Origin of the sequence: Paraburkholderia bannensis, from assembly GCF_014200455.1 — a bacterium.
Taxonomy (GTDB): domain Bacteria; phylum Pseudomonadota; class Gammaproteobacteria; order Burkholderiales; family Burkholderiaceae; genus Paraburkholderia; species Paraburkholderia bannensis_A.
This window is the reverse complement of record NZ_JACHBW010000005.1, coordinates 115,343-172,427: the sequence shown is the minus strand read 5'-3', so window position 1 is coordinate 172,427 and position 57,085 is coordinate 115,343. Positions and strand designations below refer to the sequence as shown.

52 protein-coding genes and 3 pseudogenes are annotated in these 57,085 nt (G+C 62.5%); 29 read left to right on the top strand and 26 right to left on the bottom strand.

Going from position 1 to position 57,085, the window contains the following annotated elements:
- Positions 1-26 precede the first annotated feature (26 nt).
- Complete coding sequence (locus F4827_RS10575; protein WP_183723900.1) at positions 27-929, top strand: LysR family transcriptional regulator; 903 nt, start codon at positions 27-29, stop codon at positions 927-929.
- A gap of 71 nt (positions 930-1,000) precedes the next feature.
- Here F4827_RS10575 and F4827_RS10570 read toward each other — a convergent pair whose 3' ends face one another.
- From F4827_RS10570 to F4827_RS10545, 6 genes are all read right to left on the bottom strand, one after another.
- On the bottom strand, positions 1,001-1,303 hold the full coding sequence (locus tag F4827_RS10570) for a hypothetical protein (protein WP_311673087.1): 303 nt from the start codon (positions 1,301-1,303) through the stop codon (positions 1,001-1,003).
- 194 nt (positions 1,304-1,497) lie between these two features.
- The gene (locus F4827_RS10565; RefSeq protein ID WP_183724040.1) at positions 1,498-2,436 is read right to left on the bottom strand and encodes a spore coat U domain-containing protein; all 939 of its coding nucleotides are present in this window, start codon (positions 2,434-2,436) and stop codon (positions 1,498-1,500) included.
- 23 nt (positions 2,437-2,459) lie between these two features.
- Positions 2,460-4,805, bottom strand: coding sequence for a fimbria/pilus outer membrane usher protein (locus F4827_RS10560; protein ID WP_260175100.1), 2,346 nt, complete (start codon positions 4,803-4,805; stop codon positions 2,460-2,462).
- A 158-nt stretch (positions 4,806-4,963) separates the two neighbouring features.
- Positions 4,964-5,770 (bottom strand): molecular chaperone, encoded by an 807-nt coding sequence (locus F4827_RS10555; RefSeq protein WP_183723902.1) that lies wholly within the window; start codon positions 5,768-5,770, stop codon positions 4,964-4,966.
- Positions 5,767-6,252 (bottom strand): spore coat U domain-containing protein, encoded by a 486-nt coding sequence (locus F4827_RS10550; RefSeq protein WP_233178475.1) that lies wholly within the window; start codon positions 6,250-6,252, stop codon positions 5,767-5,769. The genes F4827_RS10555 and F4827_RS10550 overlap by 4 nt, the downstream gene beginning before the upstream one ends.
- A gap of 421 nt (positions 6,253-6,673) precedes the next feature.
- Entirely contained in the window at positions 6,674-7,225 is a 552-nt protein-coding gene (locus tag F4827_RS10545) for an ester cyclase (RefSeq protein ID WP_183723904.1), read from the bottom strand.
- 406 nt (positions 7,226-7,631) lie between these two features.
- Between F4827_RS10545 and F4827_RS10540 the strand changes: the two genes are divergently transcribed.
- From F4827_RS10540 to F4827_RS10525, 4 genes are all read left to right on the top strand, one after another.
- Positions 7,632-8,831, top strand: coding sequence for a Tar ligand binding domain-containing protein (locus F4827_RS10540; RefSeq protein WP_183723905.1), 1,200 nt, complete (start codon positions 7,632-7,634; stop codon positions 8,829-8,831).
- A gap of 121 nt (positions 8,832-8,952) precedes the next feature.
- Positions 8,953-9,684: a gluconate 2-dehydrogenase subunit 3 family protein gene (locus tag F4827_RS10535; protein WP_183723906.1), complete on the top strand. Its 732-nt coding sequence runs from the start codon at positions 8,953-8,955 to the stop codon at positions 9,682-9,684.
- A gap of 5 nt (positions 9,685-9,689) precedes the next feature.
- Positions 9,690-11,468 (top strand): GMC family oxidoreductase, encoded by a 1,779-nt coding sequence (locus F4827_RS10530; protein WP_183723907.1) that lies wholly within the window; start codon positions 9,690-9,692, stop codon positions 11,466-11,468.
- 13 nt (positions 11,469-11,481) lie between these two features.
- On the top strand, positions 11,482-12,798 hold the full coding sequence (locus F4827_RS10525) for a cytochrome c (protein ID WP_183723908.1): 1,317 nt from the start codon (positions 11,482-11,484) through the stop codon (positions 12,796-12,798).
- Between the two features lie 60 nt (positions 12,799-12,858).
- Here F4827_RS10525 and F4827_RS10520 read toward each other — a convergent pair whose 3' ends face one another.
- The 3 genes from F4827_RS10520 to gcvA form a co-directional block, all read right to left on the bottom strand.
- Positions 12,859-13,185, bottom strand: coding sequence for a hypothetical protein (locus F4827_RS10520; protein ID WP_183723909.1), 327 nt, complete (start codon positions 13,183-13,185; stop codon positions 12,859-12,861).
- A 59-nt stretch (positions 13,186-13,244) separates the two neighbouring features.
- Positions 13,245-14,267: a DUF6402 family protein gene (locus F4827_RS10515; protein WP_183723910.1), complete on the bottom strand. Its 1,023-nt coding sequence runs from the start codon at positions 14,265-14,267 to the stop codon at positions 13,245-13,247.
- A gap of 155 nt (positions 14,268-14,422) precedes the next feature.
- Positions 14,423-15,331, bottom strand: a complete 909-nt coding sequence (gcvA, locus tag F4827_RS10510) for a transcriptional regulator GcvA (protein ID WP_183723911.1) — start codon at positions 15,329-15,331, stop codon at positions 14,423-14,425.
- A 114-nt stretch (positions 15,332-15,445) separates the two neighbouring features.
- On the opposite strand from gcvA, the gene F4827_RS10505 reads away from it, so the two are divergent.
- From F4827_RS10505 to F4827_RS10480, 6 genes are all read left to right on the top strand, one after another.
- Positions 15,446-16,222, top strand: coding sequence for a hypothetical protein (locus tag F4827_RS10505; RefSeq protein ID WP_183723912.1), 777 nt, complete (start codon positions 15,446-15,448; stop codon positions 16,220-16,222).
- A 64-nt stretch (positions 16,223-16,286) separates the two neighbouring features.
- Positions 16,287-16,607: an antibiotic biosynthesis monooxygenase gene (locus tag F4827_RS10500; protein ID WP_183723913.1), complete on the top strand. Its 321-nt coding sequence runs from the start codon at positions 16,287-16,289 to the stop codon at positions 16,605-16,607.
- Positions 16,608-16,971: 364 nt separating this feature from the next.
- Positions 16,972-18,546, top strand: a complete 1,575-nt coding sequence (glgA, locus tag F4827_RS10495; protein ID WP_183724041.1) for a glycogen synthase GlgA — start codon at positions 16,972-16,974, stop codon at positions 18,544-18,546.
- Between the two features lie 77 nt (positions 18,547-18,623).
- Positions 18,624-20,804 (top strand): glycogen debranching protein GlgX, encoded by a 2,181-nt coding sequence (glgX, locus tag F4827_RS10490; protein WP_183723914.1) that lies wholly within the window; start codon positions 18,624-18,626, stop codon positions 20,802-20,804.
- 172 nt (positions 20,805-20,976) lie between these two features.
- Positions 20,977-23,406, top strand: coding sequence for an ATP-binding protein (locus F4827_RS10485; RefSeq protein WP_183723915.1), 2,430 nt, complete (start codon positions 20,977-20,979; stop codon positions 23,404-23,406).
- Positions 23,407-23,461: 55 nt separating this feature from the next.
- A complete protein-coding gene (locus F4827_RS10480; protein ID WP_183723916.1) occupies positions 23,462-23,899 on the top strand; it encodes a response regulator in 438 nt (145 codons plus the stop codon).
- 27 nt (positions 23,900-23,926) lie between these two features.
- Here F4827_RS10480 and F4827_RS10475 read toward each other — a convergent pair whose 3' ends face one another.
- The 4 genes from F4827_RS10475 to F4827_RS10460 all read right to left on the bottom strand — a co-directional run bounded on the left by F4827_RS10475 (position 23,927) and on the right by F4827_RS10460 (position 29,185).
- Entirely contained in the window at positions 23,927-24,298 is a 372-nt protein-coding gene (locus tag F4827_RS10475) for a nucleotide pyrophosphohydrolase (RefSeq protein ID WP_183723917.1), read from the bottom strand.
- A gap of 49 nt (positions 24,299-24,347) precedes the next feature.
- Positions 24,348-26,087 carry an ATP-binding protein gene (locus F4827_RS10470; RefSeq protein ID WP_183723918.1) on the bottom strand — a complete coding sequence of 580 codons (1,740 nt, stop codon included), beginning with the start codon at positions 26,085-26,087 and terminating at the stop codon, positions 24,348-24,350.
- Positions 26,088-26,119: 32 nt separating this feature from the next.
- Entirely contained in the window at positions 26,120-26,788 is a 669-nt protein-coding gene (locus F4827_RS10465) for a biliverdin-producing heme oxygenase (protein ID WP_311673094.1), read from the bottom strand.
- Positions 26,789-27,172: 384 nt separating this feature from the next.
- Entirely contained in the window at positions 27,173-29,185 is a 2,013-nt protein-coding gene (locus F4827_RS10460) for a diguanylate cyclase domain-containing protein (protein WP_183723920.1), read from the bottom strand.
- A gap of 583 nt (positions 29,186-29,768) precedes the next feature.
- On the opposite strand from F4827_RS10460, the gene motA reads away from it, so the two are divergent.
- The 5 genes from motA (at position 29,769) to F4827_RS10435 (ending at position 33,975) form a co-directional block, all read left to right on the top strand.
- Complete coding sequence (gene motA, locus F4827_RS10455; RefSeq protein ID WP_183723922.1) at positions 29,769-30,638, top strand: flagellar motor stator protein MotA; 870 nt, start codon at positions 29,769-29,771, stop codon at positions 30,636-30,638.
- Between the two features lie 85 nt (positions 30,639-30,723).
- Positions 30,724-31,653 carry a flagellar motor protein MotB gene (gene motB, locus F4827_RS10450; RefSeq protein ID WP_183723923.1) on the top strand — a complete coding sequence of 310 codons (930 nt, stop codon included), beginning with the start codon at positions 30,724-30,726 and terminating at the stop codon, positions 31,651-31,653.
- 81 nt (positions 31,654-31,734) lie between these two features.
- Positions 31,735-31,977, top strand: coding sequence for a hypothetical protein (locus tag F4827_RS10445; protein ID WP_183724054.1), 243 nt, complete (start codon positions 31,735-31,737; stop codon positions 31,975-31,977).
- Positions 31,978-32,101: 124 nt separating this feature from the next.
- Entirely contained in the window at positions 32,102-32,578 is a 477-nt protein-coding gene (locus F4827_RS10440; protein ID WP_260175101.1) for a PRC-barrel domain-containing protein, read from the top strand.
- 191 nt (positions 32,579-32,769) lie between these two features.
- The gene (locus tag F4827_RS10435; RefSeq protein WP_183723924.1) at positions 32,770-33,975 is read left to right on the top strand and encodes a hybrid sensor histidine kinase/response regulator; all 1,206 of its coding nucleotides are present in this window, start codon (positions 32,770-32,772) and stop codon (positions 33,973-33,975) included.
- Here F4827_RS10435 and F4827_RS10430 read toward each other — a convergent pair.
- From F4827_RS10430 to F4827_RS35805, 4 genes and pseudogenes are all read right to left on the bottom strand, one after another.
- Complete coding sequence (locus F4827_RS10430; protein ID WP_183723925.1) at positions 33,918-36,539, bottom strand: hybrid sensor histidine kinase/response regulator; 2,622 nt, start codon at positions 36,537-36,539, stop codon at positions 33,918-33,920. The two genes, F4827_RS10435 and F4827_RS10430, sit on opposite strands and share 58 nt — an antisense overlap.
- A gap of 25 nt (positions 36,540-36,564) precedes the next feature.
- Positions 36,565-37,602 carry a 3-oxoacyl-[acyl-carrier-protein] synthase III C-terminal domain-containing protein gene (locus F4827_RS10425; protein ID WP_183723926.1) on the bottom strand — a complete coding sequence of 346 codons (1,038 nt, stop codon included), beginning with the start codon at positions 37,600-37,602 and terminating at the stop codon, positions 36,565-36,567.
- Positions 37,603-37,774: 172 nt separating this feature from the next.
- Positions 37,775-38,857 (bottom strand): aromatic ring-hydroxylating dioxygenase subunit alpha, encoded by a 1,083-nt coding sequence (locus F4827_RS10420; protein WP_183723927.1) that lies wholly within the window; start codon positions 38,855-38,857, stop codon positions 37,775-37,777.
- A 1,070-nt stretch (positions 38,858-39,927) separates the two neighbouring features.
- Positions 39,928-40,176, bottom strand: a pseudogene (locus F4827_RS35805) (cation:dicarboxylate symporter family transporter); the annotation flags it as partial.
- Positions 40,177-40,364: 188 nt separating this feature from the next.
- Between F4827_RS35805 and F4827_RS10410 the strand changes: the two are divergent.
- Positions 40,365-41,276 (top strand): dienelactone hydrolase family protein, encoded by a 912-nt coding sequence (locus F4827_RS10410; protein ID WP_183723928.1) that lies wholly within the window; start codon positions 40,365-40,367, stop codon positions 41,274-41,276.
- A 131-nt stretch (positions 41,277-41,407) separates the two neighbouring features.
- On the opposite strand, the gene F4827_RS10405 is transcribed toward F4827_RS10410, so the two are convergent.
- From F4827_RS10405 to F4827_RS10395, 3 genes are all read right to left on the bottom strand, one after another.
- On the bottom strand, positions 41,408-42,133 hold the full coding sequence (locus F4827_RS10405) for a PIG-L family deacetylase (protein WP_183723929.1): 726 nt from the start codon (positions 42,131-42,133) through the stop codon (positions 41,408-41,410).
- Between the two features lie 3 nt (positions 42,134-42,136).
- Complete coding sequence (locus F4827_RS10400; protein ID WP_183723930.1) at positions 42,137-42,793, bottom strand: glycosyltransferase family 2 protein; 657 nt, start codon at positions 42,791-42,793, stop codon at positions 42,137-42,139.
- Positions 42,794-42,854: 61 nt separating this feature from the next.
- Positions 42,855-43,112, bottom strand: a complete 258-nt coding sequence (locus tag F4827_RS10395; protein ID WP_183723931.1) for a CsbD family protein — start codon at positions 43,110-43,112, stop codon at positions 42,855-42,857.
- 217 nt (positions 43,113-43,329) lie between these two features.
- Here F4827_RS10395 and F4827_RS10390 point away from each other — a divergent pair, with 217 nt between their 5' ends.
- Together F4827_RS10390 and F4827_RS10385 are read left to right on the top strand one after the other, a co-directional pair.
- Positions 43,330-43,515 (top strand): CsbD family protein, encoded by a 186-nt coding sequence (locus F4827_RS10390; RefSeq protein WP_183723932.1) that lies wholly within the window; start codon positions 43,330-43,332, stop codon positions 43,513-43,515.
- 246 nt (positions 43,516-43,761) lie between these two features.
- A complete protein-coding gene (locus F4827_RS10385) occupies positions 43,762-44,409 on the top strand; it encodes an SAM-dependent methyltransferase (RefSeq protein ID WP_311673103.1) in 648 nt (215 codons plus the stop codon).
- Positions 44,410-44,430: 21 nt separating this feature from the next.
- On the opposite strand, the gene F4827_RS10380 is transcribed toward F4827_RS10385, so the two are convergent.
- Positions 44,431-45,186, bottom strand: coding sequence for a DeoR/GlpR family DNA-binding transcription regulator (locus tag F4827_RS10380; protein ID WP_183723934.1), 756 nt, complete (start codon positions 45,184-45,186; stop codon positions 44,431-44,433).
- 195 nt (positions 45,187-45,381) lie between these two features.
- On the opposite strand from F4827_RS10380, the gene F4827_RS10375 reads away from it, so the two are divergent.
- Both F4827_RS10375 and F4827_RS10370 read left to right on the top strand, forming a co-directional pair.
- Positions 45,382-45,981, top strand: a complete 600-nt coding sequence (locus F4827_RS10375; protein WP_183723935.1) for an NUDIX domain-containing protein — start codon at positions 45,382-45,384, stop codon at positions 45,979-45,981.
- Positions 45,978-46,385: a DUF4406 domain-containing protein gene (locus F4827_RS10370; RefSeq protein WP_183723936.1), complete on the top strand. Its 408-nt coding sequence runs from the start codon at positions 45,978-45,980 to the stop codon at positions 46,383-46,385. Before F4827_RS10375 ends, F4827_RS10370 begins: the two co-directional genes overlap by 4 nt.
- Before the next feature lie 399 nt (positions 46,386-46,784).
- On the opposite strand, the gene F4827_RS10365 is transcribed toward F4827_RS10370, so the two are convergent.
- A complete protein-coding gene (locus F4827_RS10365) occupies positions 46,785-47,219 on the bottom strand; it encodes a helix-turn-helix domain-containing protein (protein ID WP_183723937.1) in 435 nt (144 codons plus the stop codon).
- 109 nt (positions 47,220-47,328) lie between these two features.
- On the opposite strand from F4827_RS10365, the gene F4827_RS10360 reads away from it, so the two are divergent.
- Genes F4827_RS10360 through F4827_RS10345 form a run of 4 tightly spaced genes read left to right on the top strand, consistent with a single transcriptional unit; the run spans position 47,329 to position 50,210 of the window.
- Positions 47,329-47,946: an FMN-dependent NADH-azoreductase gene (locus tag F4827_RS10360; protein WP_183723938.1), complete on the top strand. Its 618-nt coding sequence runs from the start codon at positions 47,329-47,331 to the stop codon at positions 47,944-47,946.
- On the top strand, positions 47,939-48,604 hold the full coding sequence (locus tag F4827_RS10355) for an NAD(P)H-binding protein (protein ID WP_260184520.1): 666 nt from the start codon (positions 47,939-47,941) through the stop codon (positions 48,602-48,604). Before F4827_RS10360 ends, F4827_RS10355 begins: the two co-directional genes overlap by 8 nt.
- A 29-nt stretch (positions 48,605-48,633) precedes the next feature.
- Entirely contained in the window at positions 48,634-49,545 is a 912-nt protein-coding gene (locus F4827_RS10350) for an oxidoreductase (RefSeq protein WP_183723939.1), read from the top strand.
- Between the two features lie 29 nt (positions 49,546-49,574).
- A complete protein-coding gene (locus F4827_RS10345; protein ID WP_260175104.1) occupies positions 49,575-50,210 on the top strand; it encodes a DsbA family oxidoreductase in 636 nt (211 codons plus the stop codon).
- Positions 50,211-50,655: 445 nt separating this feature from the next.
- Here F4827_RS10345 and F4827_RS10340 read toward each other — a convergent pair whose 3' ends face one another.
- Positions 50,656-51,564 (bottom strand): LysR family transcriptional regulator, encoded by a 909-nt coding sequence (locus F4827_RS10340; protein ID WP_183723941.1) that lies wholly within the window; start codon positions 51,562-51,564, stop codon positions 50,656-50,658.
- 98 nt (positions 51,565-51,662) lie between these two features.
- On the opposite strand from F4827_RS10340, the gene F4827_RS10335 reads away from it, so the two are divergent.
- From F4827_RS10335 to F4827_RS10320, 4 genes and pseudogenes are all read left to right on the top strand, one after another.
- Entirely contained in the window at positions 51,663-52,163 is a 501-nt protein-coding gene (locus F4827_RS10335; protein WP_260175106.1) for a cyclophilin-like fold protein, read from the top strand.
- 222 nt (positions 52,164-52,385) lie between these two features.
- Positions 52,386-53,516, top strand: coding sequence for an MFS transporter (locus tag F4827_RS10330; RefSeq protein WP_260175117.1), 1,131 nt, complete (start codon positions 52,386-52,388; stop codon positions 53,514-53,516).
- 75 nt (positions 53,517-53,591) lie between these two features.
- Positions 53,592-54,065 (top strand): annotated as a pseudogene (locus F4827_RS10325) (tyrosine-type recombinase/integrase); the annotation flags it as partial.
- Positions 54,066-54,179: 114 nt separating this feature from the next.
- Complete coding sequence (locus F4827_RS10320; RefSeq protein ID WP_183723943.1) at positions 54,180-54,674, top strand: adenylate kinase; 495 nt, start codon at positions 54,180-54,182, stop codon at positions 54,672-54,674.
- A gap of 321 nt (positions 54,675-54,995) precedes the next feature.
- Here the strand turns inward: F4827_RS10320 and F4827_RS35185 are convergent.
- The 3 genes and pseudogenes from F4827_RS35185 to F4827_RS10310 form a co-directional block, all read right to left on the bottom strand.
- A pseudogene (locus F4827_RS35185) lies at positions 54,996-55,358 on the bottom strand (dicarboxylate/amino acid:cation symporter); the annotation flags it as partial.
- Between the two features lie 3 nt (positions 55,359-55,361).
- Complete coding sequence (locus F4827_RS10315; protein WP_183723944.1) at positions 55,362-56,246, bottom strand: hypothetical protein; 885 nt, start codon at positions 56,244-56,246, stop codon at positions 55,362-55,364.
- 80 nt (positions 56,247-56,326) lie between these two features.
- Positions 56,327-56,752 (bottom strand): PRC-barrel domain-containing protein, encoded by a 426-nt coding sequence (locus tag F4827_RS10310; RefSeq protein ID WP_183723945.1) that lies wholly within the window; start codon positions 56,750-56,752, stop codon positions 56,327-56,329.
- Positions 56,753-57,085 lie beyond the last annotated feature (333 nt).

The following is a 57,085-nucleotide window of genomic DNA, read 5'->3' as shown; positions in this document are numbered from 1 at the left end:
AACAATTGAAATCGGGAGTGAACACGATGGACCTGGGACGATTGCGGGCGCTGCTGGAACTGGCGAGGTGCGGCACGATGGCCGCGGCGGCCGAAGCGTTGTTCCTGACGCCGTCGGCGGTATCGCAACAGATTGGACAACTTGAGCAGGAGACCGGCGCGCAACTCACCGAACGCGTGGGCCGTGGCGTCAGGCTTACGCCCGCCGGTCAGGCATTGGCGACATACGCGGAACGCGTGATGGGCGTGCTCGACGAAGCCCGTTCGGTGCTGGCTGAACTGAAACAGGAAATTGCCGGTGAGCTGCGTGTCGCCGCTTTCCCGTCGATTGCATCGATGGTGCTGCCGGACACGGTCAAGGAACTCCGGCATGCATTTGCGCGCCTCGATATCGCCATCGAGGAAATGGAGCCCATCGACGCCATCGCCGCGCTGCGATCCTGGCGCACGGACATCGCCTTGATCGACGATATTTCAATCGCGATGGGCGATAACCGCGAGAGCGTGGAGGTCGTGCCGCTAACCGAGGATTCGCTCTACGTAGCGCTCGCAACGGGCCATCCGTTGAGCAGGAAAACATCGCTGAGTCTGGCCGATCTCAGCAACGAATCGTGGGCGATTGAATCGACGTGGAGCACGATTGGCGCCTTCGTCATCGATCTCTGCCGCCGCGCCGGCTTTGAGCCACGCATCAACGCGCGATGTCGCGGATCGGAGATGGTGGAAGCGATGGTGGCTTCGGGATGTTCGGTGTCAGTTGCGCCGGGCCTTCGGGTACTGCGCGCACCGCCCGGTGTGGCATGGGTCAAGCTCAAGCCGGAGGTTCGCCGCAAAATCTACGTTGCCTGGCGACGCGGCGAGCGCAAGCATCCCCTGGTTCGCGCGTTCGTCGACGAAATCGTGCGGGCCACATCGAAGCTGATTACTTAGCGATGCAAACCATATGGACAATGAAAAAAGCCGCCGTTCCTGAGAACAGCGGTCTTCGCCGGCGAAAGCGCTTACTGACCGACAGGCGACTTCACGGATGGCCTGGCCAGCGTATTGTTCACGCCATATGCGCTCGTGTCTGCCGCTGCTGCAGCGTTGGCGCCATTCGGCAGGCCTGGATTCGTTGCACCGGCGCTTATGCCGCTTTCCGAATTCGCGGCGGCAGGCGTCCCATAGCCACTATTTTCGCTTGCGGGCGCCACCGGCGACTTCACCGACGGCGTAGCCAGCGTGTTGTTCTGTGCGTAAGCAACGCCCGACGTCGTGATAACGATAGCGGCTGCAATAAGCGTGCGGGTTGCCTTCTTCATCATGTGCTCCTCCTTGGTTCGAATAGCTTCGAATAGGCTCGAATGGAATCTGGACCTGAACAGTCCTTTCATATTTCTCGATGACGATTCAATCCACGCCATTTCACACCAAGTTTAGAAAGACAGCCGCAAATTATTAAGCGCATTCTCCGCAATGATAAGTTTCGATTTTTGGCGCTAACACGTTAGCACCCGATTCAAAAATAAATCGTCGCGGTAATGGTGTCGCTGTAATTGCCTGGTGCGGGAGTGCTTTGCACCGGCACCTTTCCGTAGACCGTGAAAACCTGTTGCGTGCCCGAACCCGTACCGGCTTGCATGGCCGTGCTGCCCGTGCCATCTCCCCACGCGCTGCTGCGGTTCGAGTCCAGATAAAGTTGGTAATTGACGGTGCCGCCGCCGCCCGAGCGCTGCATGGCGCGCGCGCCCACGTTGCCGCTCGCGCCGCCGTTAAGCGCGATCCTGAAGGCATCGCCATTGGTGCAAACCGTGGTGATAGCCCCCGTCGCGGTAAGCGCCGAACTGAGTACGCCTGCCGATCCAAAAGCCACATTGGTCGCAGTGATATTGCAATTGTTGATGACAGTGGCGGTCACCGTAAATGGAAACGAGCCGCCCGTGGCCAGCGATGCGCACGTCGGCGCGACCAGCAGATAAAAGCCGTAATTGATCGACGTGGTATTGCCGCCGAATGTCTGCGTATACGTGGTGCTGGCGCTGTTGACGGTGGGCACCGTGGGCTGCGATGAGCTTATCTGGCCATAGACGGTGACGGTGGTGGTGAGCGTCGTGCCGCTCGGTTTGGTCATCGTGAGTGAAATGGGTGTGGTGCCGGAATACGTCGAACCCCAGGCCTGCGCGTGTCCACTATCGCGGTAGAGATCGTAGCTCAGCGTATTCGAGCCGTTGACGAGCGAGCGCGGGCTCGTGCCGCCCAGATTCAGGCACACGAGCACATCGGGCGTAAGGGACACGGCGGGCCACGTGCAAGTCACGCTAATGGTGGAGGTGGTTGTATAGGCCACGTTCGCTATCGGGCTGACCGAACCGAAACCCACCGGGTTCGCCACGGCCTGGCAACTCTGCGCGCGAGCGCCGCTCGCTGCGAACAGCAGCACGAGGCTTACGCCGAGCATCCAAAACGCGCGCCTGATCGTTCTCAAGGCTGCGCTCCTGTTGGCGGCGAAGCCGACATGGGCGGCCGGCTCTGCTGCTCCTGCAAGCGGCACACCAGCGGCCCGATGGTCTGCAGCGTATCGCCCTGATTCTCCCGCCACGCAAACACCAGTTCGCAGTGCTTGTCACCGGACTCGATTGCCAGATGATTCTCCGGCGCGAGCCCATCGATAAACGTGAGCCCGTCATAGCCGATGATCGTGTCGTGTCCACTCTCCACGTGATGTACGCGCGCGCCAGCGGGCAACGGCTGTCCATCGGCGTCGCGCACGATGATCGAGGCTGCGTGATAACGCGTCACGCCAAAATGCGCAAGCACGCCCGATTGCGCCTGGGGCACGATATCCATCGACGTATCGGTGATACGCGCATCGGCGGGCAGATGCATCGCGTCGATCGCCACCTGGTTGTGCTGGTACGCGTTGAGGTCCGGGATCAGCAGGTGACCGCCGCCATCGGTCACGCCGATCACACGGTTTTCGTGCAGCACGGGTATGCCCTTGACGCCGTCCGTCGACACCAGCGCGAAGCCGTCGTCGATGCGCCGGGCGGGCTGCACCGTGCCGTCCATCAGCACGACCGCGCCGGTCAGGTCGAGCGCGCCGATGGTCTGCCCCGCCACCTGCTGCACCGACGCCGTCGCCTCGCCATAGCGGCCCAGATACTGCAACTGCCCCTGGCGAAACGGTGTCGCGCCCGTGCCGCCCGCCTGCACGCCCCAACCCCAGCCGCCGGAATAATCGGGCGGACGCAAGGCGTTGACGTTCCATGTCGACGCGCCGTCCTGGCGCCCCACCGTCGCATTGATCGACGCATTGCCGCCCAGGCCGATGCTCGCGGAAAGCAGCACGCCGCGCGAATTGTGCTGGCGAAAATCCTGGTAGGCGCTCAGATTCAAGGACACCAGATTGCCGAAATTGAACGTCCACGCCACCGAGCCGATCTGCGAGACCGGCGCGGATGGAATCTTGTAGCCGATATAGCTGAGCGAAAACGTCTGGTTGCGCAGGAACGGCACCGCCAGCGTCACGCGGTCGGTGATATCGGGCACGGGCGAACCGTCGCGCGCCGCCAGATCGCCATAGTTGCCATACGCGCGAATCGTCTGCGCATCGACCGAAAACCGTTGCGACACATATTGATAGCCGATGCTCAACTGCGCGCCATTGAGTTTGCCGCCGCTGCCCGAAACCGACCCGTTGACCACCCCCGCCGATCCGAGCCCAAACAGCAGGCCGCCGCCCGCGTTGACGAGACCACCGGTTGCTTCGCCGTGCGCTTCGAGCGTGAAATGATCGTTGACGCCATGCCGCCACGATGCGCTCGCGGCCGGGCGCGAGTCGTAATCGAACGAATCGAACCCGTAATTGCGGCGCAAAAAGCCGGCTTCGAACGAATAGCTCGACAAACCCGCTGCCATCAAGCGCGTGTCCACATAGAGCGGCACCGAAGTGGAAATCGTGCGGCCCAGCGCATCGCGAGTGATGACGGTGGCTTGGCCCGCGCCGGTAATGCCGGGCACATCGTTGATGATGAACGGGCCGCTTGGCACGTTGCCCGAATACTGGCGGACGCTGTTGATGTAGAGGTCGACGGAAGTCGGCACCACCGCGCTGCCCGGCAACGCGGGCACAGGGAAGGTGACGAGGTCGGGACGCAGCGCGAAATTGCTGCGATATTGGAGCCCCCCCATGCGGATCGAGCGCGTCCACGCCAGCGAGGACGAGATCGTATCGCCGATTTGCGTGGTACTCAGATTCGCCGGATTCGACATGCTCCACGAGCTGTCGTAGCGCACATAGTCATTCCAGTCGTGGTACAGATAGGCCACGCCCGTATTGCTTAGCACTCCCTTCGGATCGAAATAGCGCTCCTCGCTCCACAGCGCGAATTCCGAAGCCGATCCGCCCTGCGCGAAGGCATCGTAATTGAACACCAGGCCGCGCGCCGAAGTCGCCGGCGGCACCGCCGAAACCGAACGCGTATCGAACGCAAACGGCTTGCGGATCGCATCCGGAATCTGCAGTTCCAGCGTCTGATGTTGGGCGTCGTAGCGGTAATGAAGGCCGGGCAGCGAATCGAGATCGACGCTCGCGCTATCCGCGATGCCGAGCTGCGCCGTCGCCACGCCCACTTGCGAGAGATCTTCGCCGCTCGCGAAGAGATGGCCGCCCAACTGGCGCAAGTGCACGATCTGGGCGGTGCGCTGTCCGTTCACATCGACTTCGAGATACAGATCACGCGCGTCCATCGCACCCGCGTTGATCAACTGCCCTTGCGCATGTGCGCCGGCGCTCATGAACGCCAGCAGCGCCGCCACCGATACCATGCGCCTCGCCCGGCCACGTCTCACAGCGCTGCGAGTTCGTTTCATTCGTCGTCGTTCGTTTCATGCTGTCCCCCGGCGCGCACCGCATTCATGACAATTGCGCCGACAAGCCACTGCGCTTCAGCCTCGCATTTGCGCTTCACGTTCGGCCACGCTATTCACCCTCCCTGCTCGATCGACACCGTATCCTCCAGCGGCAGCGTGTTGACGGTCGCCCGCACCTTGAGCTGGCCGCTGAATTTCGCATCGGCAGGAATCGGCACGCTCCACTGGCGGCTCTGCCGTGCGAGTGCGTAGCCAAGCAGCCCATTCGTCACGTCCCAGTGATGGCCCGCATCGTCGAACAGCGAGACCGCGGCGATCTGCGCCCGCCTGGTGCCCGAATTGTCGGCGCGCAGCGCGTAGCCTTGCGGTTCATGCACGAGACGCCACGCGAGCAAGGGCCGCGCGATGCCTGCGCCCGCTGCATCGACGAAGACAGGCACCGAATAGCGCAGCCGGATCGTCACGCCTTCGGCGCCTGGCGTGCCCGGCGCGGGCAGCTCGTCGATCAGGATGCGGTAGCTCTGCTCGAGCGCCTCAGCACCACCGCCGCCGCTCGCGCCCTGAGGCGGCGTACCCGGCGCACCCGGCGCCTTGGCGCGCACGAGCCGCACGAGTTGATCGCTATGCGGCGCGATCTCGATCAGCGGCGGGCTGGCGATCACATCGCCGGTGGGTGTGAGCACGTCATCGCCGTGCGCCTCGCTCCACTCGAACACGCGCACCTGGCCATAGAGCGGCGCATCGCCGGGATTGCGCAGCGTCAGGCCGGTCGCAACCTCGGCAGCGGAAAACTCGATCGTGACCGGCGAAATCTGCAGCGTCGCGGCCACTGCACCGGCGGACCACAGCAACGCCGCAGCGACGGCCGATGCGGCCCATGCGGCCGCCGGCGCGACATGAACAGCGCGTGCCCGCTTCAAAAGTAGACCGTCGCGGTGACCGTTGTCTGATAGGTATCCGGCTTGGGCGTGGTCTGCACCGGCACCTGGCCGTAGACCGTGAGCGTCTGCGCGGAACCGGAGCCCGTGCCAGCCACCGTGTTGGTGCCCTGCGTATTGCCCCAGATTGTCGTGCGGCCCGCGTCCTGATAGAGCTGGAAGCCCACCGTCGTGGTGGTGTTGCCGGTCGCCGTGCCCGCCATCAGGCGGCTCGTGACGGAAGAGCCCGTCACGTTGCCGCCATCGAGCCCGACGTTATATGGCGTGGTGTTCGTACAGGTCACGCTAAGCGTGGTCTGCTGGTTGATCGCTGTGCCCAGCACGCCATTGGTCCCGAAGGCCAGCGGATTGGCGGAGATCGCGCAATTCGCCTGTAGCGTGAGCGTGACATTGAACGTGGCGCTAGCCGTTCCGTTCGAGTAGACCGCCGCTTCGGCCAGCGGCACGAGCGGCGCAACGGGCATCAACGCGATCTGCACGGCTACAGCGGCAACTATGACGTGTGTTCGTTTCATCGACCTTGCTCCTGCATACGGATTTACTCGCGCGAACGGCTGCAAAAAACGGAGTAGAGAACGCAGTCATCGAACCACAAGGCATTGTTTTGTGAATCGACACTTTATTTATACGAACAATGTCACATTACGTTGATAGCAATTACATCTTGTTACATAAACCCGATTCAAGCTGAATATCAGCAGCAATCTATTCCTCGCCAAATGCAGAATCGATTTTTAAAGGCATTTTTTACTGACTACTCAGGCGCACGCTTTCATGCCCTTCTGGAAGGCATATCCTGCTGATCTGATAGCCCAGAATCTTCTCGTTTCAGGAAAAACATTCATTTAAATGCGATTTATCTGACTGACTTCCCCGCTTCCCGACTTACTCTGAGACCACGCCCAATTGCTGCAAAAAAGTCAGGTTATCTTCCAGATGCCAGTTATCGGCGATCCGCCCATCCCGAATGCGGTAGATATCCGTGGCGATGAAATCCACCTTCTGGCCTTTCCCCTGCACGCCGTTGAAGGTGCCCGTGAAGTGTCCGGAGAAGTGCAGATGCGTAATCACGCGATCGCCCGCGACGATCATCTGCTCGACATCGGCGTGAACATCGGGCACGGCAGCGTGAAAGACCTTCGAAGCGGCGAGTGGTCCCACAAGCCCCTGCGCCCTTCCGGCCGGCAGCGTGCGATCCGTGAAATCCGGCGCGAGCGCGGCGTGCGCCTGGCCTTCGTCGCCAGTACTCCAGAACGTGTCATAGAGGCGCGCGGCATGAATCTGCTGCTGAACCTGTTGCGCGGGCAAGCTTTTATCGACGATCAGTTCATGAGGCTGGACGAGGTTCGCATCGACTTCGGCGGCAACGGCAGGCAGCGCGGCCGTACCCAGAGCAAGCGCGAGGGCGGTGGCGGAAAGGACGGTTTGCGTATTCATGGTGGCTCCTTGAGGTGTGGATCGTTCTGTTCGGCGCGTAGTGCAGCGCGTGTGAATGAAGTCTGCGATCTGCCGTCCAGATTGAGAATCGGCCTCAAGATTGAATAATCTTCAAACAGAACAGAAAAATCGTCCTCTGCAATAGCAAACGTTTTCTTGCTTCGGCTTTCCTGCCTGCAAGCCTCGCAGCGGCCCAGCGGGTTCTGACCGTCCTTTCGCCGAAAAATTTGCTCGCCCTTTCAGTCTGATTTCAAAGAAGAAATTCAGTAGTCTCTTAAAAATTTCGATATGCACCCTAAATATAGTCAGACGAATGACGATATGAAGGAGGAACGCCCGCAGCCATCTACTGCCTCAGGAAGCCGTTACCTGTGCTGCGTCCCCCTGGTCAAATCGGTACAGACGCATGACACTCACTATTCGAGCGCGTATCGCACTCACTTTCGCCCTTCTCGCCGCCCTGCTCACCGTCTCGGGCGTGCTTGGGTTCATCAGCACGCAAAAGGCCAATAGCGCCAACCGCGACACCTATCGCAACAAGCTCGCCGAATCCACGGCGATCGACAACGCCGAGATCTATATCGCCCGCACGCGCCTCGTGCTCGACCGCGTGGCGCTGCATCCCGAAGCCTCCACGGTGCCCGATCAACTCGACCGCGCCTCGGGCTTCTTCAGGAATTCGGACGAGTGGTGGAGCAAATTCCAGCAGATGCCGCACGAACCGGATGAGTTGCCGCTGATCGCGAAGACGACCGGGCACCGCACCGCCATGCGCGACGCCGTGGCCGCTTTCACCAGGGCGCTGCAGGCAGGCGACAAGGAAACCGCCGACAACATCGCGATGACGCAGCTTTCCGACCTCTACAGCAAAATGAGCGCGGCGAACAACGAGGTCAAAAAGCATCTCTACGAGAACGCGAAGACGCGCTATGAAGAAGCCGAGTCGAACTTCTATCTGTTCTCCACGGTGAGCGCCGTGATGGTTGTGCTCGGTCTCGTCGCCGCCGGTCTCGGCTGGGTGATGCTGCGCCGCGCGATCATGAACCCGCTCAATTACGCACTGGAAAGCCTGCAGGACATTTCTGCCGGCAACCTGAGCAAGCCGGTGCGTGCACAACGAAACGACGAAATGGGCCTGCTGCTTGAAAGCATCGAAAAGACCCGCAAGGAACTCGGCAACGTGACGGGTTCGGTGCGATCGGGCAGCGAATCGGTCTCGGTCGCCACGCGTGAAATTGCAGCGGGCATGATCGATCTTTCGGCGCGCACGGAAGAACAAGCGGCTTCGTTGCAGGAAACGGCCGCCAGCATGAACGAGCTGACTTCGGCGGTGAAACAGAACACCGATAACGCCCGCACCGGCAGCGATCTGGCGCACACCGCAGCAAACGTTGCCACGCGCGGCAGCGAAATGGTGCAGCGCGTGGTGGACACGATGAGCGAGATCGAAGGCAGTTCGCGCAAGATCGACACCGCCGTCACCCAGATGGACGAGGTCACCCAGCAGAACGCCGCGCTCGTCGAGCAGGTCACGGCCGCCGCACAGGCGCTCGACACGCAGTCAAGCAAGCTCAGCAGCACCGTGCAGGTTTTCCGGGTGGCTTGACGCCTTTCTGGCGTTTCAGCGTCCCCGCTCTCCACGCGCGCGCGGTCTCGCTTCATCGCGAGGCGGGCGCGCCCTACGTATCACAAGCGCATCAGCGCCACTCGCTGGAGTCCCCTTCCCCATGACATCGCCAGACAAGGCGGGCCGTCGCTCGTTCCTCAAGGGATCGATTGCGATCGTGCCCGTTGCCGCCGTCGGCACGGCTTCTGCCGTGCTGCGCCCCACTGCGGACGAGATCAAGCGCTCCGCGCCGCCGCCCGACACGCCCGCCCAGCAGCATTATCAGCCGGGTTATTTCACGCCCGACGAATGGGCCTTCGTGAATGCCGCGTGCGATTGCCTGATCCCGAAAGATCAGGTGGGTCCCGGCGCCGTCGAACTGGGCGTACCGCAATACATCGACCGTCAATTGCAGACCGGCTATGGCGACGCCTCGCGCTGGTATATGCACGGCCCGTTCCAGAAGGGCGCGCCGGAATTCGGCTATCAATCGAAGCTCACGCCGAAGGAACAATATCGTCTGGGCATTCGCGCGATCGACGCTTACTGCAAGGCGCATTTCAGCGGCAAAAGCTTCGCCCAGCTGGAAAAGGCGCAACAGGTCGCCTTCCTTAAGGATGTCGAAGGCGGCAAGATCCAGGACGACTTCAACATGAAGTCGTTCTTCAGCGGATTTCTGCTCAAGAACACCATGGAAGGCTATTTCGGCGATCCGATGTATGGCGGCAACAAGGACATGGGCTCCTGGAAGATGATCGGCTACCCCGGCGCGCGCGCGGATTACGTCGAGTGGGTCAGCGAATCGAAGCCGTATCCGTACGGTCCGGTCAGCCAGTACGGCAAGCGGGGTTAAGCAGCATGGCAACAATCAAGAAAAAACCGGTGGATGCGGTGATCGTCGGGTTCGGCTGGACCGGCTCGATCATGGCGATGGAACTGTGCAGCGCGGGCCTCGATGTGGTCGCACTCGAACGCGGCGATGGGCGCGACACGATTCCCAATTTCGCGTATCCGCAAATCGTCGACGAAATCAAATACTCGGCGCGCAATGCGCTTCTTCAAAATCTCGCGAAGACCACTGTCACCACGCGTCATACCAAGGACGATACGGCCCTGCCCTATCGCCAGATCGGCTCGTTCAAGCCGGGCGAAGGCGTAGGCGGCGCGGGAACGCACTGGTCGGGCGTGCAGTCGCGCGTGATGCCTGATGAACTGCGTCTTCATAGCCGCGTGAAAGAGCGTTACGGCGAAAAGTTCATCCCCGAAGGCATGCAACTGCAAGACTGGGGCGTGACCTACGACGAACTCGAACCGCATTTCGACCGCTGGGAATATGTGTGCGGCACCTCGGGCCGTGCCGGCAACATCAAAGGCAAGCCGCAGGAAGGCGGCAATCCGTTCGAAGCGTACCGTTCGCGCGAATTCCCGCTGCCGCCGCTGCCCGATCATCCGACCGGACGCCTCTTCGCCAAGGCCGCGCGCGAACTCGGCTACAAGCCGTTCGCGCTGCCCGCGGGCAATGCCTCGGGGGCCTACACCAATGAATATGGATGCCAGTTTGGGCCGTGCAATTTCTGCGGCTTCTGCAGCGATTACGGCTGCCTGAACTATTCGAAAGCCTCGCCGCAAACAGCCATCATTCCGGCACTGCTCCGCAAGCGCAACTTCGAACTGCGCGTGAATTCGCACGTGCTGCGCGTGGAACTGGACAAGGACGGCAAGCAGGCCACCAGCGTCACCTATATCGATGCTCAGGGAAACGAAGTATTTCAGCCCGCGAACCTGGTCGTGCTCGGCGCATTCCAGTTGCACAATATCCGCCTGATGCTGTCGTCGAAGATCGGCAAGCCGTACAACGTCGATAGCGGCGAAGGCACCGTGGGCCGCAACTTCTGCTACCAGGTGCTCAACAGCGTCAACATGTTCTGGGACAAGGACGTCTACATCAACCCGTTCATGGGCGCGGGCGGCGGCGGTCAGGCCGTCGAGGAATTCAACGCCGATAACTTCGATCACGGGCCACTCGGCTTTATCGGCGGCGGCATCATCTGGGGCCGCCAGACCGGCAATGGTCCGGTGCGCGGCATCCCGCTGCCCAAAGGCACGCCCAAATGGGGCAGCGAATGGAAGCAGGCCGTGGCCGACAACTTCCTGCATACGGGCCGAATCGAATCGCAGATCAGCAATATGGCGTATCGCGGCTGCTTCGCCGATCTGGATCCGACCTATAAGGACGCCTATGGCGAGCCGCTTTTGCGCATCACGCTCGACTGGCAGGACAACGATCTGCGCGCCTCGGAATACGTGGCCGGCAAGATGATGGAGATAGGCAAGCAGATGAACCCGAAGAGCATTTCGGGCCGCATTCTGAAGCCCGGCGCGCATTGGGATACGCGTGCGTATCAGAGCACGCACGTCAACGGAGGCACCTCGATGGGCGCCGATCCGAAGACCTCCGTGGTCAACAAGTACCTGCAAAGCTGGGATGTGTCGAACGTGTTCGTGCTGGGTGCGAGCGTGTTTGCGCATGGCATCGGCTACAACCCGACCGGCCTGGTCGGCGGTCTCGCTTATTGGGCCGCCGCGAATATCCGCGAGCGTTACCTGAAGAACCCCGGCCCGATGGTCCAGGTTTGAGGAGCCACACGACATGCGCAAATTTTATGTAGCAATCGGCGCGGCCGTGGTGGTCGTGGGCGGCCTGTGGGCCGGCAGTCTGACGAAGCCGTCGCTCACCATCGACGCCCTGGCGATGACCGCGCCGGGCAATGCCGCGCACGGCGAATATCTCGCGCGCGCGGGCGACTGCATGGCCTGCCACACGTCGAAGGGCGGCGCGCCGTTCGCGGGTGGCGTGCCATTGGCCACGCCGCTCGGTGCGGTTTATTCGACCAATATCACGCCGGACAAGGCGCACGGTATCGGCAACTGGAGCTTCGAGGACTTCGCGCTGGCCATGCGCGAAGGCGTGACGCCCGATGGCCGCCAGCTGTATCCGGCGATGCCCTACACGGCCTATGCCAAGGTCAGCGACAGCGATCTGCGCGACCTCTACGCGTACTTCACGACGCGCGTGAGCGCCTCGATGCAGGCCAACGAGCCGGCCGATATTCCGTGGCCGCTCAACGCCCGCTGGCCGCTAGCGTACTGGAACCGGCTATTCCACCAGGACACGCGCTTCAAGGCCGACGACGGGCACAGCGTCGAATGGAATCGCGGCGCCTATCTGGTGGAGGGCCTCGCGCACTGTGGCACCTGCCACACGCCGCGCGGCGTGGGCTTCCAGGAAGTCGATCTGGACGGCGCCAGCGCACGCTTCCTGTCGGGCGCGCGCATCGACGGCAGTTCGCCCGTCAATCTCCGTGGCGACAAGGGCACGGGTCTGGGCGAATGGAACGAAGCGGATATCGCCGCGTTGCTGAAGACGGGCCGCACGGCGCATTCGGCGGTCACAGGGCCGATGGGCGAGGTGGTCGAGCACAGCACGCAATATCTGAGCGATGCCGATCTGCATGCGATTGCGGTGTATCTGAAGAGCCTCACGCCGCTCTCGAACGACGCCGCTGCGCCCGCGTACAAGGCCGACGACGCCACGCTCACGGCCATCATGGCCGGTCACGCCAACGACACCGGTGCGCGTATTTATATGGATAGCTGTGCGGCCTGCCATCGCCAGAATGGCGCAGGCGCGGCGCGCGTGTTCCCGTCGCTGGCGAACAATCCTTCCGTGCTCGCCGTGCATCCGGATTCGCTGATTGCGGTGATTCTGGCGGGTTCGCGGCTGCCGTCGACGGCTTCGGCGCCCACGCCGCTGGCGATGCCGCCGTTCGCATGGCGCTACGACGACGATGAGATCGCGCAGTTGGCGACTTTTGTGGGTTCGGCGTGGGGCAATCATGCGGGTGCGGTGTCCGCCGCCGATGTGAAGCGCGTGCGCGTGCAGATGGGGATTGAGGCGAAGCGGTAAACGCTGTGGGAGGGGATGGTTGGGTGGTTTCAGCTGTTCCCTCCTCGTTGTGCGCTTGAGTTAGGGGATTTTTGCTTTGATACGCTCCAGCCAGTTTGGGGGGATGTTGATGAATCCGGTGCCTGAGCCATCACCTTCGCCTCGTCTGAAAATAACGGCACTCTCGTCTGGCAAGAACTCCGGTAATCGGCTGTCCACGGAATCAAAGTCCGTTCGCGCGAGGAGTTGACCGCTGTGTGTGTCGTAGAGCTTTCCTACGTAGAAGACGACGTTGCCGTCCACCCTTGTCACGCACGACCGTGCTCGATATAGCCCGCTCGGCGATGCCACGTCAACACATTCATGTGCGAAGGCTCGCGCGAGAGCATCGAGAATGTAATCGATCATGTTGAATCCAGCGACCGCGACAGCAAATGCGACCAAAAGATTCCGACGGACGCTCCCCCTCATCTCCTCACCCGAAAACTGATGGGATTGATATTAATGATCCGATAGTCGGAAAACAAAATCATATCTCCGCCCGCATTGTGCGCGTCCTGCCAACGACGAAAATCTCTATTGTGAACAGGCCAGAAGGTGCGCCCATATGGCCCTTCCGGCTTGATAGCATACTGACTCCAACCGCCCCAGTTTGCCTGCTGCGCGATATATCCCTCCGGAACCAGACAAATTCCATCTTTATTCCAGTGCCCTAGATATTGCGACCCGCCCTCCTTGGGATTATCAAAATAAGAGTAAGGATTTTTTACGTAAATCGCTACCTTGGTAATCTCTGCATCGACACCTCCAAGCAACCTTTGTTGGAACCGAACCTCTGCTACAGCCGCATATAGCGCAAATCCGCCTAGCGCTCCTGCGAGATCATCAGGTTTTCCATGATGAAGGGCTGCCCCAAAGAATTGTTCGGCTTTTTGCATTGCGGATGTATCGATCCTGGCAAGCTGAAATTGAAATTTATTGTGCAGTTCCTGAATGTTTCCACCGGTTAGATCCAGAGTATCAATAACCCGACGTCCGCTGTATGGAGAGATAGCGCTGTAAATACTCGCCAGATTGCCTGAATATAGATATTTAGAGTCCTGCAATTTTCGTAACCCCGTGTGTGACCGCGGAAACGAAAGCACCCAATCGAGCTTGATTGTTTGTGTGTCGAAGCGATCGTCTGGATACTTACCTGTCCGCCCATCAGAACTAATCCCAAACGACTTCTGATAGCCATCCAAAGCCTGATTCTTGGGCGCGTAAGCAAACCACTTCCTGAGCAACGCCGCCGACACGTGCCAGCCCATTTTGGACATTGCAGCGGGAATGTCGGTGATTTCGAACTTATCTGGGGTGACGAGATATCGCGCGTCCCTCGCGACACCCGGATTGCTTTCAGCCTCGCCACTCACGGTGACCACATTGCCCGCTTGCTTGCGCCACTCCCCAGCGCTTGGCGTATAGACGAATAGCTCCTGTGCGCTCATCCTGTCGGACTCCGGATAGAAAGATCATCATTACTATCACGGTTTCCGCACCCGGTTTTAAAAGAACCGTCAAACCCTGATCCAGACACGCGCCTGAATTTAAATTAATGAATCAGCTGCGCGCGCAACGAATCGTATTATTTCCGCACAATAAATCAATCAAGCCCATCCAGAAACACCTTGATCTCATCGAGCAACCACGTCCTCAGCGCCCCAACCTTGTAATCGTCGCGACTCCCAATGCGATAAACCAGATCGTGCCCGCGCTCGGACTTCAGCCTGATCTGCGGAAACGGCGCTACCAGCCGCCCGGCCGCAATATCATCCGCAACAATCACACTCCGCCCCAGCGCCACACCTTCACCCCGTATCGCCGCTTCAATCGCAAGACTCCCGTGACTATACGCAGGCCCGCGATCGCTACGCACGCGCTCCACGCCCGCCAGCGCGAACCACTGCTCCCAGTTCGCCAGCATCCCGCCTTCATGCAGCAACGTGCAGCCCGCAAGATTCGTCACCGACTTCAACCCGCGCATTTTCTCGCGATAAGCAGGACTGCAAACCGGCGTCACCGTCTCTTCCAGAATACGCTCGGCCAGCAGGCGCGGATAACGCCCGCTGCCATAACGAATCGCAACGTCCGCTTCGCCTTCGTTCAAATCGATGAATTTATCGGTGACGTCGAGATGAACGTCGAGATCCGGAAAGCGCGCCTTGAAACGATGCAGGCGCGGCGCGAGCCATTTATTCGCGAATGACACGCTCGCGTTGATCTTGAAGCGCTCGACGCCGTCCTGGCCGCGCACGCGGTCGGCCTCTTTCGTGAGTTCGCCCAGCATGCGGGTGACGGCCAGCAGAAACTCCGCGCCCGCTTCGGTCAACACAATGCGGCGCGTCAGCCGCTGAAACAGTCGCACGCCCAGATCTTCTTCGAGCGTCTTGATATGCCGGCTGACTGCGCCGTGCGTGACGTGCAGTTCCTCGGCCGCCAACGTCATGCTCAGATGTCGGCCGGTGGCCTCGAAGGCGCGCAGCGTCTGGAGTGGGGGAAGCCGCTCGAACACAGTCGGATTATGTGTGAGTTTAGCTCACACATTATATGACGATAAATAGTTTGTCAGCCTCGCGGGCGATGCCCAAGATGAACGCACAGCCTCACTCAATGCCGTTCGCCCATCATGGATCTCCTGTTTTTCAAGCTTTTCATCACGCCCTTGCTGCTTTTGCTTGCGTCGCTCGCGGTTCGCCGTTGGGGCGAAGCGGTCGGTGGTCTGCTGGTCGGCATGCCGCTCACGTCGGGGCCGGTTTCGGTGTTTCTCGCGCTGGAACACGGCCCGGCGTTCGCCACCCAGGCCACGGCGGGCTCGCTCGTCGCGACCATTGGGCAAGTGGTCTTCTGCGTCATCTATTGCCGCCTCGCGGCGTCGGGATGGCGGCTCGCCTTGACCGGTGCGGCCGGTGCATTCGTGATCGTGGCGGCGCTGCTGCAATGGAGCGCTCTACCCGAAATGCTGCTGTTCCTGATCGCGCTGATCGCCATCACACTGGCGCTCAACGTCATGCCCAATCCCGCAGCGGCAAGCGCGAAGATCGACGCGCCGTGGTGGGATCTGCCCTTGCGCATGGTGCTGATTGCCGGGCTCATCGTGAGCGTTACGCTGATCGCGCCGTATGTGGGCGCAAGCGCAGCCGGCGTGATCGCATCGTTTCCGTTCATGGCCATCATCCTGGCGGTGTTCGCGCATTATTCGAGCGGCGCTGCCGCCGCCCAACAGGTGATGCGCGGCATGGCAACCGGTCTGCTGGGCTTCGCGGCGTTCTTCTTCGTGCTGAGTCTGCTGCTCACGCGTACGCATCTGGTGGTGGCCTACAGCAGTGCGATTTTCTGCACGCTCGCGATCCAGGCGCTGTCGTTCTATCGCATGCGCGTGCCGGCCGCGCTGCCGGTGGAGTGAGCGCGGCGCTTCTATAATCGGAAGCCCAGTCCTCCATCCCACCCGCACCCAACAGGATCGCCGCATGTATATCGCCATGAATCGCTTCAAGGTCGCCCTCGGTTCGGAAGCCGCGTTCGAAGAAGTCTGGACGAGCCGCGACACGCATCTCAAGGAAGTGCCAGGCTTCGTTGAGTTTCACCTGCTCAAAGGTCCGCAACGCGAAGATCACGTGCTCTACGCGAGCCACACTGTCTGGGCGAATCACGCCGCTTTCGAGGCCTGGACGCGCTCTGACGCCTTCCGCGCCGCGCATCGTAACGCTGGCAACAGCGGGCAAAGTCGCCCGCTCTACTTGAGCCATCCGGAATTCGAGGGCTTCGAGGTCGTGCAAACCGTCAGCTGACCACCAGCGAACCCTCGCCGTAGCGAAAACTGCACGCGCGCCACGCCAAAGCTACACAGCGCACGGCGCGCAGTGCCATACCGTCGCCTCGCACACGCCGCCCGCTTCCTCGCCCTGATCCCCCAGCGCCTTGCGCCATCGGCTTCTCGCCGCGCCGCAACATTCAGGCGGCTGGATTTCCTCTTGCACTCCCCGCTCTGGCCCGGACCTTGCTAACCAAACATGGGAGGCCAAGCTGGGCCGCTGCCGCGCCACCCGCTTCGCCTCCCACGCGTCGTCCCGCACCCGCATCGCCTGCATTAAGCGTTCTTCACCTGCACTCACCGGGGGAGTCACCTTGTCGCACAACGTTCTCAACGTTTTGATGGTCGCCGCCGAAGCCGCGCCGCTCGCCAAGAGCGGCGGCCTCGGAGATATGGTCAGTTCGCAGTCGATGGCGTTGCGTCGCCGCGGCGTCGACGCCTCGATTCTCCTGCCGGGCTACGAGTGTGCGTTCGAGCGCGTGATCGCGCCCACGCCGCTCGGCTATATCCGCGATCTGCCGGGGGGCGACGCGCGGCTGTGGCGCGCCGCCATGCCCGATTCGGACGTGCCGGTCCTGCTGCTGCAGATGGACCATCTGTTCGCCGGGCGCGGCAGCAGGCTCTATCAGGACGAGGACGGGCGCGACTACATCGATAATTTCGCGCGCTTCGCCTCGCTTTCGGCGGCGGCGGCGCGCATCGCCATCGGCGTGCGCGGCGTGAAGCGCCCGCGCATCGTGCATGCGCACGACTGGCATGCGGGGCTCACGCCGCTCCTGATGAAGCTCGCGGGCGCCTCGGCGCGCAGCGTGTTCACGATCCACAATCTGGCATTTCAGGGCAACTATCCGCTCGGGCTCGCGCCGTACGCGGGCATTCCTTCCGAACTGCTGGCGCCCGCGCCGCGCGAGCCGCGCAGCATCGAGTTCTACGACACGCTCAGTTTCATGAAGTCGGCCATCGTCCATGCCGATGCCCTGAACGCCGTGAGCGAGCGCTATGCGCGCGAGATCCTCACGCCGCAGTTCGGCAACCGCATGGAAGGCGTGCTGGCCGCGCATGCGCACAAGCTCACCGGCATCGTGAACGGCATCGACGATGCGCTCTGGAATCCGCAGACCGACACGCTGATCGCGCACCCCTACGGCCCCGACGATCTGGTGGGCAAGCACGCCTGCAAGAAGGCGCTGCAGCAGAGCTACGGACTGCATATCGATCCGTTCGCGCCGCTGGTGGCGATCGGCAGCCGCCTGAGCACGCAAAAGCTCGCCGATGTCGTCTGCGAGGCGCTGCCCGCCGCGCTGGCGCGCTGGCCGCGCGTGCAGTTCGCGGTGCTCGGCCAGGGCGACGCCGCCATCGAAGATTCCCTGCGCAAGCTCGCGGCCGAGTGGCCGGGGCGGCTGGGCGTGCATATCGGCTATGACGAAACGCGCGCACATCGCCTGCATGCGGGCGCGGACATTCTGCTGCATGCCAGCCGCTTCGAGCCGTGCGGCCTCACGCAGCTCTACGCGATGCGCTACGGCACGATTCCGGTCGCTTCGCGCGTGGGGGGCCTCGCGGATACCATCGCCGATTGCCCGCCATCGGCGGTTACACACCCGATTGGGCACGCCACCGGCTTTCTGTTCGATGGCGAGCGCGCGAGCGATATCTTCCACGCGCTCGGCCGCGCCTTCGATGCCTTCGCGCATCCTCAAGCTTGGCGCGTGCTCCAGCGCAACGCGATGCAGCGCGATTCGAGCTGGGACGCGCCCGCCGCGCGCTATCACGATCTGTATCGCGCGCTGGTCGGCGGCCAGAGCGCGCCCGTGGTACGCGCGCCGCGTCACGCGAATGCGGCGCCCCCGGCGCGCCGCACGAGCACGGCGCAGCGCCACCGCCGCACGCTCGCCGATGTTCGGCGCAGCGCCTGAACCTTGCCGCTTCCACGCTGATTTCACGCCGATCGGGACCGACACCTCGCGCCCCGATCCAGCCACTGCGAGAACCCATGAGCAAAAAGACCGCTACCCGCATCGCCGAAGGCCAGCCGTTCCCGCATGGTGCAACCTGGACCGGGCGCGGCGTGAATTTCGCGTTATTCTCGGCGAACGCGACCAAAGTCGAGCTTTGCCTGTTCGACAAGACCGGCCTGCGCGAACTCGAACGCATCGAGTTGCCCGAATACACCGACGAAATTTTCCACGTCTTCCTGCCCGATCTCGAACCGGGCGCGATCTACGGCTACCGCGTGCACGGCCCCTACGAGCCGGACGCCGGCCATCGCTTCAATCCCAACAAACTGCTGCTCGATCCGTACGCGAAAGCCCACGTCGGCGCGCTCAAATGGCACCCGGCCGTGTTCGGCTACACGCTCGACAGCCCCGACGCCGATCTTTCCTTCGACACACGCGACAGCGCGCGCTACGTGCCGCGCTGCCGCGTGGTCGACCAGACCTTCAGCTGGCACCACCCCTTGCGCGAGCGCGTGTCGCGTGAACGCGCGATCATCTACGAAACGCACGTGCGCGGCTACACGATCCGCCATCCCGACGTGCCCGAAGAAGAACGCGGAACCTTCGCGGGCCTGGCGAATTCGAAGGTGCTCGACTACATACGCGGGCTGGGCGTCACTTCGGTCGAATTGATGCCCGTGCATACCTTCGTCAACGATTCGTATCTGCTGGAGCGCAATCTCACGAACTACTGGGGCTACAACACCATCGGCTTCTTCGCGCCCGATCCGCGCTATTCGGTGGGCGAGCAAGGCTCGATCGACGAATTCAAGAACATGGTGGACCGCCTGCACCAGGCGGGGCTCGAAGTGATCCTCGACGTGGTCTACAACCACACCGCCGAGGGCAGCGAGCTGGGGCCGACGCTTTCGTTTCGCGGCATCGACAACGCCTCGTATTACCGCCTCGTCGCCGATAACCCGCGCTATCACATCAACGACACCGGCACCGGCAACACGCTCAATCTCTCGCATCCGCGCGTGCTGCAGATGGTGACGGACAGCCTGCGTTACTGGGTGATGGAGATGGGCGTCGACGGCTTCCGCTTCGATCTGGCCACCATTCTGGGCCGTGAACCTTATGGCTTTGACGAAGGCGGCGGCTTTCTCGACAGTTGCCGCCAGGACCCGATACTCGCCAGCGTGAAACTGATCGCCGAGCCGTGGGACTGCGGCCCCGGCGGCTACCAGGTGGGCGGCTTCCCGCCGGGCTGGGCCGAATGGAACGACCGCTTTCGCGACACCGTGCGCGGCTGGTGGAAAGGCGACGAAGGCCAGGCCGCCGATCTCGCCACGCGCCTCGCCGGGTCCGGCGACAAGTTCAACCGCCGCGGGCGCCGCCCGTGGTCGAGCGTGAACTTCGTCACCGCGCACGACGGCTTTACGCTGCATGACCTGGTCTCGTACAACGAACGCCATAACGAAGCCAATGGCGAAGACAACCGTGACGGTCACTCGGATAATCTTTCGTGGAATTGCGGTGCGGAAGGCCCAACCGACGACGCGGAAATCCGCGCGCTGCGCGAGCGCCAGAAGCGGAACTTCCTGGCCACGCTGCTGCTGTCCCAAGGCACGCCGATGCTGCTCGCGGGCGACGAATTCGGCCGCACGCAGCGCGGCAACAACAATGCCTATTGCCAGGACAACGAGATCAGTTGGGTCGACTGGAACGGCATCGACGAAGACGGTCACGCGCTCGCCGATTTCGTGCGCAAGCTCACGGCACTGCGCCATGCGCTGCCGGTGCTGCGCCGCAACCGCTTCCTGACCGGCGAGCACAACGCCACGCTCGACGTCACCGATGTCGAATGGCTCTCGCCCGCAGGCGTGCCGCTCACCGGCGAGCAATGGGGCGATGCGCAGATGCGATGTTTCGGCATGCTGATCGATGGGCGCTCGCAGACCAGCGGCATCATGCGCCTGGCCTCGGACGCCACCATGCTGATCGTGCTCAACGCCTATCACGACGTGGTGGACTTCACGCTGCCGTCGGTGCCGGGCAACGATCAGTGGAGTTGCCTGATCGATACGAATATGCCGGTGCGCGACGAATTGCCTGAATTCGAGGCCGGCGATATCTATCAGGTAACGGGCCGCTCGCTGCTGCTGTTCGCGCTGCATGCGCGCGGCGCGACGCAGCGGGTATTCGATCGGCTGGAGGAGAACCTGACGGGTTGAAGGACGGCATGCCCCTGCTAAAGTTTCGGCGAGCGGGCTATTCGGTCTACGCCTTTTCCGAAATCGCGGCACGCAAATTGCTGCTTTCTAAGGGATATGCGCGCAGAGTTTGCGCGCGCCCGACCAGCCCGACCCGCATTACGGAACGCACTGGCGTCCCAACGGAGCCCTCATGACCCATCCGGCGCCGCCCAGCGCGCATGTCACACACGCCGACTGTGCCAGCGAGCCCATCCACATTCCCGGCAGCATCCAGCCGCACGGGTATCTGATCAGCCTCGACGAGAACGGCCGCATCGTGCAATTGAGCGCGAACGTAGCTGCACTCGCAGGCACCCGCGCCGAGGATCTGCTCGGCGAAGCGCTTGCGCGCCTCATCGGCGACGCTGCTGCGCAGGCCACGCTGGCCGCGCTCGCGGAACCAGGCACGGACGGCACGCCGCGTCTGGTCGGCACGATCGCCGACCCGCGCGTCAAGCACAGCCCGCAAAGCATCGCGAGCGAGCCCGGCGGCGCTGCCACGCACCCGCCACATCCACCGCTCGCGATCGTTGCGCATCGCTACAACGGCCTCGCCATCGTCGAACTCGAACCCGCGCTCGGCACAGCCGACGTATTCTCGTCGCTCTATCCGCTCGTGCGCACGTTCTTGCGCGGCCTCCAGGAAAGCACGAGCGTCGACGACCTGGCGCGACTCGCGGCCAGCGAAGTCAAGCGCATCACCGGCTTTGGCCGCACGCTGGTCTACAGCTTCGACGACGACGGCAACGGCCACGTGCTCGCCGAGGCCATCGAGCCGGGTTACGCCTCCTATCTCGACCAGCATTTTCCGGCTACGGATATCCCCGCCCAGGCGCGCGCGCTTTATGTCCACAACCGCATCCGCCTGATCGCCGATGCCGATTACGCCAGCGTGCCGCTGGTGCCCCCGCTGCATCCGGCCACGGGCCGCCCGACCGATCTCACGTGGGCGTCGCTGCGCAGCGTCTCGCCTGTGCATGTGCAGTACATGAAAAACATGGGCACCGGGTCGTCGATGTCGATGTCGATCGTGGTGCGCGGGCGGCTCTGGGGCCTGATTTCCTGTCATCACGCCAGTGCGCGCGTGCCCGCCTTCGAGGTGCGTGCCGCCTGCGAGCACATCGCGCAGATGCTATCGCTGCAAATCGAAGCGCGCGAGGATCGCACCCAGGCCGAATACCGGCTCGAACTGCGCCGCCGCCTCTCGCGCCTGCTCGCGGCCATGGCCAATAGCGAACATTTCGTGAGCGCGCTGCGCGACGAGCCGCACGATCTGCTGGGCCTTGCCAACGCGGCGGGCGCGGCCATCGTGTTCGACGGGCGCATCGTCACGGTTGGCACCACGCCCGATACTGCACAGATCGAGCAGATCCTCACCTGGCTCGACGGCCAGAGCGGCGAGATCATCGCCGCCGACCATTTCGCCGATGCGGCGGGCGTGCCCTTTCATCACGACGCCGCCGGTATGCTCGCGGTCTCGATCTCGCGGCTCTTTCGCAACTACGTGATCTGGTTTCGCCCGGAGGTCGTGCGCGCACTCAATTGGGCTGGAAACCCGCGCGAGAAGCTGGCGACACTGGCGAGTTCGCTATCGCCGCGCGCGAGTTTCGACGTGTGGACCGAGGTGGTGCGCGAGCGCTCTCTGCCCTGGCATCCCGCCGAGCAGGAAATCGCGCTGGAATTTCGCGCCGCACTGCTCGACATCGTCTTGCGCCGCGCCGAAGAACTCGCGCAACTCGCGCTCGAACTGGGCCGCGCGAACGAGGAGCTCGAAGGTTTTTCGTACACCGTCTCGCACGATCTGCGCGCGCCGCTGCGCCATATCGCGGGTTTCGCCGATCTGCTCGCGCAAAACGAAAGCGCGAATCTCTCCACGCGCGGCAAGCATTTTGTCGAGCGCATCGCGGATTCCGCGCGCTTTGGCGGCAAACTCGTCGACGATCTACTGGCCTTTTCGCAGATGGGCCGCGCCGCGCTTCACAAACAGCGCGTGGATATGAACCGGCTCGTCGGCGAACTCGTGGCGGATCAGCAGCGCGATCATCCGCAACGCGCGATCGAATGGCGCGTTGCGCCTTTGGTCTCGCTCACCGTGGACCCGGTGCTGATGCATGTGGTGCTGCGCAATCTGATCGACAACGCCGTGAAGTTCACGCGTAACCGTGAGAATGCGCACGACCCTGCGATAATCGAGATCGGCTGCCGTGCCGGTGACAGCGACACGCCGCTGGCCGACCACGACATCGTGTTCGTGCGCGACAACGGCGTGGGGTTCGACGCGCGTTACGTCGGCAAGCTGTTCGGCGTATTCCAGCGCCTGCATCGCTTCGAGGATTTCGAAGGCACGGGCATTGGGCTCGCGAGCGTCAAGCGCATCGTCGAGCGTCACGGCGGCCAGGCGTGGGCCGAAGGCAAACTCGATGCGGGCACAACGGTCTCGTTCGCGATTCCGCGCGCCCCCGATGTACCGCCTGCGCAGAATGGCGCACTCAACGGCGAATCGGCCGCCGCGGCCGTTGCGCGTCTGGCTTCGGTGTCGCCCGATACGCAGCCGTTCAGGAACGTGCGCAAGCCCGAATGAAGTTCAGGACTGACTGTTTTTACGCGCCTGTGCGCGGTAGAGGAAGGAAAGCGTCGTGTTAAGACCCATCTTGCTGGTGGAAGACAATCCCAACGATATCGAGCTGACGTTGATCGCGCTCGAAAAGGCCCGGCTCGCGAATCCGGTGGTGGCCTTGCGTGACGGCGCGGAAGCGCTCGATTATCTGCGTCGCGAAGGCCAATGGGCCGATCGCGCCGATGAAAACCCCGCCGTGATCCTGCTCGACAAGAAGCTGCCCAAGCTCGACGGTCACGAAGTGCTCAAGGTCGTGCGCGAAGACGACCGGCTGCGGCGCGTGCCCATTGTCATGCTCACGTCGTCGCGCGAGGAAAAGGATCTGCTGCGCAGCTACGATCTGGGCGTAAACGCCTATGTGGTGAAGCCCGTGGAGTTCGACGACTTCATGGAGGCGATCAACGATCTGGGCGTGTTCTGGGCCGTGCTCAACGAGCCGCCGCCTTATAGTCGATAAGGCGTCGATAGACCCGCGCCAGGCGCGTCAAAGCTCGCTATGTTTTATGGCGTTGCCGCGCGCCTTGTCGACGGGATAGCGCGTCTCGTTCACGCGCACCTTGTCGGCGGCGGCCTTCACGAGATCGAAGCCCGCCGTGTGCGCCACCAGCAGCAGATAGATAAAAACATCGGCGCACTCCTGTTCGAGGTGCGCGCGGCCTTGTGCGTCGGCGAGCATCGCCGCGATCTGCGCGTCGTCTTTCCACTGGATGGTTTCGAGCAACTCGCCCGCCTCGATGCTGGTCGAGACGATCAGGTTGCGCAGCGTATGGAACTGCTGCCAGTCGCGCGCTTCGCGAAACGCGAGCACCTGCTGCATCAGCGCGTCGAGCGGCGTGGTAGGCGGAGAATCGGTCATGGCAATCTGCGTGGGAGCAATGACCGGATTGTAGCGTCAGTGCGCGGCCCTATCGGTAGCGCGGCAGACTCACGCGGAAGGTCGCGCCCTGTCCTTCGCCAGCGCTTTCAGCCCAGATCGAGCCGCCGTGCAAACGCACGATGCTGCGCGCGAGCCACAGACCCAGCCCCAGACCGGACGCCCGACCACTGCCTTCGGCCTGATAGAAGCGCTCGAAGATGCGCTCCAGCACATCGGGCGCGATACCGCGTCCCGAATCGCGCACGCTCAATTGCACCGCGCCCGCCTGCCCCGAAGCCACGCGAGTGGCGCGCACGCTCACGACGATCTCACCCGTCTCGCTGAACTTGAGCGCATTGGTCATCAGATTCCAGATCACCTGCCGCAGGCGCTTCTCGTCGGCCATGACGACGCAGGAATCCAGCTCATCGGCGATGAGGCGCACGCCTTTTTCCTCGATGCGCATGCGCATGTCTTCGGCGATATTGCCCGCCAGCGCCCCCAGATCGACCGGCGCCAGTTCGATCGAGAGTTTGCCCGTGGCGATCGCGCCGCTATCGAGCAGGTCGTCGACCATCAATGCAAGCTGGCGCGCGTTACGCTCGATCACCGTGCCTGCGCGCGCCATGTGCGCGAGGTCGCCGGCACGTTGCAGCAGCGTCGCCCAGGACTGGATCGCGCCTAGCGGCGAGCGCAATTCGTGGCTCACGGCGGCGACGAAGTGATCCATGGCGCGCGTGGCCTCTTCGCTGCGTTCGCGCGCAGCGCGCTCGGCCACAGCGGCGGCCTGGTGCTCCAGCTCCAACTCCTTGCGCATGGAAATATCGAGCGCGAGACCGATGATGGGCGCCGTGCCGCCCGCCGTGCCACCGGTTGTGCCACCGGTTGTGCCACCAGTCGCGCCGCCAGCGTCGCTGCCCGGCGCCTCGCCGCCACGCGGACGCGCCGCGCGCAACAGCACCCAGCGCCGCTCGCGACTGGGCCACGTGACGCGGAAATCGACCTCCACGGGCGCGTCGGCGAAACGCGCGGCGTCGAAGGCATCACGCACGCGCTCGCGATGCTCGACATCGATCAGCTCTCCGAACAGTCGGGATTCGGTGATGGTTGCGGCGGGGGGCAAACCCAGCAGCATCTTGAACTGATCGTTGCAGGTGAACATGCCGGTCTGCGTTTGCAGCTCCCACGCGCCGACGCGCGCGAACGCCAGCGCGTGCTGCAACTGTTCCTGTTGCAGACGCAACTGTTCGTTGGCCTCTTCCATGAGCACCTGACGCAGGCGCGCCTGCGAGCGCAGCTTGGCGCGCTCGCGTTGTTCGCGCGCCTCGTCTTCCATGCGCCCGGTGATGTCGTGCACACACAGGCCGTAGAGGCGCTCGCCGCGCGCGGTGCTCATCAGCGTGACGCGCGCCTGCCAGTAGCGCGGCACCAGCGGACCGGCAGCGCCGTCGGCGAGGTCGTAGCGAATCGGCGGACCAAGGCGGCTTTCGCCGGGCACGCCGCCGCCAAGCATGGTATCGAGCCACTGACGCCGCGCTTCGCGCTGCGCCGCCGAGCCCGCCTGGTTGATCTCGTAGATCGACCGCCCGACCAGGGCGGCGCGTTCGCTCGACACCAGCGCGAGATAGGCGCGATTCGCGGCCACCACCTGCATGTCGGCGTCCAGCACCAGCCAGGCGTCGGGCAACGCTTCGAAGATTTCGCCCGCGTCGACATCGACGCCGACCCTGGGCGCGGGCTCGCCCGGAGCAGCTCCGCCGGCCGGCAGGTCTGACAAGGGCTCGTACATGATGTCGCCGACGAGGCTGGCGCCGCGAGCGCTCAGGCCGTGACGGCGCCGGCCACGGCGGACGCTGCGCCGCGGTCTGCGGATGCAGACTCCGGCAGCAGCGCGATCAGCCGGTCGAACGCGGCGCGCGCGCCCGCACAGGCGAGATCGACGTCGCGCGGCGTATGCACCGCACGGCGCATCGCCGCGACGAAGGCATGCCAGCGCGGGCCAGGCGCGTTGCCGTCGCCGCTCAGATAATCGAGCGGATGCGGCGCGAACGCGCCCGCATAGCGGCGCAGCAGCACCGCGCCGCCCAGTTGCGAGCCTTCGATCACATAACAGGCGCCCCAACGCCATGCAACACCGGCTTCGAGCGGGGCAAGCGCTGGCGAGGCCGCGACGGCCGGCGCGCCTTCCACGCGCGGCAGCGCCTGCAAGGCCGGATGCGCGAGATCGCGCTCGATCAGCGCCAGGCGCGCCAGCGGCGGCAGCAAGGCGGGATCCTGCGGGCCATCGGCGAACCGCTGCAGCCAGGCGTCGAGCGGCGCGAGCCAGGCGTGCAGCACGCGTAGATGCTGCCGGTAATCGGCGAGAGTGGGTCTGGCGACGGCGAGCGGCATGGCGCGCTCGGCGCTCTCGTGGCGCGACGCGGTGGCAAGGCGCAAGGCGCCGAGGACGTCGACGAACGAGGATTCGGCTGCGGATCGAAGTGCGGTCACGGGTCGGGTCCGGGTAGGCAAACGTGCAAACGTACATGCGTTGAAACGGGGCCGCGGGCACGCAGCCATGGCGCGCACCGCGTATCTCTGGTCCGGGTTGCGTGGTCGATGCAGACCTCGGCGAACGGCGAGCGCCCTGCGCAGCGAACGCTCGCGCAATCAGGGCATTATCGCGTCAAGGCCGGATTTACGCACGGCGGCATGCGAAATTTGCACTGCCGCTTCGGGTAATGCTGCTGCAACGCCGCGATCGGACCATTGCGGCACACAGCAGCAGATTCCGTTCCCGGACCGTGCATCCGGGTACGGTTGCGCAGCAGGCTCCCGCCAGAACGGGGTGCCATTGAGCGGCTATTGAGCCGCCATTGCGGGGCCATTGCGCGGCTATTGAGCGGCCACCGCCGCATGCGAAGCCTGCCGCGCCAGCCGCCAGGTATTGCGACCCGCGCGCTTGGCCTCGTACATCGCGGCGTCGGCCAGCGCAAGCGGCTCATCCGGCCGCACGCCGGCCTCATCCGCGCCATGCAGCACCACGCCCACGCTCGCGCTGCATTCGATCACCTGGCCCCCCGCCACGAAGGGCCGCGCAAGCGACTGGCAGACCGCCTGCGCGATGCGCTCCGCACTCGCCGCCGCACTCGCCGCCGCACTAGCCACGCTGGCCGAACCGGCCGCACCGGAGATACTGGCCGCCTCGTTCACGCCACGGCTTACCACCACGAACTCGTCCCCCCCCAAACGGCTCACAAAATCGCCCGCGTGCACCGTCGACGTGAGCCGCTGCGCCACCTCGCGCAGCAGCGCGTCGCCGGTATCGTGACCATAGCGGTCGTTGATGCCCTTAAAGCCGTCCAGATCGATAAAGGACAGCGCAAACGGGCTTGCCTGCGCCAGCGTCGCCTGCAATTCCTGTTCGAGCGCACGACGGTTCGCCAGGCCCGTGAGCGGGTCGATCAGCGCGTTCTCGCGCAGTTCGCGTTCGGTGCGGCGCTGTTCGGTGACATCGTGCGAGACGACGTAAAAGCCTGTCACCTTGCCTTCACGCTCGGCCGGAATATAGGTCGTGCACCAGACGCGCTCTTCATCCGCGCGGTAGCGCACCTCCTCGCAAGTCACGCGTTCACCTGCCAGCGCGCGCTTGAAGAGCGGCTGCAACTGCTCGAACAATTCGGGGCGCAGTGTGTCGCGAATGCTCACGCCGCGCAGCACCGCCGAGGGTTTGGCCAGCACGCGTTTGAAGGTTTCGTTGTTGAACTGGTAACGCAGATCGCGATCCACCGCGGCAATCAACACGGGCAGATTGTCCGTGATGGTCTGCAAGGCGTCGCGGCTGCGCCGCAATTCGGCGGTGCGCTCGCGCACGCGCTCTTCCAGCTCCACGTGATAGTTGCGCAGCGCTTCTTCGCTTTTCTTGCGGCTGTCGATGTCCTGCACCGCGGCGATGAAATGCAGCGGCACGCCGGTCGCGTCGCGCAACAGCGTCACGGCAAGATTCACCCAGATCGCCGTGCCGTCCGGGCGCACGTAGCGCTTTTCGGTCGTATAGGTGGTCTGCTTGCCGGCCACCAGTTCCGCCGCGAGCGCGACATCGGAGGCGACATCGGCCGGATGCGTGACCTCGGCGAAAGTCAGCTTGCGCAGCGTCGCCTCGTCGTAGCCGGTGATTTCGGTGAAGGTGGGATTGACTTCGAGAAAACGTCCGTCGAGCGCGACCAGCGCATTGCCGATCGGCGTTTCCTTGAACACGGTCGTAAAGCGCGCCTCGCTGATCGCGAGCGAGCGGCGGTCGCGCTCATGCGCCGTGCGCGAGCGGATCAACTGGCGGCGCACTTCGAGTTCGCGCTCGATCAGTTCGGCATATTCGGCCAGCGCCTGCGCGTCGTCCGCTTCGAAACTGCGCGGCTTCGTATCGATCAGACAAAGCGTGCCGATCACCTGGCCATCGGCGAGACGCAGCGGCGAACCCGCATAGAAGCGGATATAGGGCGCGCCCACCACCAGCGGATTGTCGAAAAAACGCTCGTCGTCGTGCGAGTCCTCCACCACCAGCATGCGTTTGCTGAGCACGGCATGCGCGCAGAAAGACACGCTGCGCGGCGTCTCGCAGGCCGCCAGGCCGTGGTGAGACTTGAACCACTGCCGGTCTTCGTCGACCAGCGACACCAGCACGATGGGCACGCTAAACGCCCGTGCGGCCAGTCTGGCGACACGGTCGAACGCTTCTTCCGGCTCGGAATCGAGAATATCCAGACGTTTGAGCGCGCGCAGGCGCAGGCCCTCGTCGAGCGGAAGCGGTGCAGTAATCATTCGGTGACCCAGGCCATAACCACGGCGGAATCGGCGCACGATGCGCCGCGCGCCGGAGTTCATCATGAGGCGCTGTGCAGTGTTGCGCATCGCCTTGCTTCTGTTTACGGCATCTTTCAGGAAATTTTTACCCCAGGCGACGCACTTAGCTGAAAACCCTCATCGCGCTCGCAAACGTTTTAATAGGCGCATGAGTGTGTGCTTGACGACCTTCGGGCGTCCTCGTGCGCGGCCGGACAGGGCGCCTTCGGAGCCTTGATTTCCGTCGCTTTCGCCATTCCGGCGACCCCGACAATTAATTCGGATATCGAATCAAGCTGCAAAAAATTCCGCATCGCTCCCTGCAAAAATATCTTTCGAATGGCTTCAGCAATATGACGCGCCGCCGTAAAGCAGGCCACGGATCTTTAGCAAAAACGTCATGAAAACACCCGAACAGGCAGTAAAAATTACTCTTCGCCATCCGTTTGCGAACGCCGCCCGACTCGCAGGCAGTCGCCCGCGCGCGACCAGTGCAGCGCCGCGCGCCCGTCGCGCCGGCGTGCTGTGGGTACGTCATGCGGGCGCCGCCACCAACTTCGCGACACGCCGCCTGTTGGCGCGCAATCGCACGCGCCGCGCCTGAGAGACGCGCCGCCTCGCTGTTTGATTCACGGGAAAACAAGGAGACTTCATGTTCGTCGCAATCGGCTGGATCGTGGTCCTGGGATCGGTAATCGGCAGTTTCGTGGGAGTAGGCGGTCATTTGCCCGCACTCGTGCAACCGTTCGAACTGCTATGCATTTTTGGCGCGGCGCTGGGCGCTTTCGTGGTGAGCAATCCGCGCGCGACGCTGGGCAAGACACTCAAGGCGCTGCCCACCTGTTTCAAGGGCGGCGGCTATACCAAGGCGCAGTATCTCGAACTGATCGCCCTGCTTTATGAGCTGCTTCAGAAGGCGCGCAAGGAAGGCATGATGGCGCTCGAAGCGGATATCGAAGCACCGGAAAGCAGCCCGCTGTTCCAGAAGTACGAGCGCGTGCTGGCCGATCATCATCTGCTCGACTTCATCGTTGACTATCTGCGCATGATGTCGAGCGGCAACGTGAATCCCATCGAGATGCAGGACCTGATGGACGAGGAACTGGAGACGCACCACTCCGAAGTCTCGGTCGCGCCCAATGCGATCCAGAAGATGGCCGACGGCCTGCCCGCCTTCGGCATCGTGGCGGCCGTGATGGGCGTGGTGCATACGATGGGTTCGGTGGGTCAGCCGCCCGCCGTGCTGGGCGAGATGATCGCCGGGGCGCTGGTGGGCACCTTCCTCGGCATTCTGCTGGCTTACGGTTTTGTCGGCCCGCTCGCCGATCTGCTCAACGCCAAGGGCCGCGCCGCCGCCAAGCCGTTCCAGTGCGTCAAGGCGGTGCTGCTCGCCTCGCTGGCCGGCTATGCGCCGCCCGTGGCGGTGGAATTCGGCCGCAAGGTGCTGTTCACGGCGGATCGTCCAAGCTTCAAGGAACTCGACGAGACGGTGCGCGCGACCCGGTCGCCCAAGGCCGCCTAGGCGCTTCGATATCCGATAGAAGGCCGCTTGAAGCCACTTTGAAGGCCGTTTTCGGCGGCCAAGACAGGAAGTTCAGGAGATTGACATGGCAGGCGCAAAGGACAGCCAGAGCAGCAAGCCCCCGGTCATCGTGCGCCGCGTGAAAAAAGGCGGCCACGACGCCCATCACGGCGGCGCATGGAAGATCGCTTACGCCGACTTCGTCACGGCGATGATGGCCTTCTTCCTGCTGATGTGGCTGCTGGGATCGACTTCGCAGTACGACCGCGACGGCATCGAAAAGTACTTCAATACGCCGCTTTCGAGCATGCTGGGCGGCAAGCCCAATTCGGCCAATCCCAGCCCGAGCATCATCAACGGCGGCGGCCACGATCTGTCGAACAAACTGCCCGCCGTGGGCGGCGCGAACGCACAGCCTGCCGCCACTCACGCCGTTTTGCGTGCGCCGGGCGAAAACGCCGACAAGACGCGCCTCGCCGGACTCAAGGCGCGGCTTTCGGCGCTGATCGAGCAAAAGCCTGCGCTGAGCGCGTTCAAGGACCAGATCCGCGTCACCATCACCGACGAGGGCCTGCGCATCGAAGTCGTCGATTCGCTCAAGCGGCCAATGTTCGCGACCGGCAGTGCGAAGCTCGAAGACTACGCCTACGCGATTCTCGTCGAGATCGGCAGCGCGCTGAACGACGTGGACAGCGGCGTGTCGATCGCCGGCCATACGGATTCGGTGCCGTATTCGGGCGGTCTGGCCGGCTACTCGAACTGGGAATTGTCGAGCGAGCGCGCCAACGCGGCGCGGCGCGCGTTGGTGGCCGGACATCTGCGCGAAGACCGTTTGCTGCAGGTGCGCGGTCTTGCCGACGTACTGCCGCTCGATCAAGGCGACTCCGATAGCGCGTTGAACCGGCGCATCAGCATCCTGGTGATGAACAAGGCGGCGGAGCGGGCGTTCTTCCAGAACGCGGGACATCTCGCAGCGCTCGCAGGTGCAGGTGGGGCGCCAAAGGCAGCCTCCTGACGCCCTGACCCAGGCGCAGTCCTTGCGGAAGGTGATGGCATCGACCGGGCAGATCCGGTGGACTTTAGAGGGAGCGATGCCATGAACGCGAACACCGAGCAGCAAAGCGGGCCAAAGCAGGAAAGCCCGCAGCAGGAAGAAGAGAAGACAGAAAAGAGCACCGAAACCCGCGCGCACGAGGAGGCGATGCGTCACCCGAAAACCGCCCAACATAACGACGACGAGCGCAGCAAGATGCCCGAACGTCACGACGAAGACCGCAAGCAATCGCCCGCGGACCGTCCAGGCAAGCAGTCCGGCGAAGGCGAAACGCCGGTGGGCTGATTCTCGCGGCCAATGTGCGTGCCGCCCCACCTTGCGGCACGCACATTGCGCTACAGAAGGCACGACGGCCGGCCCGCCACGGATCGGCCGAATTCAACGAAGTGCCTCAAGCAAGGAGACGGTCATGCCTACCTTTACCCCCAATCCCATGCCTACCGGCAATGGCGCGCGCATCGTCGGCAAGGGCGCATCCACGGCTGCCGGCCCCGGCCCCGATGTCATGGCCGCCAGCACGCTGGATAGCGACAAGATACTTAGTTCGGATGGCGAAGAAATCGGCAAGGTCAAGGACATCATGCTCGACGTGCAAAGCGGACGCATCGCCTACGTGGTGATGTCGAGCGGCGGTTTTCTCGGCATCGGCGACAAGCTGCTGGCCATTCCCTGGAATGCGCTCACGCTCGACACGAGTCGCAAGTGCTTTCTGCTGAATGTGTCGGCGGAACGCGTGCGCAGCGCGCCAGGCTTCGATAAGGATCAGTGGCCGTCGATGGCCGATGCCACGTGGGGCAGCACGGTCCACGCTTACTACGGCAGCGAGCCGTACTGGGAAGGCGTCGATCCCGTGGTGCCCCCGAGTGACGATCCGGGCCGCCATTGAGTTGAATCGCCCAACGCTGTAAAGGGTCAGCCAGGCCGCCCCGTTTGGGGCGGCCTGGCCTGTCTTTGAGCGGTGGGCCTGGCGTTTCCTGGCGTTTGCCAGGCTATCATTCCACCCAATACCACGCTCGCAGGCTCGCTCAACGGGCGCCGCAAGCCGCCACTGACAAACGCTCATCGACCAGGACCACGATGACCCAGCCTTCCGCTGCGCCGCTCTCCATTCTTTTCGTCGACGACGACGAACTGTCGCGCGTCCATTTCGAGCGGGCAATCGATGGCACGTGGCCCGTTCATCTGGCGCGCAACGCCGAAGAAGCGCTCTCGATCCTTGCGCGCCATCACGCGGAAATCGCCGTGCTCGTGACCGATTTCCGCATGCCCGCCGACGACGGCGCCAGCCTGCTTGGCGAGGCGGCGCGGCGCTATCCGCACATCGTCGGCATTCTGGTGACCGCCTATGCCGACAAGGACATGCTGCTGCAGACCGTCAATTCGGGCAATGTGTTCCGCGTGCTGGAAAAGCCGCTTCGCGTGAGCGCGATTCGCGGCGTGGTAAGCGAAGCGCTATCGCGGCACGGCGAGCGGGAAGCGCACCAGCAGCGCCTGCTCGCGATGAACGAGACGCTGGCGTTCCTCGCCCACGAACTGAATACCCCACTTGCCACCATTGCGCTGTTCGCGGGCAACGTCCAGAACAATGTCGCCGATCTGAACGCGCCTTCGAGTCAGGCCGATATCGCCCAAGCCGCCACCCTGATGCTGAATAACGCGCAGTACTGCATGGCTCTGATTTCGTCGTTCTGGGACACCCTCAACAAGAGTTCGAGCACCGCATCGCTCGCGCCGGAAGGCGGGCGTGACGCCACCGCCACCAAACTGGTTTCGGCGCTGCTCGACAGCTGGCCGTTTTCGGCCTCGCAACGCGACTGGATCAGCGTGGACCTCAAGTCGGATTTCGTCGTTCACTCCATGCCCAATTGCGTGGTGCTGGTGCTGTCCTCGCTGCTCGCCAATGCGTTGCGCGCGCTGGCGAATATCGCCGCGCCCGCCTTGCGTATCGAGATCGTCGGTGGTTCTGCGCCTGAAATTCGCGTGCACGACAACGGCACGGGCATCCCGCCCGAGGTTCAGGCGCGCCTGCTGCGCGACCCCGTCACCACACATGCGCAGGACGGCGGGCACGGCATGGGAATGATCTTCTGCAACCGCGTCATGCGCTCGCTGCGCGGCGGCCTGAAGATCGAGTCGACCTGGGGCGAAGGCACCACCGTGACCATGAGCTTCGGCGAACACAATGTACCCGCCGGAACGGCAAGCACGGCAGCAACGGAGCCGCTTCAGTCGTCCGCGAACGTGCGCCGCGAATCGCCGAATCCCGTCACCACCACGAAGTAAGCCTGTAACGCGTCCGCCGAGCGGGTGCCCAGCGTGATGAGCGCCTCCAGCCAGCCCGCCTCGGTGGGCACGCTGCCTTCCTGCATCTCCGGATAGAGCCGCCGCGCGAAGCTGTGCAGGGCCTTTGCGCCGATATTCCCGCTCACCCCCAGCAGAATATGCATCGAATGATGCAGCGCGCGGCCATCGTGGGCGCGGGCGTGCGCGCCGATCTCTCCGATCAGCGCGCGAATCTGCGCGATGCCCTTGAGAAAGCTGGGGTCGAGCAAGCCCAGCGAGGCCAGTTCGTCCAGTTGCAGCGCGTCGAGCAGATCCTCGTCGGCGATCTGGGCGGCTTCGGCGATGGGCGGCGCAGGCGCTTTCGGCACCGCTGGCGCGTTCGCAGCCTTGCGCGCCATGGGCTGCTGCGGCGCCGCGGCCGTGGGCCGCGCAAGGGCCCCGCGCGTGTGCGCGAACTGCCGCGAAAGGCTGGCATAAAGCGCCCCCACCCGCACCGGCTTGACCATCACTTCGTTCATGCCCGCCGCGAGACAGGCGCGCAACGCTTCGACGTCGGACTGCCCCGTGAGCGCGACAATCGGCAACTTCGCATTCGCGCCGTCCATCCTGCGGATCAGGCGCGCCGTTTCGAGCCCGTCCATGCCCGGCATATTCAGGTCGATCACCACCGCATCCACCGTTCTGCCGGTCTTCAGCAGGTCGAGCACCTGTTGGCCGTGTTCGGCTTCCAGCACTTGAGCGCCGCAGCGTTCCAGATAACTCTTGGCGATCAGACGGCTATAGGTGTCGTCGTCGGCGAGCACGATCAGACGGCCCGCGAAGCCGTCGAAGCGCGCGCGTTTGCTGTTGCGCGCGCCGCTTTCCATGATCGACTGCAGCAAGGTGAGGAATTCGATTGCGCTGCTCGATTTGCTGATCATGTCGTCCATGCCCGCGTTGCGCGCCAGCATGGCGGCAACGCCCGGCGGCTCGACCGACCACGCAACGATGGGCACGTTCGCGTTGGTCTCATGACCGCCCGCGCGAATCGCTTCGGTGGCCGTGTAGCCGTCGATGCCCGGCATATTGATATCCATGATGACGAGGTCGATCGTCGGGCCTTGCTGCAACATCGCGATCGCCGCCTCGCCGCTTTCGGCTTCGCTCACGAGCGCATGCACGCCCGTGAACGCCAGCGCGGCGCGCGCGCGCTGGCTCTCGTCGTCATCGACGATCAGCACGCGCTTGCCCGCGAAAAACTCCGCGGCGCGCGCGAGCACCTGCTGACGCTGGTCCGCCACCTTGCTTTCGGCAACCGGCGGAAACGTCAGCGTGAACTGCGTGAATTTATCGACTTCCGATGCGCAGGTGATGGTGCCGCCGAACGAGCGCATCGCGCGCTGGCAGTACGCCAGGCCCAGTCCCGTGCCCGCCGCGTTGCCGTGCGTGCGAAACGGCGCGAACAGATGCGCCATGGCCTCGGGCGCGATGCCGGGCCCGGTGTCGTGCACCGTCACGACGTGCTGATCCACGGTAATCGTCAGCTTGGCCGACTGACGCGTGGTCATGTGATGCAAGGCATTGCGAATCAGGTTGAACAGTGTGAACAGATAGACCGTTTCATCCACGCCGAAAATGAAATCTTCGATCACGACCAGCGAGACGCGAGCCCGCTCCCTGGCATCGCTGAAACCGTATTCGTCGAGCGCCTTGCGCGTGGTTGCGGCGGCGCTCAGATAGCTGACCTTGTCGGCGCGCAACGGTTTGGCGCTCACTTCGTCGAGCGTCATGGCGATGATGCGCAGCCCACGGTCGATCGCGATCTGGCCGTGCGCGAGATGCTGCGAAAGCGACGCCAGATTGCCGGAGGTCTGCGCCGGCGAGTCGCGCGCCACGTCCATGCCCGCGAGCCCGTCGTCGATGCGATCGAGCACGTAGCGCAACTGGCTCAGCGGGTTGCGCATCTCGTGCGCGATGGTGCCCGCGAGCGCGCGCAACGCCTCGCTTTTTGCCTGCGCGGTAATGCCCTTCATATTGCTATGGCAGAAGGTGATGCCCGCGCCGATGCCAAAGGCGAACACCGGCAGATAAACGTAAAGCAGCAGATGCGAATCGATCTGCAGCGCCGACGGATCGCGCCATGCGACGCAAACGATTGCAAACCCTATGCCGATGGCCAGATTGACCGTCAAGGCGATATACGAAGGGAAGATCGCAATCAGGAAAAAAACCATGCCCAGTTCGGCCATCGACCAGAGCATCGAATAATGACCGGCAAGCAGGTAATACGTGAAAAAGAACGGCAGCGAGTACGCCACCGTTCCGAAGTAGTACCAGGGCAGAAAGCGCTTGAGCGAAGCCGGCCAGAAGCGGCGCAACAGCAGGAGCAGGCTCGCCAGCGAACCGATCAGGCGCATCAGCGCGCTCTCGTTCGGCTGCGGATCGATAAAGGTCCACCAGACCCAGTAAAGCGGGTGTCCGAATGTTCCAATCACGCCGACGGCAAGCACGCTGTAGTCCGAGACGTGATAAGCGTCGCGGATCCGCTGCATCACCAGGCGGGCGCCCCCTGCAATGGCTCTCATCTCACTCTCTTCTTGTTTTGCTGCCTTAGAACCTGAAACTGCTCACGTTGAACGACATGCCTGCGCTGCCAACCCAGCATGCGGCCCGGTCGCCGCGCTTGAGTCTGCCGCTGTCTTTCGCCATCGCCAGTGCGGCGGGAATCGACGCAGAGACAAGATTACCGGTCTCCGGATAGATGTGGAACATCTTGTCCTCGATCCCGGCTTTCACGCCATAGCCATGCCATGCGGCTTTCGACGAGGCATGCGTGAAAACGATATCGATCGCCGATTTTGGCACCGAGAGCTTGCCGAATACTTCGGTGATTTCATCCGAGTTCTTGTGCAGCTCATGGCCATACGATGTAAAGCGCATATCACCATTTCGGCCAACCCGCTCGGTCGGGTGGCAATAGCCCTCGTAGCCGTGGATCGGAATCGTGCAGAAGTCGGCTGCGGCGGGCTTGCCGCGAAATACGAACTCGAAATTGTCGGGTTCTTTGGGTACGACCAGCGTGGCGGTGGCGGCTTCCCCAATCGTGAACGATGGTAGCGTGTATTCGATCTGCGCGTGATTCTTCAAGGCGAAGTTCGACGGGTACAGCGGGCCGCCTGCGAGCATATTGAATTCGGCGTTCACGATCAGGGCGTTGCGGTATTGACCCGCCTTGAACAGGCTGTCGACCAGTGACATCGCGCGGGTCCAGCTCATGCATGCGTCGACGACGTCGAAGCATTCGGCATTCACGAAGCCCAACGCGCTGGCCATCATGTGGCTATTGCCCGGTTCGAGAAAGCCGCGCCCGATACCCACGAAAATAAACAGCTCGATATGTTCGGGGCGCAGATAGCTTTCCGAAAGCGCCTTGCGCGTTGCCATCGCGACATGGTCGATGGGCGACTCGTGGCTTTCGCACCAGCGTCGCGTGACCAGACCGCTACGGTCCAGCAATGTTTTTATGGTCCGCAGACTGCGATCGATCTCGCCATCGAATCCCACCGAATGCGAGCGGATCATTTCGATGACCTCTTCGTTGGTAACGACTTTCGAAGGCAGGCTGACGGCTACGTTCTTGATAAGCATGTAAGTCCCGTGAAAAGCGTGATGGATGAGTAGCACTGCGTGCGCTTTTCGCCCGGTCTGGTCCCGACCGGTCCTGAACGCTGCGTTGCAGCCGGGCAAAAAGCGCCCCCACCGTGTATCACGATTTTCTTTTTCTTCGCCCAGGTAAAACTTTCCATGGCGAAGAATGCCTTCAGCATGCATCCAGCGCCCAGGACGCCACCTCGCGCCGCGCCGGACAGGCAATCACCTTCACTTCGCGCCGCGCGCCATCGTGCACGGCCTCGCCAACCTGCCAGCCGCGCTCCTCCAGCGCCCGCACGCGCTGCCGGAACGCTATCTGCAAGGCGTCCGACTTCACCGATACCTCGCTCTGCCAGCCCTGCGGCACGCATTCGGGACGAATGCGTTCCAGCACCGCATGGTCCTCGGCGAAGATGCGCAGATTGCGCCGCCGGAACCGGCCGTCGAAGATCGCCTGCTTCAGGAAGGTGCGGCCCATCATCCAGTACGTGCGCGTATGCAGCGCATCCACCGGCACGTGCGCCGATGCGATGAAAATCCGCCAGCCGTTGCCGAGCGTGAGTTCGAGCGTCGCGCAGGGGCCGCTCAGGTGAAAGCCGGTCTGCGTGATGACGTCGACGTGTTCGCCCGTTGGCGTGCGCCGCAGCAGCCCCTTGCGCCGCGGGCGGCGCATGACGAGCTGCGCGTGCGCGCTCCAGGCGTCGGCGCTGCGCACTTCCACACTGTCGATCTCCGGACGGTCCGGCGCACCGAAGGAACTGCCATGCACGAACGGCGCATGCGCGAAATCCAGCCCGTTTTCGACGATGCGCTCCCAGTTGGCGCGCCAGTCGAAAGTGCCATGAATCACGCGCACCTGGGGATCGTCGGCCCAGGCGAGCGCGGGCAGCGGCGGGCGTTCGGCCTCGGGCAGATCGCCGAGAAACGCCCAGACCCAGCCGTGCCGCTCGATGACGGGATAGCCGTCCACGCGGGCCCTGGCGGGCACGCGCGCGTCGGGTTGCGCGGGAATTTGGGTGCAGACGCCGTCGCCGCCATAGCGCCAGCCGTGATACGGACACTGGACCTCGCCGTTGACGCGGCGCCCCGCGCTAAGCGATGCGCCACGATGTACGCAGATATCGGACAGCATGCGCGCAGCGCCCGCCCCGTCGCGATAGACGACGAAGCGATGACCGAGCACCGTGACCGGTAATAGCGCGTCGCGCAGATCGGCCGAAGCGGCCACTACGTACCAGAGATTCTTGAGCATGAACTTTGTGCGGAGATACGCGTAAATATCGTACAAGGACGGTCAAACAACTTGCAGAAAGGGCCGATTGCGCCCCACTAGCGTGTCGCGCCAGTCTAATACGCGTGCTTGCCGCACGACATCTTCACGTGCACGGCAAACATCCACAAAAGTCATGCACCAGAAAAAAGCCTGCCGTCCCTTGCGGACACGGCAGGCGAAGAGCGAGACGGCGGGGGAAGCCATCTCGGGACCACACGCGAGCGCACGGACAACGCGCGCATCGGCTGAATGCGGAATAAACGGCGCTCACGCCGCGTTTTCCGGTAAGGAAATGGAAGAAAAATGCGCCCAAAAAGTCACGTGACGACACCCATTCGCGCCCGCAGCAGGCGCGCTTAATGCAATGAATGGGATGTGGTGAAGCCAAGCATAACGGCTGGTTCTTGCTGCGCGACGCCCCTGGCCGAAAACGCGGCGATCTTGACGGATAAGGGCACGATGACCCGCACTTTCAAGGCGCGAAATTCGCGTTTAACCGCCAAGGGTGCACCGCCAAGCCGCTGCAGGAATCGACGGTGAATCGGGTGCGCGCGCAACAAGCAATCTGGAATGTTGCGTAGCAACGTCCGCAAGCGCACGGAGCCATGGCGCGAACGCAACGATGATAGGTGCAGCGGCTTGAAGCACAGCGAGAGGAAAGGGACGGAACGTCAGCGCGGCTGCGGCGCGCGCGGACCAGGCAGCGAAGTTGCGGTGCAATACGGCAAGAATTGCATCTGGGCCGTCCAGCTTCGGTACGAATGCCTGAATTGAGCGGTCAAACCGCGCCTGCTCGAAGCTTCGCCTCGCACCGCGCGGTCCTAGACTGGCTCGGCATTCAAATCAATTATGGGGATGGCAATGCGTGTAACTAACTGGATTCTGGTGCTCGAATGCGCCTACATGGAATTTTCGAGCTGGCGCGGCAAGAACGTGTATCGACGTACCGTGGCGTATGACCGGGTCGTGTGGTGTTGATCGGGAGAGCGAAGCCGTAAGTCCCGGCAGTTCGGGCGCCCTGCCGTTGAAGCGGCGCCATCCCTCTGCGATCAGGCCAGCGCGCGTTCTCCGCTGGTTTTGCCCTTATCGCCCGCAGGCTCGCGTTCGCCGACTAGCGCCGCGTATTCGCCGTCGCTCATCACCGCGCCAAGCTGGCCTTCCCACTTCGTCATCACCGCCGCGGCCACGCTGTTGCCGAGCACGTTGGTCGCCGTGCGCCCCATGTCGAGGAAGGTATCCACGCTCATGATGAGCAGCAGGCCCGCTTCGGGAATAGGGAACTGGCCGAGCGTGGCCGCAGATCATCGAGCCGTCAAGATTGAACGAATAGCCAAGCGGCAGCAACGTACGCGCGGCTACGCCGGGGGGGCCGAACGGGGGCGGCCAGGCATACCGGACGGGTCTGCTTGAACAAGCCACCCTGCGATCAACAGAAAACCTGCCATACTCGCCCGCACCTTCGATCCGCGATGCGGGAAAATGACCTATGAGAAAGATGGCCTGTCGAAATCGGGTATTCGTCCACCTGCAACGATTCTTGATGTCAGGCGCATTGGTCGCTTCCCTGATGGGCTGCGCAGGAACCGCAAAAGAGGAGCCACCCGCCGCAACGGATCTGCACGAGACCATCGTCAAGGTCCCGGTCGACGAGGGCAATCACACCCGTGAGATAGTGGCGACCACCTATATGCCGGACGGTCACGGTCCCTTTCCGTTGATTGTCTTGAGTCACGGCAGTCCGCCTGATCCGCGGGATCGATGGAAGGTGGGCCGCTACCGTGAATTGCCGCAGATCCGCACTTTCGTGCAACTGGGTTTTGCCGTGATCGTGCCAATCCGCCGGGGCTATGGCGCAACAGGCGGCATCGACGAGGAGGACGCCGGCTCCTGCCAACATCCCGACTACACCGCTGCGGGCGAACAGGCCGCACGCGATGTGCTCGCAGCCGTCAAGTACGCGCAGACACTGCCTGCGGTGGATGGCAGCCGTGTCGTTCTCGTGGGTCAGTCTGCGGGCGGATTCGCGTCGCTGGCAGCCGCCAGCCATGCTCCGCAAGGATTGGTCGGAGTCGTCAATTTTTCGGGCGGACGCGGCGGGAACCCGTCGAAGCATCCGGGTATGCCGTGCGATCCGCAGCAGATGGCCGCAACCATCGCGCACTTCGCCACCACGACGCACGTGCCCGTTCTCTGGCACTACGTTCAGAACGACAAATACTTTGCGCCTGAGGTGGTCGCCACATGGTTTGCGGCATTTCAGGCGGCCGGCGGTCGCGGGCAAATGATCGTCGAACCGCCCTTCGGTACGAACGGCCACGGCATGTTCGCCGTCAAGGATGCGATACCCATCTGGTTGCCGCATTTCGAGCAGTTCGTCACGCCGCTGGTGTCCAGATAACGCCTGATTCACTCGCCCAGCACACGTGCTCCAAATATGAGCACCGCCAGCCTTCCCGCAGGCCGTGATCGCCGCCGCGTCCGCGACGCAAGACTGGCGACGTTCGCTTCGACGCAAGCTGGCAAGCCCGTCTAACTCCCGCGCAATGGTGAGCCGGTGCGTCGGGCCCATTCAACACGCCAATACTGCTCCGGCGCCCCGAGGTCGGCCGGTATGCGCGCTCCAAACGCACGCAACTGACTGGCATAGGCCTGAACACATCGCCGTTTCATATGCTGTGCTCGCGCACTCGTGCGCGCTGGACACCACGCCTCATCGAGGCGCTCGACTGACAAGCCAGCGTTTGCCAGCTCAGCCAGGCGCTGCCCGGTCAGATCGCGGGCAGTGCGATGAATCGCTTCTTCATAGACGATACAGGACGTCATGCTTCGCGCACGGAACAGCACAAGCCAAGCATCGGCTACACACCGATGATCGGAATGACGCAGACCCAGTGGCACGACCGGTGTTGCCCCTGGCCAACGCGCCAGTTCCTCTGCAATCGCGCGGGCAACGGTCTGCGCGGCCGGAAGCGGCGCATATTGACCATCGAAAAAGCCCAACCGTACGCCGCACGCCTCGCATAACGAAAGCGCGTACTCGTCTTCGAGTGTGCGCGCATGCATTGCCTGCGTCGAATCCTCGAAGCCCGCCGCTTCATCCCAGGAACGATGCACGGGGTCCGCCGGCGTGCCTGCGAACACCGTGCAGACCACCGCCCCACGCCGCGCCGCGAGCAGCGATCCGCAACTGAACACGGCATCGTCGAGATGCGGAGAGACGACGAAGAGCGGCGCGACCACACCGGCAGACGCCATGGCTCACTCCTCCTGCGCCCAGCGCGCGAGTGTGTCCGCAAACCCGCCACGCACGCGCGCCTGCATGCGCGCGCTCGTCCTCACCCGGGGCGCCGCGCTCCATGCGATGGACGCACCCACGACACGCAACAAATCCACTAACGCAACGTCCTCCCCGCACGGCAAGGGCGGAAAGCCCCCGGCACGCAGATAGGCCTGCGTGCTCACACCCAGATTCGCACCATGCACATGCCGATGCCCATCGGCGTCGCGATAACGCTCTCGCCACAGTTTGCGAAGCTGGCCAGGCGCCCCTTCCCAATCGTCGACTTGCACCGATCCACAAACTGCATCCACGCCGAGCGCGAGTTGCGCGACAAGCCAGTCGTTCTCTACGCGGCTATCCGCGTCGGTAAAGGCAAGCCAGCGTGCACCCTGGGCGATCAGGCGCTCGGCGCCCGCACGCCGCGCCACCCCGACATTCCTCGCATCGACATGCAGCGAAGTGACTGCAAAGCCGCTCACGATGGCTGCCGATTCATCCGTGCAGCCGTCGAGCACAACGACAATGTTGACGGGCTCGCCACGCAGGCCCGGGGCGTGGCGCGTCGCGCAGGCCGCAGCAAGACAGGCAGCCAGCAAATCCGCTTCGTTGTGAGCCGGTATGATCACACCTATCATTTGCATTCCTGACTAAATGAATCGCCGCTATAAGCGGTTGAACGCACCACGTGTTGGGCGACTACTCTCTGCGGGCGGCCCAGAATGCGCCCACCGCGAAGCCAATTGCCACGGCCGCGCCTAAGACCACCAGCGGCTTCTCTGCGATCGCCTCGCGCGCCACCGTTGCGGCATCCCCGACAAGTTGCTGCGACTGGCCGCACAGCGCTTTGGCCTTCCCGGAGATCTGCATGGCCGTATCGTCCAACACGGCCCCGACGGCATCCTTCACTTCTCCGGCAAGCTGTTTGACATGCCCTTCTGCGCTGTTCGTATCCATATCCAGCTCCTCATCAGTTTCTAGTTCGCGGCAACCGTTGCCGTTTCCAGGGGTTACTGGCAGCTCGCTCACGCACGACGCGTGCCCGCCAGATTAACAACCTCGCGCGGGTTCGACCTGGCAGCAGTACACCTCTCTTACCTCTGCAGGCAGGCACGCTGCGTGCGGGATGGGATTCGGCTGGCGACATCGGGTCGCCCATTAATGGAGAGCCATCATGAACAAAGATCATGTGAAGGGAGCGGCAGAAAAGGTTAAAGGCAAGGTCAACGAAGCAGTTGGCCGCGCGACGAATGATCCGGCACAGGAGCTGAAGGGCGATCTTCAGCAGGCAAAGGGTGAAGCGCAAAAGAAGGTGGGGGACGCCAAGGATGCGGCGAAGGACGCCACGAAGCATCATTGATTCAGGGTCCTCGGGCCGCCTCCGAAAGGCTGGCGGCCCTGCCTGCTTCGCCAATTTCTGCCGATTTGCCCGCGAGCGGATCCGCTAAACGATGGATGAATTGCAAATGGATGCGGACAAAGCGCTTCCCCTGCATGCGACTATGTGCACGGACCTCGCCACAATACTCGCCCGAGATATTTACGCCGGGCTTGATCTCGAATCGCTCGCTTGTACGCTCGCCTCGTCAGATGAGGGATGGCCGCGGTGAGCGATCGCCTTTCGCCGTCGATCAGACGCGCTGCCGCAGAGTTCGACGCCAAATTCGCCGCTACGGACGACCCCTGGCGTTATCGCAGCAGTTGGTACGAATCGCGCAAACGCGCAATAACGCTCGCCGCGCTTCCGCGAAGCCGATATGGCCGGGCGTTTGAACCGGGCTGCGCGAACGGTGAGCTCTCTGCAGCCCTGGCGACGCGCTGCGAGCGTCTATTGTGCGTGGACTTTGCTCCCAACGCCGTGGCAATCGCCGCCCGACGCCTGGCCGAATTCGAACATGTCGAAGTGCAGAGAATGGCCGTACCACAAGAATGGCCAGGCGGCTCCTTCGATCTGATCGTGGTAAGCGAGTTCGCGTATTATCTGAAAAAATCGCAATGTCGCAGACTGGCGCGTCAGGCCTGCGCGTCGCTCGATGCGAACCACGGCGCGATCGTGTGTTGTCATTGGCGACACGGGGCGCACGACTGCCATCTGGACGCGGACTCAGTCGATGAAGCCTTTTCACAGGTCGCCCGCGCGAATGCTCTGCATCTCGCGACGCACGCCAAAGACGCCGATTTTCTTCTAAGCGTCTGGACGACACATGCGGCTGGCGTTGCAGAGCGCGAACGCGTCGACAGAGCGACTGGCTGACACTGCCGCCGCCCACGCGCGTCAGGCCCTCACAATCGTCAACCCCGCTTCTTCGAGCGCACGCGTTTGTTTCGCGGTCGCGCCCGCATCGACAACGAGCGTCTGCGCCATCTCCAGGCCGCCAATGCGAAATTGCGAAGCCGTATTGAGTTTCGACGCACACGCGAGCACCACCGTTTCCGCCGCACGCGCCGCTAGTGCGCGCTTTACATAGGTTTCCTCATAATCTCCCGTGCTGAAACCTGCGCTCGCATGCACCCCGGTCACCCCCATGAAGTAGAGATCCGCATGAATGTGCGACATCGCCTCGATCGCCGCTGCGCCCACGCTCACCACCGAATGCTTGTAAAGACGCCCGCCGATCAGCACGACTTCGACGCATGGATGCGCGGCCAGCGCCACCGCAATGCCCGGGCTGTGCGTGACGATGGTGGCCGTGAGATCGGGGGTGAGGCACTGCACCAGCAAGGCGCTGGTGGTGCCGCCATCGACGATCGCCACCTGCCCCGGCTCTATCATGCTGGCCGCCTTGCGGGCGACACGCTGCTTGGCGGCCACATCCATGTCCTCACGCGCAGCCAGCGGCGCGACCGCCGCCGAAGCGGGCAATGCGCCGCCATGAACGCGTTGCAGACGCCCTTGCGCCGCCAGTTCGCGCAGATCGCGCCGCACCGTGTCTTCGGACACGCCGAAAGCCGCGCTCAGATCGCCGGCCAGCACCTGACCGTCACGATCGAGGGCGTCGAGAATCGCTTTTTTTCTTTGGCTTGTGAGCATGGCTGAGGATGAGAGTTGCACTCGACCGGCATGACGGACTGCACAAGACATGCTGAACATGCGCTGCACGAATTGCCTTGAAACTGCACGAACTCGCACGTTATCATGAGCCGGCCGATGTGTCGATATGGGTCGCCCGGCGCTCTGCGCCAGCAAATCGCCGAATCGCCTTTCGCCCTTTCCTCTGGAGCCCCCGTGATTACCACTCAGGAACGCGTCCGCGTCGTCGATACCACCGTTCTCTCGGACAACTGGTACGTCCTGCGCAAAGTCACCTTCGACTACCTGCGCCGCGACGGCACGTGGCAACGCCAGAGCCGCGAAACCTACGACCGCGGCAACGGCGCGACCATCCTGCTGCACAATCCCGCCACCGGCAACGTCGTGCTCACGCGTCAGTTCCGCATGCCCGCCTTCGTCAACGGCCATGACGGCATGCTGATCGAAGCCGCTGCCGGTCTGCTCGACCAGGCCTCGCCCGAAGCGCGCATCCGCGCCGAAGTCGAAGAGGAAACGGGCTATCGCGTGCGCAATCTGCGCAAGGTGTTCGAGGCGTTCATGAGCCCGGGTTCGGTGACGGAGAAGCTCTACTTCTATCTGGGCGAATACGACGCGACCACACGCATCGGCGAGGGCGGCGGCATTGCGGAAGAAGGTGAGGATCTCGAAGTTGTTGAAATGCCTCTGGGCGAGGCGCTGGCGGCGATCGGGCGCGGCGAGATCGTCGACGGGAAAACCATCATGCTGTTGCAGCAACTCGCGCTGAGTCAGCTTTCGCAAGGACGCACACCGTGAAACCACAACTGATCCTGATCGCCGGACCCTATCGCGGTGGCACCGATGGCGACCCCGTGCGTATCGCGGAGAATTTGCGCCGACTGGAACGCGCCGCGCTTGGCGTGTACGAGCGCGGCCATATGCCGATGGTCGGCGAATGGGTGTCGCTACCGCTGGCTCGCACGGCTGGCTCCGAGCGCATTGGCGACGACATCAGCGAGCGCTTTCTTTATCCGGCTGCGCGCCGGCTGATTGAACGCTGCGATGCAGTCTTGCGCATTCCTGGCGAGTCCAGGGGCGCGGATGGCGATGTCGAACTGGCGCGCAAACTCGGCGTGCCCGTTTATCATCGGCTCGACGAGTTGCCTGACGTCACATTCGCGGTATCGGCCGTTCACGATTCGCGCAGCGTGCCGCGATAACGCCGCTTACCAATGGGAGGACGGCGTGGCCTCGCCTGATTCCCGCGGCGCCGCTGCACTGGCGAGCCCCTCCCCTTCTCGCCACTGCCTATTCAGTCGGCGCTGACACCCCCGTCCGGCCCTGCCGCTGCGTCGCGCTGGCTTGTCCGTGATCGGCCACCAAGCGTTACTGGTTTGCGTTGACGGCGAGACGCTGAGGCGTCCCGTTTGGCTCAGGCAACGGACACCCAAGCAGGCTATGCGACTTTTCCGATCGGCCGTGGCCGACTCCTGGTTGGATAGGTCGGCAAATGAAGCGCCTTCGCACCCCAAGAGAGATCGGCATTGGGACAGGTCCCAACGCGAGCCGTCAGTTGGATTTCGCCGCCGTGTTTGCACAGGTCTACAGCCTGGGCTCCTTTATCGACGCTGGTAGACAACGCCCTGAACCAAGACTTGATCTGACTCCGGCTCCTCGTCAAAACGTTTATGCGCCTCGGCAATCGCGACTTGATTCTCGTTCGCCCAATTGACCAGCGCCATGACAGGCTTCAACAGCGTTCTTCCCATGTCAGTGAGTTCGTAATCGACGCGAGGGGGAATCGTTGGATACATCGTTCGCGTTATCAGTCCGTCGCGCTCCAGCCCGCGCAAGGTCAGTGTCAGCATCCGCTGCGAAATGCCGTCGATGCCGCGCTTCAATTCGTTGAAGCGCCGCGGGCCATTGGCCAGCGTAGCGACAATGTAGAGGCTCCACTTGTCGCCGATGCGATCCAATATGTCGCGGGTCGCCACACAGCCGCCGGCATCAGGTGCAGGTATATCGGCAGGTAGCTCAATGTGACCAGGTGACATGTGTGTGCCTTCTTGTGGGAACAAGGAAGGAACCATACCATCCTACGTATTAATTGGTAAGTCAGGCAAATTAGCCGACTTAGTTCTTATTTTATACCTGGGAGCCATCATGAGCCACACCCTGCTTGTCACGTCCAGCCCGCGCGGAGCTGAGAGCCTTTCCACCCGCTTTGCAACGGAAATCGCCCATGGCATCCAGGCCCGCTCGGGCGGCCCGCTGACCGTGCGCGACCTTGCCGCGAATCCTCCGCCGCACATCACGCCAGCCTACATCCAAGGCCGGATCACGTCGCCCGAAGATCGCACGCCGGAACAGGTCGAGGCGGTGAAGGTCGCGCAAGCGTTGGTCGATGAGTTGAAGGTCGCCGATGTGATCGTGCTCGGTTCGGGCATGATCAACTTCGGTCCGTCCTCGCAGCTCAAGGCGTGGTTCGATCACGTCACCTGGCCGCGCGTCACCTTCGGCTACGGCGATACTGGGCCGAAGGGGCTGCTGACCGGTAAAAAAGTCTACCTCGTTACCGCTGCCGGCGGCGTGTTCTCGGAAGGTGCCTGGGCAGCGTTCGACTTTCAGACCAACTATCTGCTGCACCTGCTCGGTTTCATCGGCCTGAGCGACGTTGAAGTGGTGCGTGTCGAAGGCACGGTTTTGGGCCCCGATGCGGCGAAGGCCGCAATCACCAACACCGAAACGGCCGTCAAAGCCTTGTTGGCGAAGGCTGCGTGACCACACGGCCGGGGAAAAAACCCTCGCGCTGTTCGGTGCGACGGGGCCGACCGGACGGCACATCATCGAGGAAGCCTTGAAGCAGGGCTACAACCTGTCGGTCTATACGAGCGACGCCAAGAAACTCGCATCGTTCGCGGGAAGGGGCGAAATTGTTGTTGGCGACCTGCAAGACCAGGGTGCCATTGCGAAGTGCGTGCAAGGTGCCGATGCGGTCATTAGCGCCCTTGGCCCGAACAGTCTCAAGGTGCCGGGCGATAAGCCGGTCATGCACGGCTTGACGCACACCATCTCCGCGATGAAGCACGCAGGCGTGCGCCGTCTTATCCAGATTTCTACGGCTGCCTATCGCGCCCCCAAGGATGGCTTTGCCTTCAAACGCCATGCGTTCGCGCTGTTGTTCGAGGCTATCGCACGCAAGGGGTATGAGGACATCAAGGCGACTGGTGAATTGGTCGCCAATCAGGAACTGGACTGGACACTGGTACGCATCCCCAACCTAAAGGATGCTCCTGCCGATGGCAGCGTGGACGTGGGTTGGTATGGAAAGGTCAAACTCAGTATGAAGCTCTCCAGAGGCAATCTTGCGAAGTTCCTGGTTGACCAGTTGACCGACAGGAAGTTCGTGTGTGCCGCACCAGGCGTCGCCAACCATTGACGCAGCAACGTCTCGACAAGGTTCACACCATGAGCGGATTCACCCATGCTGATGTACCCGATCAATCGGGAAAGACTTTTATCGTCACCGGCGCCAACACCGGAATAGGTTTTGAAATAGCGAACACGTTGGCGGCGCGGCGAGCAAGGGTGCTTCTCGCGTGCCGTGACGAGCGGAAAGCGGAAGCAGCGATTAGCCGGATTCGTCTGAAGACATCAGAAGCAAATCTCGCATTCCTGCCGCTTGACCTCGCAGACCTGACGAGCGTGCGGAACGCGGCAAACCTGGCCGAAAAGGAGCCGCGCATCGACGCGCTTATCAATAATGCGGGCGTGCAAGGCCCGAAGTTAAAGCACACGGCGCAAGGCTTCGAACTGACGTTCGGCGTCAATCATCTTGGTAGCTATGCGTTCACCGCGCTCATGTTGCCCAAGCTCATGGAAACATCCGGGTCGCGCATCGTTGTCACGAGCAGCGGTCTGCACAAGAACGCGAAGATCGAGTGGGACGATCTTAGTGCGGAGAAGAGTTACAAGTGGATGCCTCGCTATGCAGCCAGCAAGCTTGCGAATCTGCTTTTTATCTTTGAGTTGGATCGGCGACTGCGAGCGGCGGGTACACCTGTTACGGCGGTGGCCTGCCATCCGGGCCTTGCTGGGACCAACCTTGCGCGCGAGAGCTGGTGGGGCAACATCGCAATGTCATTGATCGGCCTGTTTTTCAACACGCCGGCTCAAGGCGCGTGGGGTGCATTGCAAGCGGCGACCGGACAGATAAAGGCCGGCGGCTATTACGGGCCGACGAAAACTTCCGAATTGCGAGGCCCTTCTGCTGAATGCACTCCCTCTCAGGACGCGCGGAATCCGGAACTCGCACGACGACTGTGGGACGTATCGGTTCAACTGACCGGAATCGATGCCGAACTGCCTTCAAATTCATAACGCGACGATCAGATCACGAGAACATGGTTATGCAAATAGATCTCTATACTGAAATCACTTGCCCGTGGTGCATCGTCGGGCATCACCGTCTCGACAAGGTGCTGGCGGAGCGTTTTCCCCACTTGTCCGTTGATATTCGGCAGCATCCCGTCCTGCTGCTGCCCGATGCGCCGGCAGGTGGCCTCTATATTCCCCACTTGCTGCGTTCGCGCTACGGCGTCACCGATCCGAAGGTTGCCTTTGCTCGCCCTGAGGGAGAAGCTCGCGCTTCGGGCTTCGACCTCGATCTTGGTCGCCAGCTCTGGGCCTATCCGACCCAGGCGGCTCATGCCGTGATTCTGGCAGCCGCTGGGCGTAACACGCAGCACAGGCTCGCGGTAGCAATCACCGATGCGTACTTTATTGCAGCGAAGAATATCTCCGATGCGGATGTGCTGGCCGACATTGCCAGCGACTGCGGTTTTGACCGCGATCAGGCGCGCGCCATCGCTCTTGATCCTGAACAGCACCGTCGCGTCGAAACGGAAGTGTTGAAGTCGGCGAATACCGGTGTCCGTTCGGTTCCTCACTTTGTCTTTGGGGAAAGCATTGCCATCAATGGGGGGCGCAGCGAAGACGAGATTGCTGCGGCAATACAAGCAGCTTCCAGCGCGATCTCTCTCTGACGCGGCTTTCTCAAATCCAATGACTCGGAACTCGGCGTACGCCAGGTAGATAAGGTTTTGCGGACCTGTTGACTGTGTTGGCCGATGCCCGACCAAAAAGACCGGCCGTCGGATGACCGTAGGACCTCAAGACGCGACGAAGAGACCGCGACCTTACAGCCGACCGCAATGGGTCGAGTTATGCCTTTTGAACTACACGCACATCCGAAACGATCGTCACGCTCTGCCGTGGGGCGCTGGTCGGCCATCTCCGGGCGCTATGCGTCAATCGTTTATTGCTGGAAGAACGGTGCGTCTTCGCAGGCTGGACCCACCATATTGTCTATAACAGCCGGGACTGGTCCTCGGCCGTAAGACGAATCTCGGCCATGAGCCGACGGTCAGCAATTCGGCCTGAACGACCGTTTTCCAGGTCGATGGACCGACGGCGCAAGCTGGTGATCTTTCAACGCCTTACCCTATCTGGCCGGATTCGCAGCGTGTTCACCACGAGCGTAAACGCAGGTGAGGGCTGGCGTCTGCTCGGATAATAGAGGTGGTAGCCTTCGAACTTTGGGCACCAATCTTCGAGTACGCGCTTGAGTCGGCCTGCTTCAATGTGTTGGATCAGCTCATCCTCCGGCAACAAGGCGATGCCGAGCCCGGCAAGCGCCGCGTCGACCTGTGGCAGCGTGGTATTGAAGATCAACTGACCGTCGACTCGCACGTTGACCGAGCGGCCCCTTCGCTCGAAATTCCAGACGTACAACCCGCCTGATGTTGGCATGCGCTGGTTGATGCAATTGTGTGCGGTCAGTTCCTGCGGCGTTTTTGGCGTCGGGTGAGCCGCGAGATATTCAGGTGAGGCCGCCACCGCGAAACGCAGCGGCGGCCCAATCGGCACGGCAATCATGTCCTTGTCGATCGTGTTACCCAAGCGCACGCCCGCATCGAAGCGGTCCGCCACAATGTCGCGAAAGCCGTAATTCACATCGAATTCGAGCTTGATGTCGGGGTACTCGCGCAGCAGGGGCGTAAGCCTGGGGAGCAAAATCGTGTGCAGCACGTTGTCACCGCAGGTGATGCGTACCGTGCCAGCCGGCTTGGCGCGCAATTCAGTCAAGGCGTCGAGTTCTGCCTCGATCTCGTCGAAGCGATGACCAATAGCGTTCAACAACCGCTCGCCAGCCGGCGTGGGCGCCACACTGCGCGTGGTGCGCGTGAGCAGGCGGATCTGGAGTCGTTCTTCCAGAGCCCGGATAGTCTGGCTCAGGGCCGATTGCGTCACGCCCAGTGTTGCGGCGGCACGCGTAAAGCTGCCTTCCCGCGCTACCGTGACGAAGCCAAGAAGATCGTTCAGATTACGTCTGGCCATAGTTCAGCCTGCAGAAAAAATATTGATTAGCCTAGCTTATATCCCCTTTAAGCATCCATTAGCTAGTCAGGAGCGCCTGGGTCCGCAAAGATAGAGGCATGGAAAAGTCGATCCAACTGCACTTTTGCCGGTTGCGGCGCGAGGCTCTGGCACTGAGCATCAATCTGGTGTTGGGGATGCTGGCCTGCAATTCGTCGGCGTCGTCCTCCGGTGGCGCGTCTTCTCCGTCCTCAAAGGAGCCCGCTATGAAAATTCGCCTAAGCGTCGATCATCAGGTCGTCACCGCGACCCTGTACGACAACGCCACCGCGCGAGATTTCGCTGCCCTGCTTCCTCTATCGCTCACGCTGGAGGACTACGCAGTCATCGAGCGAATCTCTAATCTTCCGCGCAAGCTGGCCACTGCGGACGCCCCGGCCGGTATGACGCCAGAACCCGGCGACATCACTTACTACGCGCCGTGGGGCAACCTTGCGATTTTTGTGGACGGGCGACCCTATGCGGGCGGGCTGCTGCCTCTGGGCAAAGTGGACACCGGTCTGCCTGCGCTTGAGCGTTCCGGGCCACTCAAGGTCATGATCGAGCGCGTCACGAACTGACTAACACAGCGCGCCGTTCATGGCTCCCGAGGTGGCTCCATTCCAATCATGCCTGCTGCCGAAATGCGATCCCGTAGGGAAAGCCTGCCGTCCCCTTCGAACATAGCTCTGCATGACTAAAAGCATTTCATGACGATTCAAGTGTCCAACGACCCTGTGGCGGAATCTTCCGCCAAACAAAAAGTAGATAAAACGCCCGCGTTCTGGAGCGGTGTCTTTGCGATGTCGCTGTGCGTCTTTGCGCTGATTGCTTCGGAATTCTTGCCTGTCAGCCTGCTGACACCCATTGCAACGGACCTTCACGTCACGGAGGGGATGGCCGGGCGCGGCATTGCGATTTCCGGTGCGTTCGCGGTGGTGACGAGCCTGTTCATTTCGGCGCTTGCCGGCAGCATGAATCGCAAGACGCTGCTCCTTGCACTGACGGCTGTCATGGCCTTGTCTGGGGCAGTGATCGCGCTAGCGCCGAACTATTTCATCTATATGGTCGGCCGTGCACTGATCGGCGTGGTCGTGGGCGGATTCTGGTCGATGTCGGCTGCCACCGCGATGCGGCTCGTCCCGGAGCAAGACGTTCCGCGCGCTCTGGCTATCTTCAATAGCGGCAACGCGCTGGCCACCGTGGTGGCCGCGCCGCTGGGCAGCTACCTCGGCTCGATCGTCGGCTGGCGCGGGGCGTTCTTCTGTCTGGTGCCGGTCGCACTGATCGCGCAGGCATGGCAATGGATCAGTCTGCCGTCAATGCCGGGCGAGCATCGCGGCTCTGTTTCCGGCAACCTTTTCACGGAGTTTCGACGTCCGGTTGTAACCCTGGGCTTGCTCGGCGTCGGCCTCTTCTTCATGGGGCAGTTCGCGTTGTTTACCTATGTGCGGCCATTCCTCGAGAGCGTAACGCGAGTCGACGTGTCGACACTGGCGGTCATACTACTGGTGATCGGTATTACGGGCCTCATCGGCACCACGCTAATAAGCGCGGTGCTGAAGCGGGGTTTCTACCAGACGCTGATGGCCATCCCGTTCCTGATGGCAGCTATCGCTGTTGCATTGATCACGTTCGGCCAAGCGACAGCCGCTGCTGTTGCGCTCCTCGGACTCTGGGGTCTGTTCTCCACCGCGGCGCCCGTAGGCTGGTGGAGCTGGGTGGCCAGGACTTTCCCCGCGAACGCGGAGGCCGGCGGCGGGCTGATGGTCGCCGTCATCCAGCTTGCTATCGCCATGGGCTCCACAGTGGGAGGCTCGCTGTTCGACCACAGCGGTTATCGAGCCGCCTTTGTCGCGAGCGCAGTTCTGTTGCTGATCGCGACCGTTCTGACCTTCCTGACATCGCGATTGGAAGCAGCACATTCATCCTGACCGACGCGTCGCACACCGATACCCTTCCCGGTCATTCACCGTGCTCTCCGCGAATGACCGATAAGGGTGCGCCCATTGGCGATCGACAGCAAACTCCGAGCGTGCAATCTCACCAAGTTGAGAGTGTCCGATATCTGCCTTGGCTCTCGTGTGATGCCCCGGGCAGCCGTTATGCAGCAGAAGACTCAGCGGCCGGTGCAATTCGAAATCGCAGAGCAGACTCGCGCGAGTGCTGAAGCGTGGATCCAGGCGGCGGGACTTTCATAGGGTGACTATCTGTTTCGGAGCAGGGTTCACGGCTCACCGCATCTCTCGACGCGTCAGTGCGCTCGCCTAGTCCGTCGCTGGATTAGATCAATCGGACTCGACGATGCTGCTTCTGGAGCGCATACAATGCGGCAAACGAAGGCGTCACTGATTTACCGACGCACAAAGAATCCGAGGGCGGTTCAACTACTGCCTGGGCACACCAGGCTCGAAAGCACCGTCCGATATCTCGGCATCGCGGTCGACGATGCGCTTGAAATGGCGGAACAGACCGACGTGTGAAGCGCGAACGCCGGGCCACGAAGAGACGCTGCCCAACCAGATGCGGCCGGTCGACGGGTTGACATAGATTGGCGACAATTCTGATCCAAGCACAAGAAAGGTGGGCAGTTGCGCATGAATCTGATCAAGACGCTCGTGATTGGAAATTCTGGTTCGGGGAAAAGCTGGCTTGCGGAGCAGCTCGCTACCTCGCTCGGTAGCGCTTGGGTCGACCTTGACCTACTCCACTGGGAGCCAGGTGGTTACAACATGCCGCGGAAGCAAGAAGATGTAATCGCAATGGCACGCGAAGCGGCCGCCGCAGAGCGTTGGGTAATTGAAGGTATCTACGGCTGGATCGTCTCCGAGATTTTGTCGGCTGCGACAGCGTTGGTTTGGATCGATGTGGACGAATCTGAATGCATCGAGAACATTCGCCAGCGTGGTATGCGGCGCGGCGGGGATGCGCAGTCGTTGGCGGAATTATTGAAATGGGCGAAGTCGTACCAGTCTCGGACAGGTTCTAGTTCGTATGGCGCGCATGAGGCGATCTTCAACTCGTTCAGGGGACAAAAAGCCTGTCTGAAAACACGAGACCAAGTTACTGCTTTCGCTGACAGTTCCATTTGAGAATTTCGCCTTGGCCGAATGGTCGGCCCAGTTCGGCCAGGAAACGACGTTCGACACGGCGAAACGAATCGTCGACGCCCACGCAGTTCCGATTTCATCAATAACCCGGGGGGCCATCCATTTTCGGGTTCCTGTGCGGAGCCTCGGGGCGCACCTGATCTGCTTGATCGGGTGCGGGAGCCGTTGATGTAGCGGATTGTTTCGCCGCGCCGGGCGACGTACTGGAATCCAGCGTGGCAGCGGTCATGCATCCCGCAAGGACGAACAATACAGCCGGTAGGATAAGGATAGCCTTTGTCATCGCCGCCTCCTGAAACGAGGTTACATGTTAAGACAGGCTAGCAGTCGGAGGCAGATGCCGCTCGGTTGCGGATTCGCGTCGCTCGTGTCCTCGGGCAGCAAGTTTCCGTCAGCAAGACCTTCGTCGGCCTGTTCTGTGGCCGGGTCGCTTCAGATAAAAACGGCGCTGGGCAACCTGCGCATCGAACGTATGCGTCCATTTTGCAATCACGACCATAGCGAGGCTGTTGCCGCTCGTGTCGCAGGTCGCAATCGCCATTGACATGAAACGGTACACACCGAAGATTACCGCGCGCCCCCACCGGGGAGGATGCCGGTCGACGTCACCATCGCAGCAAACACCACAAACGATCCACCTGACACCGTGGCCGCACCCTTAGAGGAGTTCTAGAAGCCAGGAGGGGGCGGCAAGGGCAGGCCGGGTGGCGGTGGCAGCGATCTCGGGGAGGACAGCGACGGCATGGACGGAGGCGACGGCAGGGATGGAGGGGAAGGTATCGACGGAGGCGACGGCAGGGACGGAGGGGACGGCAGCTTTGGCAACTTACCTAAGGGCGGCTTGAGCATGCTGATAACGGATTTGAGCTTCTGTGCGATATCGGATTTGAGCTTCTGGGCGATGGCCTCGGCGACCGCCCTTTTCGCTTCATCCGCGAGCGCCTCGCACACGGCACGGATGATCTCGGCCGGAGTCGCGCCGTTTGTGGTCGCGCCGATATTGGCGAGATGCAGCGTAGGCAGCGGTACCGTGAGCGCGCCTCCGGGCAGGTGAACGTCAAGTGAGAGCGCGCCGCCCATCACGGTAAGGTTGCGGATGATGACCTTGCGCGCGTTGCTGCGGGCCTGGATTGCGGCCGCAGTGCCGGAATAGGCTTGGGCTTTGTTCTTGATGGTCTCCAGGTTGCTCGTGGCGGTAGGCGTTTGCGCCTCGTAAGTAATCTGCGGTGCGATGATTGTGGCGGAATCAACAATGGCAGGGCCGCCGCCGAGAAGTGAGCCGCTCTCCACATGCAAGGCGATACGGTCTACCACTACGGCGTACGGCGAAGAGAAACCAGTGGGGTTGCCCACGGTAAATCCGTCAAGCGCGCCCACGCCGGTTAAGGGCGAGAATTCGACGCTACCCACGAGCACCTGCGTCTGGGTAGCAAACGCGCCTTCCGTCTCGATGGCGGACTTAATGGATGGTTCGAACCGGGCGACCAGGGTCCACAGCGCAATAGCGGCGACCGCAAGCAGGGTGGCAACGGCAAGTCCGAGGGTTTTTAGCATGGTGTTCGGTGATTCATGAAAGACGGTGGCCCGTCCAGACGCATGGCAGTGCTAATCGGCAGTCGCCAATATTGACTACTTCACTCCGCCTGAACGTTCTTCGGCTTAGGCGACGATTGCACCTTCGCGTACTGGAACTCCGGCGTTGCCTTCAGGGCGTCCCTGGTGGCGCCCGGCAGATATAGATTGCCGCCGCGCACGTCGAGTGCAGTGATGGGCACCGCTACGTCGTGCGTGGCGACGCCGAGGAAGCCTCCTGTAGCGACGATGGCCGCCGAGACGGAGCCGTCCGGTGCCACGATCAGATCTTTGACCGCGCCGATTTTTTCGCTCTGGTCGTTGTAGACCGATTTGCCTAACACGCTCTTCTTGACGCTCCATCCCTGTAAAAGCGCCTGGGATTGCTCAATAGTGACGCTCAGAGTCTGTGTGCCGGCGACCTGTGCGTGCGCATCAATAGATGCTGCAAGTGCCACTGCTACTAATACTGCCTTGTGCAAAGCCATATCGTTCACTCGATGGTTAGAATCGGTTTCTGGCACGTTCTTCGGAGCAGAGCCCAGAGCCTGTATGCCAGATGGGGGCCAGTTTATCCATTTGCTGCCGGCTTCCAAGCCCCGTGGCGCCAACTCATAGTTCCCGTTTTCGCAACGTTGCCGCCCTACCGTGCGAAAAAACCAAGAACGCTTGGTCGACGGTCCGTAAGTGCCGGTTTCCGCCCATATAGCTTCCGTGCTTGAGGGGGTTCACGATTGCGCCCGTACCCAACTTGCGCACGCAAGCTATCGCCCAGGATGACCTGACCTTTTGTCCTTGCGGGTGACACGTTGAGCACTGCC

Coding starts and splice junctions, on each gene's coding strand:
- F4827_RS10575 (WP_183723900.1), top strand. CDS start 27: ATGGACCTGGGACGATTGCGGGCGCTGCTGGAACTGGCGAGGTGCGGC.
- F4827_RS10570 (WP_311673087.1), bottom strand. CDS start 1,303: ATGATGAAGAAGGCAACCCGCACGCTTATTGCAGCCGCTATCGTTATC.
- F4827_RS10565 (WP_183724040.1), bottom strand. CDS start 2,436: ATGCTCGGCGTAAGCCTCGTGCTGCTGTTCGCAGCGAGCGGCGCTCGC.
- F4827_RS10560 (WP_260175100.1), bottom strand. CDS start 4,805: ATGGTATCGGTGGCGGCGCTGCTGGCGTTCATGAGCGCCGGCGCACAT.
- F4827_RS10550 (WP_233178475.1), bottom strand. CDS start 6,252: ATGCCCGTTGCGCCGCTCGTGCCGCTGGCCGAAGCGGCGGTCTACTCG.
- F4827_RS10545 (WP_183723904.1), bottom strand. CDS start 7,225: ATGAATACGCAAACCGTCCTTTCCGCCACCGCCCTCGCGCTTGCTCTG.
- F4827_RS10540 (WP_183723905.1), top strand. CDS start 7,632: ATGACACTCACTATTCGAGCGCGTATCGCACTCACTTTCGCCCTTCTC.
- F4827_RS10535 (WP_183723906.1), top strand. CDS start 8,953: ATGACATCGCCAGACAAGGCGGGCCGTCGCTCGTTCCTCAAGGGATCG.
- F4827_RS10530 (WP_183723907.1), top strand. CDS start 9,690: ATGGCAACAATCAAGAAAAAACCGGTGGATGCGGTGATCGTCGGGTTC.
- F4827_RS10525 (WP_183723908.1), top strand. CDS start 11,482: ATGCGCAAATTTTATGTAGCAATCGGCGCGGCCGTGGTGGTCGTGGGC.
- F4827_RS10520 (WP_183723909.1), bottom strand. CDS start 13,185: ATGATCGATTACATTCTCGATGCTCTCGCGCGAGCCTTCGCACATGAA.
- F4827_RS10515 (WP_183723910.1), bottom strand. CDS start 14,267: ATGAGCGCACAGGAGCTATTCGTCTATACGCCAAGCGCTGGGGAGTGG.
- F4827_RS10505 (WP_183723912.1), top strand. CDS start 15,446: ATGGATCTCCTGTTTTTCAAGCTTTTCATCACGCCCTTGCTGCTTTTG.
- F4827_RS10500 (WP_183723913.1), top strand. CDS start 16,287: ATGTATATCGCCATGAATCGCTTCAAGGTCGCCCTCGGTTCGGAAGCC.
- glgA (WP_183724041.1), top strand. CDS start 16,972: ATGGTCGCCGCCGAAGCCGCGCCGCTCGCCAAGAGCGGCGGCCTCGGA.
- glgX (WP_183723914.1), top strand. CDS start 18,624: ATGAGCAAAAAGACCGCTACCCGCATCGCCGAAGGCCAGCCGTTCCCG.
- F4827_RS10485 (WP_183723915.1), top strand. CDS start 20,977: ATGACCCATCCGGCGCCGCCCAGCGCGCATGTCACACACGCCGACTGT.
- F4827_RS10475 (WP_183723917.1), bottom strand. CDS start 24,298: ATGACCGATTCTCCGCCTACCACGCCGCTCGACGCGCTGATGCAGCAG.
- F4827_RS10470 (WP_183723918.1), bottom strand. CDS start 26,087: ATGTACGAGCCCTTGTCAGACCTGCCGGCCGGCGGAGCTGCTCCGGGC.
- F4827_RS10460 (WP_183723920.1), bottom strand. CDS start 29,185: ATGCGCAACACTGCACAGCGCCTCATGATGAACTCCGGCGCGCGGCGC.
- motA (WP_183723922.1), top strand. CDS start 29,769: ATGTTCGTCGCAATCGGCTGGATCGTGGTCCTGGGATCGGTAATCGGC.
- motB (WP_183723923.1), top strand. CDS start 30,724: ATGGCAGGCGCAAAGGACAGCCAGAGCAGCAAGCCCCCGGTCATCGTG.
- F4827_RS10445 (WP_183724054.1), top strand. CDS start 31,735: ATGAACGCGAACACCGAGCAGCAAAGCGGGCCAAAGCAGGAAAGCCCG.
- F4827_RS10440 (WP_260175101.1), top strand. CDS start 32,102: ATGCCTACCTTTACCCCCAATCCCATGCCTACCGGCAATGGCGCGCGC.
- F4827_RS10435 (WP_183723924.1), top strand. CDS start 32,770: ATGACCCAGCCTTCCGCTGCGCCGCTCTCCATTCTTTTCGTCGACGAC.
- F4827_RS10430 (WP_183723925.1), bottom strand. CDS start 36,539: ATGAGAGCCATTGCAGGGGGCGCCCGCCTGGTGATGCAGCGGATCCGC.
- F4827_RS10425 (WP_183723926.1), bottom strand. CDS start 37,602: ATGCTTATCAAGAACGTAGCCGTCAGCCTGCCTTCGAAAGTCGTTACC.
- F4827_RS10420 (WP_183723927.1), bottom strand. CDS start 38,857: ATGCTCAAGAATCTCTGGTACGTAGTGGCCGCTTCGGCCGATCTGCGC.
- F4827_RS10410 (WP_183723928.1), top strand. CDS start 40,365: ATGAGAAAGATGGCCTGTCGAAATCGGGTATTCGTCCACCTGCAACGA.
- F4827_RS10405 (WP_183723929.1), bottom strand. CDS start 42,133: ATGGCGTCTGCCGGTGTGGTCGCGCCGCTCTTCGTCGTCTCTCCGCAT.
- F4827_RS10400 (WP_183723930.1), bottom strand. CDS start 42,793: ATGATAGGTGTGATCATACCGGCTCACAACGAAGCGGATTTGCTGGCT.
- F4827_RS10395 (WP_183723931.1), bottom strand. CDS start 43,112: ATGGATACGAACAGCGCAGAAGGGCATGTCAAACAGCTTGCCGGAGAA.
- F4827_RS10390 (WP_183723932.1), top strand. CDS start 43,330: ATGAACAAAGATCATGTGAAGGGAGCGGCAGAAAAGGTTAAAGGCAAG.
- F4827_RS10380 (WP_183723934.1), bottom strand. CDS start 45,186: ATGCTCACAAGCCAAAGAAAAAAAGCGATTCTCGACGCCCTCGATCGT.
- F4827_RS10365 (WP_183723937.1), bottom strand. CDS start 47,219: ATGTCACCTGGTCACATTGAGCTACCTGCCGATATACCTGCACCTGAT.
- F4827_RS10360 (WP_183723938.1), top strand. CDS start 47,329: ATGAGCCACACCCTGCTTGTCACGTCCAGCCCGCGCGGAGCTGAGAGC.
- F4827_RS10350 (WP_183723939.1), top strand. CDS start 48,634: ATGAGCGGATTCACCCATGCTGATGTACCCGATCAATCGGGAAAGACT.
- F4827_RS10345 (WP_260175104.1), top strand. CDS start 49,575: ATGCAAATAGATCTCTATACTGAAATCACTTGCCCGTGGTGCATCGTC.
- F4827_RS10340 (WP_183723941.1), bottom strand. CDS start 51,564: ATGGCCAGACGTAATCTGAACGATCTTCTTGGCTTCGTCACGGTAGCG.
- F4827_RS10335 (WP_260175106.1), top strand. CDS start 51,663: ATGGAAAAGTCGATCCAACTGCACTTTTGCCGGTTGCGGCGCGAGGCT.
- F4827_RS10330 (WP_260175117.1), top strand. CDS start 52,386: ATGTCGCTGTGCGTCTTTGCGCTGATTGCTTCGGAATTCTTGCCTGTC.
- F4827_RS10320 (WP_183723943.1), top strand. CDS start 54,180: ATGAATCTGATCAAGACGCTCGTGATTGGAAATTCTGGTTCGGGGAAA.
- F4827_RS10315 (WP_183723944.1), bottom strand. CDS start 56,246: ATGCTAAAAACCCTCGGACTTGCCGTTGCCACCCTGCTTGCGGTCGCC.
- F4827_RS10310 (WP_183723945.1), bottom strand. CDS start 56,752: ATGGCTTTGCACAAGGCAGTATTAGTAGCAGTGGCACTTGCAGCATCT.